The sequence below is a fragment of the Janthinobacterium sp. GMG2 genome (assembly GCF_033949445.1).
In the GTDB taxonomy this organism is placed as follows: Bacteria; Pseudomonadota; Gammaproteobacteria; order Burkholderiales; family Burkholderiaceae_D; genus Janthinobacterium; species Janthinobacterium aestuarii.
Window position 1 is genome coordinate 737,514 of record NZ_JAXAWA010000002.1, and the last position, 54,808, is coordinate 792,321.

The 54,808-nt window shown below is 62.8% G+C and carries 58 protein-coding genes (2 of these 58 only partly in view); 34 read left to right on the forward strand and 24 right to left on the reverse strand.

Translation table 11 applies throughout. From position 1 onward, the window contains the following. From SKZ59_RS09315 to SKZ59_RS09355, 9 genes are all read right to left on the reverse strand, one after another. Nucleotides 1–1,758, reverse strand: partial view of a TonB-dependent siderophore receptor gene (locus tag SKZ59_RS09315; RefSeq protein WP_319991501.1) — the 5' portion only. Its footprint begins 705 nt before the window's first position; 1,758 of the gene's 2,463 nt are visible here — the first part of the coding sequence; its start codon is at nt 1,756–1,758; the stop codon falls past the left edge of the window. A gap of 93 nt (nt 1,759–1,851) precedes the next feature. Then, nucleotides 1,852–2,847 carry a FecR domain-containing protein gene (locus SKZ59_RS09320; protein WP_319991502.1) on the reverse strand — a complete coding sequence of 332 codons (996 nt, stop codon included), beginning with the start codon at nt 2,845–2,847 and terminating at the stop codon, nt 1,852–1,854. After that, nucleotides 2,844–3,353 (reverse strand): sigma-70 family RNA polymerase sigma factor, encoded by a 510-nt coding sequence (locus SKZ59_RS09325; RefSeq protein WP_319991503.1) that lies wholly within the window; start codon nt 3,351–3,353, stop codon nt 2,844–2,846. Before SKZ59_RS09325 ends, SKZ59_RS09320 begins: the two co-directional genes overlap by 4 nt. Nucleotides 3,354–3,481: 128 nt before the next feature. Then, nucleotides 3,482–4,684 (reverse strand): HupE/UreJ family protein, encoded by a 1,203-nt coding sequence (locus tag SKZ59_RS09330; protein ID WP_319991504.1) that lies wholly within the window; start codon nt 4,682–4,684, stop codon nt 3,482–3,484. Continuing rightward, nucleotides 4,681–5,892, reverse strand: coding sequence for a tetratricopeptide repeat protein (locus SKZ59_RS09335; RefSeq protein ID WP_219328916.1), 1,212 nt, complete (start codon nt 5,890–5,892; stop codon nt 4,681–4,683). Before SKZ59_RS09335 ends, SKZ59_RS09330 begins: the two co-directional genes overlap by 4 nt. Nucleotides 5,893–5,958: 66 nt before the next feature. Then, a complete protein-coding gene (locus SKZ59_RS09340) occupies nt 5,959–6,207 on the reverse strand; it encodes a hypothetical protein (RefSeq protein WP_319991505.1) in 249 nt (82 codons plus the stop codon). Between the two features lie 13 nt (nt 6,208–6,220). Next, nucleotides 6,221–7,720 carry a DUF4331 domain-containing protein gene (locus SKZ59_RS09345; RefSeq protein ID WP_319991506.1) on the reverse strand — a complete coding sequence of 500 codons (1,500 nt, stop codon included), beginning with the start codon at nt 7,718–7,720 and terminating at the stop codon, nt 6,221–6,223. A gap of 375 nt (nt 7,721–8,095) precedes the next feature. Beyond that, nucleotides 8,096–8,743, reverse strand: a complete 648-nt coding sequence (locus tag SKZ59_RS09350; RefSeq protein WP_319991507.1) for a DUF1109 domain-containing protein — start codon at nt 8,741–8,743, stop codon at nt 8,096–8,098. Next, nucleotides 8,740–9,324 carry a sigma-70 family RNA polymerase sigma factor gene (locus SKZ59_RS09355; RefSeq protein WP_051991721.1) on the reverse strand — a complete coding sequence of 195 codons (585 nt, stop codon included), beginning with the start codon at nt 9,322–9,324 and terminating at the stop codon, nt 8,740–8,742. Before SKZ59_RS09355 ends, SKZ59_RS09350 begins: the two co-directional genes overlap by 4 nt. A gap of 131 nt (nt 9,325–9,455) precedes the next feature. On the opposite strand from SKZ59_RS09355, the gene SKZ59_RS09360 reads away from it, so the two are divergent. The 8 genes from SKZ59_RS09360 to SKZ59_RS09395 all read left to right on the forward strand — a co-directional run bounded on the left by SKZ59_RS09360 (nt 9,456) and on the right by SKZ59_RS09395 (nt 14,626). Continuing rightward, entirely contained in the window at nt 9,456–10,262 is an 807-nt protein-coding gene (locus SKZ59_RS09360) for a DUF1223 domain-containing protein (protein ID WP_319991508.1), read from the forward strand. After that, nucleotides 10,262–10,858, forward strand: a complete 597-nt coding sequence (locus SKZ59_RS09365) for a cytochrome b/b6 domain-containing protein (RefSeq protein ID WP_319991509.1) — start codon at nt 10,262–10,264, stop codon at nt 10,856–10,858. Before SKZ59_RS09360 ends, SKZ59_RS09365 begins: the two co-directional genes overlap by 1 nt. Nucleotides 10,859–10,862: 4 nt before the next feature. Then, entirely contained in the window at nt 10,863–11,639 is a 777-nt protein-coding gene (locus SKZ59_RS09370; protein ID WP_072453489.1) for a molybdopterin-dependent oxidoreductase, read from the forward strand. An 83-nt stretch (nt 11,640–11,722) separates the two neighbouring features. Further along, complete coding sequence (locus SKZ59_RS09375) at nt 11,723–12,010, forward strand: pentapeptide MXKDX repeat protein (protein ID WP_319991510.1); 288 nt, start codon at nt 11,723–11,725, stop codon at nt 12,008–12,010. Nucleotides 12,011–12,177: 167 nt separating this feature from the next. Continuing rightward, nucleotides 12,178–13,386 (forward strand): MFS transporter, encoded by a 1,209-nt coding sequence (locus tag SKZ59_RS09380; protein ID WP_319991511.1) that lies wholly within the window; start codon nt 12,178–12,180, stop codon nt 13,384–13,386. 54 nt (nt 13,387–13,440) lie between these two features. Next, the gene (locus SKZ59_RS09385) at nt 13,441–13,923 is read left to right on the forward strand and encodes a hypothetical protein (protein WP_319991512.1); all 483 of its coding nucleotides are present in this window, start codon (nt 13,441–13,443) and stop codon (nt 13,921–13,923) included. 61 nt (nt 13,924–13,984) lie between these two features. Further along, nucleotides 13,985–14,188, forward strand: coding sequence for a hypothetical protein (locus SKZ59_RS09390; protein ID WP_319991513.1), 204 nt, complete (start codon nt 13,985–13,987; stop codon nt 14,186–14,188). Between the two features lie 6 nt (nt 14,189–14,194). Continuing rightward, complete coding sequence (locus SKZ59_RS09395) at nt 14,195–14,626, forward strand: CatA-like O-acetyltransferase (protein ID WP_319991514.1); 432 nt, start codon at nt 14,195–14,197, stop codon at nt 14,624–14,626. On the opposite strand, the gene SKZ59_RS09400 is transcribed toward SKZ59_RS09395, so the two are convergent. Next, nucleotides 14,623–15,381 (reverse strand): helix-turn-helix transcriptional regulator, encoded by a 759-nt coding sequence (locus SKZ59_RS09400; RefSeq protein WP_319991515.1) that lies wholly within the window; start codon nt 15,379–15,381, stop codon nt 14,623–14,625. The genes SKZ59_RS09395 and SKZ59_RS09400 overlap by 4 nt on opposite strands. An 86-nt stretch (nt 15,382–15,467) precedes the next feature. On the opposite strand from SKZ59_RS09400, the gene SKZ59_RS09405 reads away from it, so the two are divergent. Further along, nucleotides 15,468–16,229 carry an alpha/beta hydrolase gene (locus tag SKZ59_RS09405; RefSeq protein ID WP_319991516.1) on the forward strand — a complete coding sequence of 254 codons (762 nt, stop codon included), beginning with the start codon at nt 15,468–15,470 and terminating at the stop codon, nt 16,227–16,229. On the opposite strand, the gene SKZ59_RS09410 is transcribed toward SKZ59_RS09405, so the two are convergent. Continuing rightward, nucleotides 16,230–16,871, reverse strand: a complete 642-nt coding sequence (locus SKZ59_RS09410) for a LysE family translocator (RefSeq protein ID WP_034755914.1) — start codon at nt 16,869–16,871, stop codon at nt 16,230–16,232. It abuts the gene before it with no gap. A gap of 106 nt (nt 16,872–16,977) precedes the next feature. After that, nucleotides 16,978–18,054 carry a YeiH family protein gene (locus SKZ59_RS09415; protein ID WP_319991517.1) on the reverse strand — a complete coding sequence of 359 codons (1,077 nt, stop codon included), beginning with the start codon at nt 18,052–18,054 and terminating at the stop codon, nt 16,978–16,980. A 107-nt stretch (nt 18,055–18,161) separates the two neighbouring features. Between SKZ59_RS09415 and SKZ59_RS09420 the strand changes: the two genes are divergently transcribed. Further along, nucleotides 18,162–19,064, forward strand: a complete 903-nt coding sequence (locus SKZ59_RS09420) for a LysR family transcriptional regulator (protein ID WP_319991518.1) — start codon at nt 18,162–18,164, stop codon at nt 19,062–19,064. 12 nt (nt 19,065–19,076) lie between these two features. Here the strand turns inward: SKZ59_RS09420 and SKZ59_RS09425 are convergent, their stop codons facing one another. Beyond that, the gene (locus SKZ59_RS09425) at nt 19,077–20,165 is read right to left on the reverse strand and encodes a flavodoxin family protein (protein ID WP_319991519.1); all 1,089 of its coding nucleotides are present in this window, start codon (nt 20,163–20,165) and stop codon (nt 19,077–19,079) included. Between the two features lie 116 nt (nt 20,166–20,281). Here SKZ59_RS09425 and SKZ59_RS09430 point away from each other — a divergent pair, with 116 nt between their 5' ends. The 4 genes from SKZ59_RS09430 (at nt 20,282) to SKZ59_RS09445 (ending at nt 22,198) form a co-directional block, all read left to right on the forward strand. Then, on the forward strand, nt 20,282–20,854 hold the full coding sequence (locus SKZ59_RS09430; protein WP_319991520.1) for a helix-turn-helix domain-containing protein: 573 nt from the start codon (nt 20,282–20,284) through the stop codon (nt 20,852–20,854). Nucleotides 20,855–20,861: 7 nt separating this feature from the next. Beyond that, nucleotides 20,862–21,392 carry a GNAT family N-acetyltransferase gene (locus SKZ59_RS09435; RefSeq protein ID WP_319991521.1) on the forward strand — a complete coding sequence of 177 codons (531 nt, stop codon included), beginning with the start codon at nt 20,862–20,864 and terminating at the stop codon, nt 21,390–21,392. Nucleotides 21,393–21,571: 179 nt separating this feature from the next. Then, nucleotides 21,572–21,835, forward strand: a complete 264-nt coding sequence (locus SKZ59_RS09440) for a DUF378 domain-containing protein (RefSeq protein ID WP_070302572.1) — start codon at nt 21,572–21,574, stop codon at nt 21,833–21,835. Nucleotides 21,836–21,847: 12 nt separating this feature from the next. Next, the gene (locus SKZ59_RS09445; protein WP_319991522.1) at nt 21,848–22,198 is read left to right on the forward strand and encodes a hypothetical protein; all 351 of its coding nucleotides are present in this window, start codon (nt 21,848–21,850) and stop codon (nt 22,196–22,198) included. Between the two features lie 59 nt (nt 22,199–22,257). On the opposite strand, the gene SKZ59_RS09450 is transcribed toward SKZ59_RS09445, so the two are convergent. Next, nucleotides 22,258–22,665: a cytochrome c family protein gene (locus SKZ59_RS09450; RefSeq protein WP_319991523.1), complete on the reverse strand. Its 408-nt coding sequence runs from the start codon at nt 22,663–22,665 to the stop codon at nt 22,258–22,260. Between the two features lie 82 nt (nt 22,666–22,747). Then, nucleotides 22,748–23,626 carry an EamA family transporter gene (locus SKZ59_RS09455; RefSeq protein WP_319991524.1) on the reverse strand — a complete coding sequence of 293 codons (879 nt, stop codon included), beginning with the start codon at nt 23,624–23,626 and terminating at the stop codon, nt 22,748–22,750. 232 nt (nt 23,627–23,858) lie between these two features. On the opposite strand from SKZ59_RS09455, the gene SKZ59_RS09460 reads away from it, so the two are divergent. The 4 genes from SKZ59_RS09460 (at nt 23,859) to SKZ59_RS09475 (ending at nt 26,540) form a co-directional block, all read left to right on the forward strand. Continuing rightward, the gene (locus tag SKZ59_RS09460) at nt 23,859–24,053 is read left to right on the forward strand and encodes a KTSC domain-containing protein (protein ID WP_302622661.1); all 195 of its coding nucleotides are present in this window, start codon (nt 23,859–23,861) and stop codon (nt 24,051–24,053) included. Between the two features lie 60 nt (nt 24,054–24,113). Continuing rightward, a complete protein-coding gene (locus tag SKZ59_RS09465; RefSeq protein WP_139143334.1) occupies nt 24,114–24,383 on the forward strand; it encodes a hypothetical protein in 270 nt (89 codons plus the stop codon). 225 nt (nt 24,384–24,608) lie between these two features. Further along, entirely contained in the window at nt 24,609–25,763 is a 1,155-nt protein-coding gene (locus tag SKZ59_RS09470; protein ID WP_319991525.1) for a Shedu immune nuclease family protein, read from the forward strand. A gap of 363 nt (nt 25,764–26,126) precedes the next feature. Continuing rightward, complete coding sequence (locus SKZ59_RS09475; protein ID WP_319991526.1) at nt 26,127–26,540, forward strand: hypothetical protein; 414 nt, start codon at nt 26,127–26,129, stop codon at nt 26,538–26,540. A gap of 82 nt (nt 26,541–26,622) precedes the next feature. Here SKZ59_RS09475 and SKZ59_RS09480 read toward each other — a convergent pair whose 3' ends face one another. Together SKZ59_RS09480 and SKZ59_RS09485 are read right to left on the reverse strand one after the other, a co-directional pair. Beyond that, a complete protein-coding gene (locus SKZ59_RS09480; RefSeq protein WP_319991527.1) occupies nt 26,623–28,491 on the reverse strand; it encodes a phytase in 1,869 nt (622 codons plus the stop codon). Between the two features lie 17 nt (nt 28,492–28,508). After that, nucleotides 28,509–31,040 carry a TonB-dependent receptor gene (locus tag SKZ59_RS09485; RefSeq protein ID WP_319991528.1) on the reverse strand — a complete coding sequence of 844 codons (2,532 nt, stop codon included), beginning with the start codon at nt 31,038–31,040 and terminating at the stop codon, nt 28,509–28,511. A gap of 306 nt (nt 31,041–31,346) precedes the next feature. Between SKZ59_RS09485 and SKZ59_RS09490 the strand changes: the two genes are divergently transcribed. The 6 genes from SKZ59_RS09490 (at nt 31,347) to SKZ59_RS09515 (ending at nt 38,387) form a co-directional block, all read left to right on the forward strand. After that, nucleotides 31,347–32,255 carry a GGDEF domain-containing protein gene (locus tag SKZ59_RS09490; RefSeq protein WP_319991529.1) on the forward strand — a complete coding sequence of 303 codons (909 nt, stop codon included), beginning with the start codon at nt 31,347–31,349 and terminating at the stop codon, nt 32,253–32,255. Then, entirely contained in the window at nt 32,255–33,280 is a 1,026-nt protein-coding gene (locus tag SKZ59_RS09495; RefSeq protein WP_319991530.1) for an AraC family transcriptional regulator, read from the forward strand. Before SKZ59_RS09490 ends, SKZ59_RS09495 begins: the two co-directional genes overlap by 1 nt. 264 nt (nt 33,281–33,544) lie before the next feature. Beyond that, nucleotides 33,545–34,939, forward strand: a complete 1,395-nt coding sequence (locus SKZ59_RS09500) for a class I SAM-dependent methyltransferase (protein ID WP_034755962.1) — start codon at nt 33,545–33,547, stop codon at nt 34,937–34,939. Continuing rightward, nucleotides 34,939–36,282 carry a HAMP domain-containing sensor histidine kinase gene (locus tag SKZ59_RS09505; protein ID WP_319991892.1) on the forward strand — a complete coding sequence of 448 codons (1,344 nt, stop codon included), beginning with the start codon at nt 34,939–34,941 and terminating at the stop codon, nt 36,280–36,282. Before SKZ59_RS09500 ends, SKZ59_RS09505 begins: the two co-directional genes overlap by 1 nt. 1 nt (nt 36,283) lies before the next feature. After that, nucleotides 36,284–37,381, forward strand: coding sequence for a hybrid sensor histidine kinase/response regulator (locus SKZ59_RS09510; protein WP_319991531.1), 1,098 nt, complete (start codon nt 36,284–36,286; stop codon nt 37,379–37,381). Beyond that, nucleotides 37,374–38,387: a response regulator gene (locus SKZ59_RS09515; protein ID WP_319991532.1), complete on the forward strand. Its 1,014-nt coding sequence runs from the start codon at nt 37,374–37,376 to the stop codon at nt 38,385–38,387. The genes SKZ59_RS09510 and SKZ59_RS09515 overlap by 8 nt, the downstream gene beginning before the upstream one ends. A gap of 72 nt (nt 38,388–38,459) precedes the next feature. On the opposite strand, the gene SKZ59_RS09520 is transcribed toward SKZ59_RS09515, so the two are convergent. Then, complete coding sequence (locus tag SKZ59_RS09520; protein ID WP_034755971.1) at nt 38,460–38,987, reverse strand: SRPBCC family protein; 528 nt, start codon at nt 38,985–38,987, stop codon at nt 38,460–38,462. A 217-nt stretch (nt 38,988–39,204) separates the two neighbouring features. Here SKZ59_RS09520 and SKZ59_RS09525 point away from each other — a divergent pair, with 217 nt between their 5' ends. Both SKZ59_RS09525 and SKZ59_RS09530 read left to right on the forward strand, forming a co-directional pair. Next, nucleotides 39,205–39,990 (forward strand): DNA/RNA non-specific endonuclease, encoded by a 786-nt coding sequence (locus SKZ59_RS09525; protein WP_319991533.1) that lies wholly within the window; start codon nt 39,205–39,207, stop codon nt 39,988–39,990. Between the two features lie 21 nt (nt 39,991–40,011). Beyond that, on the forward strand, nt 40,012–40,266 hold the full coding sequence (locus SKZ59_RS09530) for a hypothetical protein (protein WP_319991534.1): 255 nt from the start codon (nt 40,012–40,014) through the stop codon (nt 40,264–40,266). A 36-nt stretch (nt 40,267–40,302) separates the two neighbouring features. On the opposite strand, the gene SKZ59_RS09535 is transcribed toward SKZ59_RS09530, so the two are convergent. From SKZ59_RS09535 to SKZ59_RS09560, 6 genes are all read right to left on the reverse strand, one after another. After that, nucleotides 40,303–40,938 (reverse strand): VOC family protein, encoded by a 636-nt coding sequence (locus tag SKZ59_RS09535; protein WP_319991535.1) that lies wholly within the window; start codon nt 40,936–40,938, stop codon nt 40,303–40,305. A gap of 102 nt (nt 40,939–41,040) precedes the next feature. Beyond that, nucleotides 41,041–43,917 (reverse strand): pitrilysin family protein, encoded by a 2,877-nt coding sequence (locus tag SKZ59_RS09540; protein ID WP_319991536.1) that lies wholly within the window; start codon nt 43,915–43,917, stop codon nt 41,041–41,043. 76 nt (nt 43,918–43,993) lie between these two features. Beyond that, nucleotides 43,994–44,326 (reverse strand): type II toxin-antitoxin system RelE/ParE family toxin, encoded by a 333-nt coding sequence (locus SKZ59_RS09545; RefSeq protein WP_319991537.1) that lies wholly within the window; start codon nt 44,324–44,326, stop codon nt 43,994–43,996. Nucleotide 44,327: 1 nt separating this feature from the next. Then, the gene (locus tag SKZ59_RS09550) at nt 44,328–44,615 is read right to left on the reverse strand and encodes a type II toxin-antitoxin system Phd/YefM family antitoxin (RefSeq protein ID WP_070302789.1); all 288 of its coding nucleotides are present in this window, start codon (nt 44,613–44,615) and stop codon (nt 44,328–44,330) included. Nucleotides 44,616–44,697: 82 nt separating this feature from the next. Beyond that, nucleotides 44,698–45,684 (reverse strand): diguanylate cyclase, encoded by a 987-nt coding sequence (locus tag SKZ59_RS09555; protein ID WP_319991538.1) that lies wholly within the window; start codon nt 45,682–45,684, stop codon nt 44,698–44,700. Between the two features lie 89 nt (nt 45,685–45,773). Beyond that, on the reverse strand, nt 45,774–46,673 hold the full coding sequence (locus SKZ59_RS09560) for a sensor histidine kinase (RefSeq protein ID WP_319991539.1): 900 nt from the start codon (nt 46,671–46,673) through the stop codon (nt 45,774–45,776). A 288-nt stretch (nt 46,674–46,961) separates the two neighbouring features. Between SKZ59_RS09560 and queE the strand changes: the two genes are divergently transcribed. The 8 genes from queE to SKZ59_RS09600 all read left to right on the forward strand — a co-directional run. Beyond that, nucleotides 46,962–47,597, forward strand: coding sequence for a 7-carboxy-7-deazaguanine synthase (queE, locus tag SKZ59_RS09565; protein ID WP_034755996.1), 636 nt, complete (start codon nt 46,962–46,964; stop codon nt 47,595–47,597). 8 nt (nt 47,598–47,605) lie between these two features. Then, nucleotides 47,606–48,052, forward strand: a complete 447-nt coding sequence (gene queD / locus SKZ59_RS09570; RefSeq protein WP_034755997.1) for a 6-carboxytetrahydropterin synthase QueD — start codon at nt 47,606–47,608, stop codon at nt 48,050–48,052. Further along, on the forward strand, nt 48,045–48,554 hold the full coding sequence (gene tadA, locus SKZ59_RS09575; RefSeq protein ID WP_319991540.1) for a tRNA adenosine(34) deaminase TadA: 510 nt from the start codon (nt 48,045–48,047) through the stop codon (nt 48,552–48,554). Before queD ends, tadA begins: the two co-directional genes overlap by 8 nt. Before the next feature lie 201 nt (nt 48,555–48,755). Beyond that, nucleotides 48,756–51,119: a TonB-dependent hemoglobin/transferrin/lactoferrin family receptor gene (locus tag SKZ59_RS09580; RefSeq protein ID WP_319991541.1), complete on the forward strand. Its 2,364-nt coding sequence runs from the start codon at nt 48,756–48,758 to the stop codon at nt 51,117–51,119. A 63-nt stretch (nt 51,120–51,182) separates the two neighbouring features. Then, nucleotides 51,183–52,340 (forward strand): hemin-degrading factor, encoded by a 1,158-nt coding sequence (locus SKZ59_RS09585; protein ID WP_319991542.1) that lies wholly within the window; start codon nt 51,183–51,185, stop codon nt 52,338–52,340. A 270-nt stretch (nt 52,341–52,610) separates the two neighbouring features. Continuing rightward, entirely contained in the window at nt 52,611–53,528 is a 918-nt protein-coding gene (locus tag SKZ59_RS09590) for an alpha/beta hydrolase (RefSeq protein WP_319991543.1), read from the forward strand. 32 nt (nt 53,529–53,560) lie between these two features. Then, nucleotides 53,561–54,478 (forward strand): muramoyltetrapeptide carboxypeptidase, encoded by a 918-nt coding sequence (ldcA, locus tag SKZ59_RS09595; RefSeq protein ID WP_319991544.1) that lies wholly within the window; start codon nt 53,561–53,563, stop codon nt 54,476–54,478. Between the two features lie 14 nt (nt 54,479–54,492). Beyond that, nucleotides 54,493–54,808, forward strand: the 5' portion of a protein-coding gene (locus SKZ59_RS09600; RefSeq protein WP_319991545.1) for a DUF418 domain-containing protein. Its footprint extends 866 nt past the window's final position; 316 of the gene's 1,182 nt are visible here — the first part of the coding sequence; it begins with the start codon at nt 54,493–54,495; its stop codon lies beyond the right edge, outside the window.

Sequence of the window (54,808 nt, forward strand, 5' to 3'; positions counted from 1 at the left end):
CAGGCGGCCCGTGGTGGCCGATGGCGACTGGTGGTAGTCGGGTTTGACGGCGCCGGTATTGAGGTCCGTGACGTCGCGCGATTGCGTGGCCTTGTCGCGGCGCAGGCCGGCCGTGACGACCCAGCGGTCCCATTTCAATTGATCCTGCGCGTACAGGCCCAGCTGGCGCGACGGCGCTTCGGCGCGCGTGGGCGCCTTGGCCGGCACCAGGGGCTGCTTGCCGTACACGGGCTGGTACAGGTCGAGCGGCTCGATGAAGCCCCGCTGGTGGCGGTAGTCGTCCGTGTTGCGGATGTTCGCGTAGTCGACGCCCAGCAGCACCTGGTGCGTCAGGCCGCCCGTGGCAAACTTCGCCTGCAGCTGCGTGTCGGCGAACAGGCTTTTCGACGCCGTATCGACAGGCATGAAATAGCGCTCCACCATGCCGTCGTCATTCAGGCCCAGGGGAAACATGTCCGTGCGGTCGTTTTTCAGGCGCGTGTAGCGCAGGTTCTGGCGCAGCGACCACGTATCGTTGAATGTGTGCTCGAACTCGTAGCCCAGCATGGTGTTGCGGCGCTTGAAGCGGTTGTCGTCGCCCATCAGGTTCAGACTTGGGTCAACCTGTCCGCGCGGGCCCGGGTGCAGCAGCTGGTTCGGAAACGCGTACTGCTGGTTGTCCTGCTCGTAGCGGGCCAGCAGGGTCAACCGCGTGGCGGGTCCCGCCTGCCAGGTGAGCGAGGGGGCGAAGTACAGGCGGTTATCGCGGTCGCGGTCCAGCCGCGTATGGGCTTCGCGGCCCAGCATGACGACCCGGTAGGTCCAGGCGCCCGGCGTGTCGATGGTGCCGCCCACGTCGGCTTTCAGCTGGCGGCGCTGGTAGCTGCCGTACTCAATTCCCACTTCGCGCACGGCGTCCGCGCTGGGACGCTTGCTGACGGCGTTGACCATGCCGCCCGGCGGAATCTGCCCGTACAGCACGGATGCGGGGCCGCGCAGCACTTCCAGGCGTTCCAGGCCATACGGTTCGATCGAGGCGCCAAAAGTGCGGCCCGAGTTGCGCAAGCCATCTTGCAGGATGCCGTTCGTCTCGATGGTGAAGCCGCGCAGCAGCGAGGAATCGTCGCTGCCCAGCGGGCGCTGGTTCGGCGTCACGCCGGCCGTGTAGCGCAGGGTTTCGTCGAGCGATTCGGCATTGCGGTCGCTGATTTCATCGGCCGTGACCACCGACACGGATTGCGGGTTTTCATTGAGCGCCGTATCCGTCTTGGTGGCCGAGCCGGCGCGCCGCGCCACGTAGCCGCGCACGGGGCCCGTCGCCGTTTCGCGTTCGCTGCTGGCATTGATGGTGATGGCCGGCAGGGTGGTGCTGGCCTGGGCCGGCGTGGCTGCCGGTGCCATCTCCGCCCGCAGCGCATACGCGCCACTGGCACCCGCCACCACGCGCACGCCCTGGCCGCGCAGCAGTTCCTCGAAACCCTGGCGCACCGTGTAGCTACCCGCCAGGCCGCCGCTGCGCTTGCCCTGCAACAGGGCCGCGTCGGCTGACAGTTCCACGCCGGCCGCGCTGGCGAACGTGGTCAAGGCCCGTTCCAGCGGTCCGGCGGGGACCGCGTACTGGCGCTTCGCTTGCGTCGCGTCGGCCGTCTGCGCGTGGGCGGCAGGGGCCGTGACGGCGACGGCGCCCACGGCGGCGCCTGCGAGGAAGAGGGCCTGGATGGCGGCGGCGAGGGGGAACGGACGCAGTTTGTGCGCGGGTGCGGTCAGGCGAGGGGGCATGGTGCAAATCCTTGGAAAGTGGCGGGAAAAAATCGGTTCTTCCCGTATTCCGAACGAAAAGCCAAAACCCTCAACGTTTTTTCACTTATTTTTTCAGATGGCCTGGCGCGGCCCCACGCTGACCCAGTAGCGCGTGCGGTAAACCAGCTGCACGGGCAGGCTGGCGGCCAGGTTGGCCAGCGAGCGGTCCGTGTCGCGCAGCGAATACACGCCCGTCACGCGCAGGCTGGCGATCGATTCGTCGCAGCGCAGCACGCCGTGGCGGTAGCGCCCCAGCTCGGCCAGCAGCTCGTCCAGGCGCATGCGCTCGGCCACCAGGCTGCCATCGGTCCAGGCGGCGGCGCTGTTTTCGACCTTCGTCACATCTTGTACTTCCAGGCGCGTGTAGCCAGCCTGCTGGCCCGCCTGCAGGTGCAGCGAGGGGGCGCCGTCCTGCATCGGCTGCAGCGGCTGCAGGGCGACTGTACCCTGGAACACGGCGACACGGCTCTCGCCATCATCGAGGCGCACACTGAAGCGCGTGCCCAGCGCCGTGGCCGTGCCTTGCGGCGTTGCCACCAGCAGCGGACGGTAGACGGGCGCTGTTTCATGTGCGCTGGTGACGAGGATGGCGCCCGCGCGCAGCACGATGCGCCGTTCGCCAGCGCCGTAGCGCACGTCGATGGCGCTGGCCGTGTCGAGCACCACTTGTGTGCCGTCGGCCAGCACGATGGCGCGCGTCTCGCCGACCGACGTGCGGTAGTCGCTGGCGGCACGCTGCCACAAGTCCGTTTCGTGCGCCAGCAGGGCCGTGCCCCCGCCCGCCGCGATTAGCCCCAGCAGTTGCAGGGCGCGCCGGCGGCTGGCGGCATGGCGCGGCGCCGGTGCCAGGGCGTTGCGCGTCACGTCGCGCGGTAACGCTTCAAATTGCAGGGCGAAGCGCTGCAGCCGGGCCCAGGCCCGTTCGTGTTCGGGGTGGGCGGCGCGCCAGGCGGCGCAGGCGTCGGCATCGGCCGCGCTGGCGTCTTCCGCCCACAGCCGCGCCATCCACTCGGCGGCGCGCTGCAGCGCGGCGGGGGCGATGGGAGCGCTGTCCAGCTGGGAGCTCATGCGAATTGCGCCGCGCAGCAGGCCAGCAGCGCGCGGGCGATGTATTTTTCCACCGACGAGACGGAAACATCCAGGCGCGCGGCGATGTCGGCGTAGCCCATGCCTTCGAGCTTGCACAGCAAGAAGGCGTCGCGCACTTTAGCGGGCAGGCTGGCCAGGATAGTATCGATTTCCATCAGCGCCTCGACGATCAGTGCGCGCATTTCCGGCGTGGGTGCGGCCGCTTCCGGCTGCGCGGCGATGGCGTCCGCGTAGGCTGATTCGATATGTCGACGGCGGAACAGGTCGACCACGAGGCCGTTGGCGATCTGCGCCAGATGCTGGCGCGATTCGTCGCGGCCGGGCGCGCGGCCCCGCGCGAGGATGCGCAGATACGTGTCGTGCGCCAGGTCGGCCGCATCGAAGGCGTTGCCCAGCTTGCGGCGCAGCCAGCCCTGCAGCCAGCCGTGGTGGTCGCTGTAGAGCACTTCGATTTGCCGGTGCAGTTCCAGTTCGGGGCGTAGCATGCAACCTTTCCATGCCATGGTCCGCGGACAAACAGGCCTTGATGCGATTGAGAATTGTTCGTATTGTAGCCCGGTTGTGCGCGCTTGTGGCCGGCTTGTGGCCGGCTAGTGGCTGTCCAACAACGCCATCAGCTTGAAATCAGCTTGATGTCGACCACTCTCTCCACCAGCCAGACGGCCGCCACCAGGGCGATGGCCAGCGAGCCGACGGTCAGCACTTGCCGGTACAGCCACGTCTTGCGCAGCAGCCAGGCGGCGGGCAGGAATGCGGCGACGATGGCCAGCTGTCCCAGTTCCACGCCCACGTTGAAGCCCAGCAGGCTGGCCAGCAAGGAACCCTGCGGCAAGCCCAGGTCGCGCAGCACGCTGGCAAAGCCGAAACCGTGGATCAGGCCAAAGGCGAAGGCGGCCACGGGACGCTTGCCGCGGAACAGCGGCAGCAGGTTGTTCAGCGCGGCCAGGATCACGGAGGCGGCGATGGCCGATTCCACCCAGCGCGATGGCAGCGAGATGAGCGACAGGCTGGCCAGGGTCAGGGTGATGGAATGGGCGAGTGTGAAGGCGGTGACGACTTTCAGTACGTCGATGAATGCGCCTCTTAACCCCCAGCTCAAGACCTGGGGTCGGACCCGCCGGGTCCGACCCCGGCTCTCCGCTGCGGGGGGCAACGGATTCTGCGGCACGTTTGAGCGTGTGGACTGGTGGGCTTGAGGCAGCAGCACGGCCGGCAGCAGCAAGGACAGCAAAAACAAAATATGGTCGTAGCCGATCCAGATATGCCAGACGCCGTGTTTCACATAGGCGCCGAACTGCGCCAGGCGGTCGGGCGCGACCAGGGAAAGCGTCTGGCGCGGGCTGTCCGGGTCGAAGATGGCCGTTTGCGTATTGCCACCGCTATCGATTTTGACGAGTCCCTTGTGCTGCGGATCGAGGTCGGCGAACAAGGTGTAGCCGATGGCGAGACTGGCCGGCGCAGCGCCGGGGCAGCTGGCCTGGAAGCGCAGCACGCTGTAGGCGCCGTCCGTATGGTTGTCGATCAGTTGTTCGACGGCTTTCAAGGGGCACGCGCCCTGGTCGCTGGCCACTTGCAGGCGCTGCAGCGCGTAGGCGGCGATGGCTTGGTGGCGCGCGCGGATTTCATCCCAGGTCAGGGCGCCGTCGCCGTTGCCATCGAGGCCGATGGCGAAATCGAGGTCGCGCAGGGCGATATCCCATTGTCCTTCGATCTGCTGGCCGTGGACCTCCAGGCTCAGGTAACTGTCGCTGGGCTTGTGGGCTTGTGCGGGAGAGAGCCAGGCGCACAGCAGCAGGATGAACAGGTATCGCTTCACAGTACACCTGCCTTCTTCGCAGCACTGATTTTTGCGCCATCCTGTGGCCCCAGCTGCCTGACGAGGCGCTGCAAGGCCACGTCTTCCACGCCATTGGCCGCGATCCAGGCCAGCACGGGCTGTGCCGCCGTATAGTTGCGCGCGGCCAGCGATGCTTCCAGCAAGATGCGCATGTCGGGCACTTCCTTCTGGATGGCCCAGTTTTTCTGCGCCAGTTGCAGGGCGGCGGGAACATCCTGCTGCAAAAACAGGGCGAAGCGGGCCTGTTCGCGCTGGTGCACGGTGTCGCCGCGCTGCATGGCGGCGTTGAAGCGGGCCGCCAGCTCCGCTTTTGCCGCCAGGAAGGCGGGCTGCTGGCCGGGCAGCGCCTGCAGGGCCAGCGCGTAGCGCAGCAGCAGGGCATCGATGCGCTGCTGCTCTTTCAGCAGCTTGGCGACTTCCTGCGGGCGCTGCCGGTCGAGCAGGAAATCCGCGTAGGCGCCCAGCAAATAGCTGTCGCGCGGCTGCTGGGCCAGCGCCTTGGTGTAGCGGGCTTCGGCCAGCGCCCACTCTCCGCGCCGGGTGGCCATTTCCGCCAGCAGGGTTGCGGCCCAGCTTTCCAGTTCGGGCGCCGCGCCGGCGCTACGCTGCAAGGTCAGGTCCAGCAAACGCTCGCTGGCGGCGGCGCGGCCCGTGACGCTGGCGATGTTGGCAAGGCAGGTGACGGTGACGAGCTGCGTTGTCAAGGCGGACAGCCGGGCGCAGCTGGCGGTCGCTTTCGCATAGTCGCCCTGCACGGTGAGCACGGTGGCGCGCGTCAGCCACGCTTGCCCGTTGGCTGGCTCCTGCGCTATAACGGCGTCGAGATCCTGCAGCGCGGGGCCGAAATGGTGGGTGCTTTGCAAAATGGTGGCGCGCAGCAGGCGCACGGGGACGGGCGGCGCCGCTTGCCGCCACCACGGCGCCAGCGCCGCTTGCGCGTAGCCCAGGTAGCGCGGATCCGTGTCGCTGCGCGCCAGGGCAATGTAGCGCTGCGCCAGGCCGCTGGCCAGGGCCAGGTCTTGTGGCTTGGCGTCGAGTTGCTGGCGCAGGCCGCGCAGGGCCAGCTGCGTGGCGTCGGCGCGGCGCGGCAGCTGTTCGATGACGGCGCTGCCATCTTTCGGCGTGTAGGGCGCGGCCCATGCCAGCAAGGGCAAACAGGCGCACAGCAGGGAAATCGGTGTTTTCATCGTGGACGCCATCGACGGGAATGGGCAAGGGCGCCGGGGAGCTGACTCCCCGGCGCCCGATGGGGCTTACAGAGGCACCGGCTCCGTATTGTCCGGAGACGTCGCCATGATGGCGTCGATGCTCACACCGTCCTTGTCATCGCTGGTGGTCAGGATGACGTTGCTGACGGCCACATAAAATGCGTCGAGCAGGACGACGGGGGGAGGGTTGACGCCACCGTCGCCATTATCGCCGCCGTGGCTGCTACCGCCGCCACCGCAGCCGGCCAGCAGGGCCGTGAGCGCCAGGGCGCCGCTTACATAGAGCTTTTTCATCGCGTTCTCCTGGTTACAGCTGCGGCGAACCGGCCACGGGATTTTTCAGGTAGGGGAATCCTGCCGTGAACGACGTCTCGTCGAGGAAGGCGCCATCCGTGAAATGCAGGCCGCCGGCGGGAGCGTCGGCCGGGGCGCAGCCGATGTTCAGGGTGCACAGCTTGCCCATGGCCACGCGCAGGACCACGTCGACCACGTCGTCGCCGGGGCGGCGGCCGTTCGGGAAGCCCGCGTTATCGCCGCCGATGACGCCGAGGCGGTTCTGCGCACCGACGTTGGTGGCGGCGATGGACGTATTCAGGCGCAGCATTTCGGACGCCGTCACGGTGACGGGCTGGTTCACGCCCTTGATACCCGTCAAAAAGGTGGCGACCAGGTCGTTGCGGGGGAAGTTGGTGGGCGCCTTGGCGCCGGCCGAGCCGTACAGCACTTCCACCAGGGCTGGCGCTGTCGGGTTGGTGACGTAGTCGGCAAATTGCGCGTCGCCCGATGGCTTGCTGGCGTTGAAGCGGTCCTTGTCCTTCAGGCCGATCACCAGTTCATTTACCAGCGGCATGCCCAGGCGCGACACTTGCACCCACGCGCCGCCTTCCTTCGCCGCCGCGGTGGCCGTGCCGGGAGCAGGATTCAGCAAACGTCCCTGGCGCAGGCTGGCCGTGGTCCAGCCGCCGATGACGGGGTCGGCACCGGCCGTCAGACAGGCGGTCGGCACTTCCATTTCGATGGCCGTGACGTTTTTCTTGGCCAGGTCATCCTTGGCGGCCGACTCCGCATTCGCGGCAAATTCCGTGGCCGGTGCCTTGATGTTGATCAAGTCGAACGTTTCGCCCAAGTTGACCACGAACGGGTCCTTGCGCTGGCCGACGAACAGGCGCGCCGGCGTGGCGCAGCCGGGAATGTTGACGGCGTACACATGCTGCGCGGCATACGCGGCGTAGTTGGGGATGGCCTTGTTGCCGATATTGTCGACCGGTTTGTCGAAGGTCGTGCCGCCGCCCGTGGCATTCGTGACGCTGCTGCGCGTGCCTGTGCGGCGGTCGCCCCGCACCACGGTCACGCTATAGGTTTCGCGCACGTTCAGGCCGGCCGGGTTGACGGAATCGATGGCGCCGCCGTTGATGACGAGCGGAATCGAGACTTTCTTGCCACCCACGGTGAACTGGCCATCCTTGATGGTGTTGGTGAAACGGAACTGGAAGGTGAGGTCTTCCTTGCCGTCGCCATTGTTGTCGATATGGATTTCGTACAGCGCGTTCGGGTCCATGGCGAAGTAATTCGGCCCGCCGTAGGCGTCCTGCAGGGGGATATAGTCGGCCACCAGCGTGGTGTAGGCGCCGCGCCCCGTTTCATAGCTGCGGAACATATAGAAGTCGGTGGCGTCGACCTTGGGATTTTGCGTGATGAACGGTGCTTCGCGGTGGCTGGAAGCGAAGGCCGATGGCGCGATCGCCAAGGCCAGCAGGTTGCCCAGGAGGGCGGCGCCCAGTGCGGTTTTCGAGTGTAACAATGACATGTCGATTCTCCCTGATTGTTATGTGCATACGTAGGACTAGCGGGAATTACGGGGCTGCATCAGTTGTACGGGGCGCCAGCACGATCGGATTCATTTCTTGCAAATTATTTTTAGGCAGCGGAATGAACGGCCGTCGATCGTCAGGGGGCTGGCGCACGAGGTCGAATCTACGTGGATATTGCACGTCAGTAAGAAAAAATATTTTGTGGACAAGAAGAGACGTAGCCACCAGTGATGGCGATAGCCTGTTGCGCTATGTCGCAGTGTCTGCGAAGGCGTGCACGGGGCGCGTGGGAATGCGTGAGTATGCGGGTACGGAGACGATAGACGCTCGAAACCCGCTTGACCGGCGCCCCGCTTGCGGGGAGAGTGCGCTTACCAGGCGAGCACTTTGGGACCGATGGCCGCGCCGATGGCGGTCGGCACCAGCATGCCCAGCACGTACCAGAAACCGACGAAGCTGGCGGCCAGCTCGGGGCAGTGCAGGCAGTACACGAGGGCCGCCATGCCGCCGGCGGCAAACCCGGCGGCAGCGCCGGCCAGGCGCAAGCGCGTGGGCGCCAGCTGGCGCATCAGGCGCAGCACAGCGGCCAGGATCGGCAGCGACAGCAGGGCGATGAGCAAGGGGCAGCTGCGCCAGGTGGCGCCCCAGAACAGCTCGGCGCGTTGTTCGGGCAGGGCTGCCTGCAGGATGATGGCGCCCAGCGCCCACATCAGCAGCAGCGGCATGGCGAGCAGCAGGGGCAGGGCGCGCGTGGCGGCGCCCGGCACGCACAGGCGGCGGCTGACGTGCCAGGCCGCCAGGGAGAGGCAGATGACGAAACCGACCTTGATCCAGAAGTCGGGCAGCAGGGCCAGCTGTTCCAAATTGGGCCGCACGCCCAGCAGCATGACCATCAGCGTCACGCTGGCCAGCAGTCCGGCGCCCAACGTGGACGCGGCACGCCAGTGCGTGCCCGGGGGCGGGGCGGCTGCCACGTCGGGGCCGTTGGCCAGCATGGCGATCAAGTCATCGGTTTTCATGGTGTCGTTATCCTCAAGTTGGCTGCCAGTGCCTTCAAGCCGCGATGTACTGCCACTTTGACGCTGGCTTCCGAAATCTGCATGGCCGCGGCCGTGTCGCGCACGGACCAGCCGTCGAGCTTGGTATGCACGATGGCGTCGCGCTGCTGCGCCGGCAAGGTGGTCAGCAGCTTGCCCAGGTCGCGGCTGGCCTCGGCCGCCTCGGCATCGGCGCTGGAAAACAGTTCCTGCGCGCTATCTTCTTCGTCATACGGCAAGTGCTGCGCCTCGCGCCGCCCATGCCGGCGCAGCCAGTCGATCAACTTATAGCGCGCGATCGCATGGATCCACGACGTCAGCGGCACCCCCGTGTCATACGTCAACCGCTGGTTGTGGATGGCCAGCAGACACTCCTGCACCAGGTCTTCCACCTCGTCCGGCCAGCGCAGCAGGCGGCGCCGGAAAAACGCGCGCAAGTGCTGGCTGCTTGCCTGCAAAAAACTGCGGTAGGCCGCCGCATCGCCATCGAGCCCGCGCAGCATCAAGCCATGCAGCCGCAATTCCGTGCCATGCAGGTGTTCGCTTACAGGTATTCGTTGCATGCAGGCCTTTGGTGACAGGCGTTGAAAAAAATAAATTCAAAAAATAATGGAGGGTGGCTGTAACCAATCCGCGGCATGCGGCGAATTGACAGGCAAGCACGCTTCTTAATTCAATATACCGGGTAACGACCATGGACATCAAGCACCGCCTTGCAACACTGCTTTTACCCGTACTGAGCATGGCTGTGGTCGCCCCGGCCATGGCGCAAATGGCAGTCGGCCAGCGCTGCGCCGTGCACAGCGGGCCGCAGACGGCGGCGCTGGTGGAGCTCTACAGCAGCGAAGGCTGCTCCAGCTGCCCGCCCGCCGACCAGCGCCTGAGCGCCTTGCGCAAGGAAGCGGGAGAGGCCAGCCTGATCGTGCCGCTGGCCTTGCACGTCACCTACTGGGACCAGATCGGCTGGACGGACCCGCTGGCGCAGGCGCAATTCGATGCGCGCCAGGCCGAATTGCTGCGCCACCAGCCACGCCACGTGGCCTACACGCCGCAGTTTTTTGTGGGCGGCACGGAATTGCGCAGCTGGGATACGCAACTGCCGGCCGCCATCCGCCGCATCAATGCGACCGCCGCGCCCGTCAACATCGAACTGTCCGCCACGCCGGGGCCCGGTGGGAAACTGGTGCTTGAAGCCAATGCCAGCGCGCCGGACGCGCAGACGCGCGGCCAACTGTACGTGGCCATCAGCGAAAGCGCCATCGTGTCCAAAGTGCTGCGCGGCGAAAACCGCGGCGCCACCCTGCATCACGACGCGGCCGTGCGCCTGTGGCTGGGACCGGTTGCGATGTCGCAAGGCCGTGCCCAGCTGCGCCGTGAAGTCAAGCTGCCCGCCAGCTGGCGCCCGGAGCAGCTGCAAGTGGTTGCCTTCGTGCAGCGCAGCGACAGCAGCGCCATCCTGCAAGCCGTCAGCACGGCATCCTGCGCGAAGGGAGCGATGTGATGAACGGACAAGCAAGCGTGATCCATCCAGCCTGGCTGCGCATCACGCACTGGCTCAACGCCGTGGCCGTCGTGGTGCTGGCCACCAGCGGCTGGCGCATCTATAACGCGGCGCCGTTCTTCCCGTTCGAACTGCCGCGCGTCCTGACCCTGGGCGGCTGGCTCGGCGGCGCCCTGCAATGGCATTTCGCCGCCATGTGGCTGCTGGTGGCCAATGGCTTGCTGTATCTGATCATCAATATCGTCACGGGACGCTTGCGGCGCCAGTTCTTTCCCCTGTCGCCGCGTTTGCTGCTGGCCGATTTCATGGCCGCGCTGAAGGGCAAGCTGGCCCATGCGGACCCGCGCCACTACAACATGGTGCAGCGCACCGCCTACCTGTTCGTCATGCTCGACTGCATCGTGCTGGTGCTGTCCGGCCTGGTGCTGTGGAAATCCGTGCAATTTCCCCTGTTGCGCGAGCTGATGGGCGGCTATGAGAGCGCGCGCAGGGTCCACTTCATCGCCATGGCGCTGCTGACGGGCTTTGTCGGCGTGCACCTGCTGATGGTGGCGCTGGTGCCGCGCACCCTGGTCGCCATGCTGCGCGGCCGCTAAGGAGATGAGCATGAAAAAAACCATCATCGTGCAAGAGCAGGGCCAGGCCATGCTGGCCGACGCCTTGCGCCAGATCAAGCAGCCGTCGCGCCGCCTTTTCCTGCAGCGCAGCTTGACCCTGGGCGGCCTGTCCTTGCTGACGGGCTGCAACGCCAGCGACCCGACCGGCATCGAGACAGCCCTGACGGCGGTGTCGCGCTTCAATGACCGGGTGCAAGGCTGGCTGTTCGACCCTAATAAACTGGCGCCGACTTATCCCGATTCCATGATCACGCGGCCGTTTCCGTTCAACGCGTATTACGGCGAAGATGAAGTGGAAGAAGTTGATGGCGACGCCTGGCGCCTGGAATTGAGCGGCCTGATCGCCGACAAGAAGCCTTGGACTCTGCCGCAGCTGCGCGCCTTGCCGCAGGAAACGCAGGTGACGCGACACATCTGCGTGGAAGGCTGGAGCGCCATCGGCAAGTGGGGCGGCGTGCCGTTTTCCCACTTCCTCAAGCGGGTGGGCGCCGACACGACGGCCAAATACATCGGTTTCAAATGCGCCGACGATTATTTTACGAGCATCGACATGGCCACGGCCCTGCACCCGCAAACCATCATGGCCCTGACGTATGACGGCCAGGAATTGCCGCCGAAATATGGCTACCCGATGAAACTGCGCATGCCGACCAAGCTGGGCTACAAGAACCCCAAGCACATCCAGGCCATTTTTGTCACGAATACCTACCCGGGAGGGTATTGGGAGAATCAGGGATACAACTGGTTCGGCGGCTCTTGATTACTTTTGGCAACACCTGTAGTACAGCAACAGCTTTACCACCGGGCAATCTCGCCCATCCCACACTGAGACAAGGACTTATCATGAAAACCACCATCACCGCCATCATCGCTTCCGCCATCCTCATGTCGGGCGCCGCTTTCGCCCAGGACGCCATGAAAAAAGATGCCATGGCCAAGGATGCTTCGGCCGACGCCATGCACAAGGATGCGATGGGCAAGGACGGTATGAAGAAGCCGATGGCCAAGAAGCACATGAAAAAGGATCACATGGCCAAGGATGGCATGGCGAAAGACGGCATGGCGAAAGACGGCATGAAAAAGGATGAAATGAAGAAAGATGGCATGGCCAAGGATGCGATGGCCAAGTAAGGTGGAAGCCCGGCGCCGTCAACGTGGCGGCGCCGGGCCTGGTTTGCGCTCCCCCTGCGTTTGCGTCAGACCAATCTTGCAATAACATTATTCTTGCTACGCTTCAAGATGCGAAGTTGCCAATTGGTGTAAGCTGGCTGTCTCGCGTTTTCCCCGCTTGCAGAATCATGAACGAACCATCGCTTGCCGCGCTGTCCCCCGAAGTACCTCCCTCCGACAAACCGATACGCCGCCGCTCGCTGTTCGCCGCCTGCAGTGCGCATGCCGTGCATGACGGCTTGACGGACGTGATCTATGTGCTCTTGCCCATCTGGCAGGCGCAGTTTGCCATCAGCTATGCCATGGTGGGCCTGCTGCGGGGCTCGTACTCGGGCATGATGGCCGGTTTCCAGCTGCTGGCCAGCCGCATGGCCAAGCGCTGGGGACGCGAGCGCCTGCTGGTGGGCGGCACGGCGCTGGCCGGGGTCGCCTACCTGGTCGCGGGGCAGGCGGGCGGCCTGGCCGTGCTGCTGTTCGCCTTGCTGCTGGGCGGCCTGGGCGCCAGCACCCAGCATCCGCTGGCCTCGTCCATCGTCACCGATACGCATGAGGCGGGCGGCGGCGTGAAGGAAGCGCTGTCGCACTACAATTTTGCCGGCGATATCGGCAAGACCTTGATACCCGCGCTGGTGGGCTTGCTGTTATTGGTCTGCAGCTGGCAAGCCAGCGTCTCGCTGCTGGGCTTGCTGGGGCTGGCGGCGGCCGGCTTGCTGTGGTGGCTGCTGCCCAAGCCCGGCGACATCCAGGCCAGCCAGAAAAAAGTTAGCAAGCCCATCGCGAGTAATGGCTCGCCCGCGAGTTTCCGCGCCTTGCTGGCCACGGGCACCCTGGACAGCGCCGTGCGCATGGGTTTTCTCACTTTCCTGCCATTCCTGCTGAAAAGCAAGGGGGCGGGCACGGCCGGCATCGGCGTAGCCCTGTCTCTGCTGTTCGTGGGCGGCGCCTTCGGCAAGCTGCTGTGCGGCTATCTGGGCGCGCGCATCGGCATGATGAAGACCGTATGGCTGACGGAATCGATGACCTCGCTGCTGATCGTGCTGGCCTTGTGGCTGCCGCTGGCCGGCGTCATGGCCATGCTGCCCCTGCTGGGGCTGGCATTGAACGGCACCTCGTCCGTGCTGTATGGCGCCGTGCCGGAACTGGCCGAGCCCGGCAAGCGCGAGCACGCATTTGCCCTGTTCTACACGGGCAGCATCGGCGGCGGAGCGCTGTCGCCCGTGCTGTTCGGCGCGCTGGGCGACCATACGAGCGTGCCCACGGCCTTGCTGGCGCTGGCGGCCGTGTTGCTGCTCACTTTGCCACTGGCGTGGAAAGTGCAGCGGGGTTTGGCAAACTGAGGGGTATGGAAAATTGCCTTTAAATTATTATTTAACGCATTTCAAGAGCTAAACATGCCACAACTCGCTAACATTGGGGATGCCCAGGCTGCTGAACTGGCCTGCGCGCATATACTTGCGCAAAAGGAATTGTTCTACAAAAATGTGTTCTTTCATGAGGGCGATGATTTGCTCTGCGGCCGTCTTCTTGCTGCCTTGGGCAGCAAACCGGTATTCGGCAACAGCGGCATTGCGCCTGTCCTGTTGCTGCATTACTCGGACCAGGCCGGATTGACGGAGTTCCATGCAGGATCATATTGGACCCTCGGCATTTCGCTGGACAGGGGGCGCATCCAGCGGCTCACGAATGTGCCAAATATGAGCGATATCAAGGCCGTGTATGCGATGCGGTATGCACAGGAGGTGGCGCATGCCGATGGCACCCGTTCGGGTGAATATGCAAGCTTTGCGTTCACCAGGCAGGTAGGCGCTGAAGAAGTTACCTTGTTCCAGGACGTCGGCAGCGAATACTTTGTCTGCCTGCCGTTCTCCAACTGAACCATCCGGGGCGATGGCAGCACAGCTTGCCCGCGATCACCTCATCGTCTACACTCGCAGCATGAAAAATTTTGAAAAGCGGCGCGACCGCTATGACTTGTTCCGGGCGTTCGACAATCCCCTCGTCAACATCAACTTCCAGCTCGACGTGCCGGATTTCCGGCCATACTGCAAGGCGCGGAACATCCCCGTGTTTCACTTTTTCCTGTTTTGTCTGCTCAATACGGTCAGGGAAATCGACAATTTCATGTACCGCATCTACTAGGGCGAAGTGATACGCATCGACGATTTCCCCGCCTCGTATACCATCATCAACGGCGACGAGAACCTCAACTACACGCGCTTCGCGATGACGGACCAGCTCGATCTATTCATCGCGCGCAGCCTGGAAGCGAAACGCCTGGCCGAAGCGAGCAGCGCGCTGATCAACACGGGTGAGGGAGAGTGCGAGCGCGAGCAGCGCAACAATATCTTCATCACCTGCCTGCCATGGCTGGAACTGGCGGCCATCGAGCACCCGATCTATCGCCACCGCGACGCCGACATCCCGACCTTTACCTGGGGCAAGTTCGGTCCCGCGCAGGACGATGGCCGCATGCGCGTGCCGTTTTCCACGCAAGCCCACCATGGCTTTGTCGACGGCTACCATGTGCAGAAACTGGCGCAGGCGCTGGCGCGGCGCATCGCCGCCATCATCTCCTAGTTCAGATAATCGCTGGGCGCCTGGCCCAGCACGCGGCGGAAGGCGGCCGTGAAGGCACTGGGGCTGGCATAGCCGAGGTCGAGCGCGATTCGGGTAACGGCTTGCCCCTCGGCCAGCCGCGTGATGGCGGCCTGCAGGCACGCTTGCTGGCGCCATTGGGCAAAGGCCAGCCCCGTCTGGATGCGGAATTGCCGCGTAAAGGTGCGCCGGCTCATGCCGGCTTGCGCCGCCATCGTATCGAGATTGCTGTCCAGGCTCGGTTGCTGCAGCATCTCCGTACACAGCCGCGCCAGCCGCGGTTCCTGCGGCAGGGGCGCACTCAGGGGCAGGGGCCTGGCCGCAGCAATCTCATCGAGCAGCAAGGCCATCAGCCGTCCAGCGCGCGATTGTTCCGCATACAGGGCGTCGACGGCCACTGCCTCGGCCAGCAACTGGCGCAGCAGCGGCGGTGTATCCACCACCTGGCAGTGGGGCGGCAAGCCGGCCCCGTCGATGGCGGCTGCGCCGATAAACACGTTGTGCATGGTCACGGCGCCATGCATGCGCATGCCGTGGACGAGCTGGGCAGGTACCCAGCAAGCGCGTTGCGGCGGCACCAGCCAGTTGCCTTGCGGCGTGTGCACGCTGATGACGCCGCGCGCCGCATACGCGAATTGCCCGCGCGCATGGCTGTGGCTGGGAAACATTGCGCCTGCACCATAGTCGCGCGCCGTGACGATCAAGGGGCGCGGCACTTCCGTATAAAAATCATCCATGGCCCGTACTCTACAGTATTTGACCTGCCATCGAAGGCTGGCCGCTTGCTGGCCGCTTACCATCACACTCTTTTTCAGGAGTGAACATGCACAATACCTATCATCGCGTGGGCCATGGTCCCCACGCCGTCATCGTCCTGCACGGCTGGTTTGGCGACGCGCACGCGTTCGGGCCGATGGAAGCGGCCCTCGATGGCAGCGCTTTCAGCTATGTCTTCATGGACAATCGCGGCTATGGCGGCATGCGCGGCGCGCCAGGAACGTACTCGATGGACGAAGTGGCCCGCGACGCGCTGGCCCTGGCCGATGCGCTGGGCTTTGCCACGTTCAGCGTGGTGGGACACTCGATGGGCGGCATGGCGCTGGAATGGCTGGCCTTGCTGGCGCCCTTGCGCCTGCGCAAACTGGTGGCCGTGGCGCCCGTGCCCAGTTGCGGCGTGGCGTTCGATGGGGCGGCGCGGCAGCGGTTCCTCGACGCCAGCGGCAATGTGCAGGCGCGGCGCGCCATCATCGACCGCAGCACGGGCGAACGCTTGCCAGCCGCCTGGCTGGACTGGAAGGCGAAATATTCTTGGGAAAGTGCGGACCAAGCGGCGTTTGCCGCCTATTTTCTCGCGTGGAGCGGGACGGATTTCAGTGAAGACATCAAGGCGGCGCGCGTGGAACTACCGTTGCTGGCGCTGGTGGGGGAGCACGACCCGCGTTTCGATGCGGGCCTGATGCGGCGCACGTATCTGGCGTGGTACCCGCAAGCCCGGCTCGAGGTGCTGGGCAATGCGGGACACTATCCGATGAATGAAACGCCGCTGGCCCTGGCGGCCAGCATCGAGACGTTTCTACTGGCGTAATTACGCGGCCTTGCTGCGCAGGCGCAGCAGGCTCAGGCCCAGCAAGACGAAGGCGCCGCCCGTGATGCGGTTGAACAGCTTGGCACGGCCCGGCGTGGCCAGCTGTGTTTTCAGCAGGCGCGCCAGGTTGGCGTAGAACAAGTGGGCCAGCATGGCGCAGGCGACAAACGAGGTCGTCAGCACGGTGAACTGGATGGCCACGGGTTCGCCCGGCGTGATGAATTGCGGGAACAGCGCCGAGAAGAACAGGATGGCTTTCGGATTGGTCAGCGCCACCGTCAAGCCCTGGCGGAAGAGTTTCCAGAAGGAATTCGGATTCGCCGCGCCAGCCACCACGGGTGCGTCGGCCACGACGCTGGTCTTGCTGCGCCATTGCTTGATGCCCAGGTACACGAGGTACAGGGCGCCAGCCAGTTTCAGCAGCATGAAGGCCGTGGCCGAGGTGGCGAGCACGACGCCCATGCCGGCCATGGCCACGCCGGAAATGATGAACAGGCCAAACCCATTGCCCATGCTGCTGATCATCGCGCGGCGCGGGCCGACGGCGATGGCATTCGAGATGGCCAGCAAGACGGCCGGGCCGGGAGAAAACGTGACGAGCAGGGCGACGCTGCAGAAAAGCAGCCAGTTCGAGAGGTGCATGGATGTTCCTGGATGGGGCCGAAGCCGGTTTGAGAGTCAAAACACCTGTATTGTACGAAGTTTTCGGCTCCCGCGTCAGCGGCCCCGGCTTGAATCCGGCTCGAGGTCAGGCAAACAGGCTGGCAACGACGTGGTTGATGGCGGCGCCACCGGCAATCAGCCAGCAGAACAGGATACCTGCCAGCAACAGGGGCTTGATGCCGGCGCGGCGGATGGCCGACATATGCGTCGTCAAGCCCAGGGCCGCCATGGCCATGGCCAGCAGGACCGTGTCGAGTTCGGTGATGGTGGCCACGGTGCCCGCTGGCAGCAGGCCCAGCGAATTGAAGGCGACCACGGCAATGAAGATGAAGGCGAACCAGGGGATGGCCAGCTTGGCCGCCTTTTCCTTGCCACCGGCCTTCGCCTTGCCGCGCGCCAGCACGGCCGACAGGATGACGAGAAACGGCGCCAGCATCATGACGCGCACCATCTTGGCGATCACGGCCGCATTCGCCGCTTCCTGCCCGATCGACTTGCCGGCCGCCACCACTTGCGCCACTTCATGCACGGTCGAACCGATGTACACGCCGAAGGCGGCAGGCGTGGCGCCCAGCAGGTGCCAGCCTTGATTCAGCTGGTACAGCAAGGGATATAAAAAGATGGCGATGGTGCCGAACACCACGACGGTGGAGACGGCCACGGTGACATCCTCGCTGCGTCCCTTGACGACGGGTTCCGTCGCCATCACGGCCGCCGCGCCGCAGATCGAGCTGCCCGCGCCGATCAAAATGGCGCTGTTGCGTTCCAGCTTGAACACCTTGCTGCCGAGGAACATGGCCAGGCCAAACGTGGACGCCAGCACCAGCGCATCGATGGCGATGCCGGCCAGGCCGACCTGGCCGATATCCTGGAAGGTCAAGCGGAAGCCGTACAGGATGATGCCGAGTCGCAATAAAGTCTGCTTGGAAAAGGCCACGCCCGCGCCGCAAGTGGGCGCCAGGCGGCCGTACACGCTGTTGCCCAGCACGATGCCCAGCATGATGGCCAGGGTCAGCGCGCTCATGCCGTGGCTTTGCATCCATTCCAGCTTGCCCAGCGCAATGGCTGCATAAGCGATTGCGCCGCTCAGCAGCAGGCCCGGCAGAAGGCGGCCATAGCGGTCGCTGAAACTTGTTGTGTTCGTTGTTGAGAGGGATGACATGCCGTACTCCATGGTTCTTGATTCGTATGGCATGACTGTACAGTTCGCTGATTAAATGGTAAAACGGATTGTTTTTGTATGTTTAACTGAAAAAATAGGTAGATGAGATGGCGTTGACCTTGCGGCAGTTGCAGATTTTCCTCGCCGTGGCAGACACGGGCAGCACCAGCGCGGCCGGCGACTTGATTGCCCTGTCGCAATCGGCCACGAGCGCGTCCCTGAATGAGCTGGAAGCCTTGCTGGGCGCGCAATTGTTCGACCGGGTGGGCAAGCGGTTGCTGCTCAACGACAATGGCCGGCTGCTGCTGCCGCAGGCGCGGCAGATGCGCGACGGGGCCGCCAGCATCGAGCGCCAGTTCGCGGGCGCCGACCCGTCCGTGCCCGTCAGCCTGCAGATCGGCGCCAGCACCACCATCGGCATCTATCTGCTGCCGCAGATCCTCGCGCAAGCGGCGCAGCAATACGGGCGCAGCATTCCGCAGGTGACGATTGCCAACACGGCCGACATCGCGGCCGCCGTGGCGGAGTTCCGTGTCGATATCGGCCTGATCGAAGGGCCGTGCCACAAAGCGGGCTTGCTGGTGGAACCGTGGCTGACGGACCAGATGCTGATCGTGGCCGCGCCCACGCATTCGCTGGCGCAACTGCGCCATCTGCTCAGCTTTACGGAACTGAACCAGGCAGGCTGGCTGCTGCGCGAAGCGGGCTCAGGCACGCGCGAAGCCGTGGAGCAGGCGCTGGTGCCGTATCTGCACTACCTGCGCGCCGCGGGCGAGTTCAGCAATTCGGAAGCCATCAAATATGGCGCGGCAGCGGGGCTGGGCATCGCCTGCCTGTCGCGCGTCGTCGTGGCCGATTTGCTGGCCAGCGGGCAACTGGTGGAACTCGAGACCATGCTGCCGCCATTGGAGCGCAACTTTTATCTGATCCGCCAGTCCAAGAAGATACTCTCGCCGCGCCTGGCCGGATTCCTGGAGCTATGCCGCCACGCATCGCGCATGGCGGGCTAACTGTGCCGGGTGTCATTTTGGCCGGGGAGGCTGGAGTTCCGCATCGGGTGGCGCCAGCGTGCCTGCGCGCAACCGTTGGACGGATACCGCCACGGCGCGCGCCACGTTGCGCACTTCTTCCTGCAGATTGGTGTCATGGTCGAGAGTATCGTGGCTTTGCGCGTAACTGTCGTAATAGCCGATGTAGCGGTCCAACCGCGCCTTGGCGCCTGCGTCAACCAGACCCATCCAGTCCAGCCAGTCGGACAGGCCCCGCCGCACGTCTTCGATGCCGGCCACGTCGCCATGCACGACGAGGCCATACGCGCGCCCGGCCAGGTGTTTCGGGTAATTCCAGCCTTGCAATTCGAGTGCCTTCGCTTCCACGGCTTTCTTGCCGTGCGTGGACGTGGGATCGGGGTTGCCGCCGTCGGCGCACACGAGCCGGTCTATCATCAGTTTCAGCACGCTGGGCGTCTGGTACCAGTACACGGGCGTGAGGATGATGACGGCGTGCGCAGCCGTCCAGCGCTCGTAAATCTCCGCCATCCAGTCATTCGTCTGCCGTTCGCCATGGTTCGGGTAGCAACTGCATGGCCAGTGGCACAGGGGCATGGCTGTCGAGACACAGCCCTTGCACGGATGAATGTGCAAATCATATGAAGAGGTCAGCAAGCTCAGGTCCAGCACGTCCGTTTCGATATTGTCGGCCTGCAGTACTTCCCTGGTCCATTGCGTCATGCGCCACGTTTTCGACATTTCACCGGGGCAAGAACCGTCATTGCGTGCCGCGCCGCAGATCAGCAGCACGCGCGACGCCGTGCCGGGGTCTTTCTGGCGCGCTTCGGCGGCCAGCAGGCGGTCGCGCGTGGCTTTCCACTCCACGGACAAGTCGTAATCGGGGTCAAGAAAACCGGGCCCGGCCTTTTGTGTCACGGGCGCCTTGCGGCCATCCTGGTAATTCTTCCACGCCACTTCTTCCACCTGCACCAAGGCGCCGCGCACGGCGTCGAACGCGGGATCGGCATATGAGCGAATGAACTGCAAATGGAATTCGACCCTGCCCAGCGGTGCGGGCGCCTGGCCCAGGCGCGGCTGGGGAGTGGCGGGAGTGGAGGCCATGGCTTTTCCTTGAAGTGATGGCGTATCGTGCCTAGGGAGGGCTTGCTGGTCTGTGCGCTGAACAACTGTGCAGCAACTGCTTGCCAAGTTCTCTTTTGTGGGATAAATTCCCATATATGGAAAATCCAATATTGACTGATAACAAGACGGAACAGCGGCTGGCCGCGCGTTTGAAACAGTTGCGCGTGGAGCAGGGCTGGTCGCTGGACCAGCTGGCCAGTGCCAGCCAGGTCAGCCGCGCCACGCTGTCGCGTCTGGAAAATGGCGAAGTCAGCCCGACGACTAGCGTGTTGGGCAAGCTGTGCGCCGCGTACGGCCTGGCCATGTCGCGCCTGCTGCGCATGGTGGAGGACGATTTCCCACCGCTGTTGCGGCGGGCTCAGCAAAGCGTATGGACTGACCCGGACATGGGTTTCCGGCGCCGCTCCGTCTCGCCCCCGTCACGCGCGCTGGCTGGCGAAGCACTCGAATGCGAGCTCGATGCGGGCGTGACGATCACTTATGCCGCCTCGCCCCGGCCCGGCATGGAACACCATCTGTTGCTGCAGGAAGGCAAGCTGAACGTGACCGTCGACGGCCGCGCGCACGATTTGCTGGCCGGCGACTGCCTGCGCTACCAGTTGCACGGCCCCAGCGCGTTCACGACGCCGCCAGACAGCGGCGCCCGCTATTTTCTCTTTCTTGTCTGAGGTCGCCATGTCCGCATCGCTACGTCATTTTTCATCCACCGATATTCGTGAACGCTTGCCGGAACTGGGCGCCTTGCTGCAAGACTGCGTGCACGACGGCGCCAGCATCGGCTTTATCTTGCCTTTCGATACGGCGGCCAGCCAGGCGTTCTGGACCGATAATGTGTTGCCGGCCGTCACGCGCGGCGTGCGCCTGTTGCTGGTGGCCGAAGTCGATGGCCAGGTGGCGGGCGCCGTGCAGCTGGACTGGGATACCAATTCCAACCAAGCGCACCGGGCCGAAGTGCGCAAGCTGCTGGTCGCGCCCGCTTTCCGCCGGCATGGCATCGCCCGCCAGCTGATGCAGGCGCTGGAAGCACAGGCGCGCCTCTTGCCGCGCAGCCTGCTGACCCTGGACACGCGCAGCGGCGACCATGCGCAAGCGCTGTACTTGTCGCTCGGCTACATGGTGGCCGGCAGCATCCCCGCCTATGCGCTGGCGCCGGACGGCAACCGCCTGGATGCCACCACCATCATGTACAAGCAGCTGCGGCAATGAACTGCAGTTACCCGATGCGCGTTGCCGCCTGGCTTGTTGCCAGATAAAATCACCCGCCTGATTACAGAGTCTTCCTACTTCAATGCCCGGCATCGTCCGACTGGCGCATGCCGGTGCCGCGCCTACACTGTTCCTTGATAGACCCGGCGGCGGGTCCTTTCTATTTACAGGAGGCTAATATGGCGAATATCCAGGCAGGATCGGACGGTGCGGCAAAGCAGGAAATGTCGGCAAAGCGCTTGAACGTGGTCGACTGGATCTCGATGATCCTCTTGATCGTGGGTGGCTTGAACTGGGCGCTGGTGGGCTTGTTCGATATCGACATCGTGGCCAGCATCCTCGGCGCCATGACGGCCGCTTCGCGCGGCGTGTATGTACTGGTGGGACTGGCGGCGCTGTATTCCATTTACCTGTGCCTGCGCAAGTTGCCGGCCAAAACGTAGACGGGAGGGGACATGCCTGTCGGTGCAAGCCCCAAGCGTGAACGCGAATTCAAGAAGCTGGAACGGGATTTCAAGCAGGAAGGACGCTATCCGGGCCGCGAGGAAGAAGTCGCGGCGCGCATCGTGAACAAGCAAAGGGCGCAATCCGGTGAAACGAAGGAAGCGCAGGGGCGGAAAAAAGCAGGCGGCGCTGCATCGGATGCGTCGCAGCCGGACTTGCCCATCGCCGGCTACCAGCAATTGACGGTGGCGCAGATCCGCGACAAGCTTGATGGCCTGTCCGCCGCCCAGCGCAAGCGGCTGCGAGTCTATGAAGCAGCGCACAAGAAGCGCAAGGGCGTGCTGCAGGCGCTGGGAGCTTGATCAGGCGTCAAGGGCTGGATGCGGTGTGCGCCTGTCCGTGTATGCGTTATGGGCTGGGCTTACTGCGTGCGCAGGTAGGCCAGCAAGTCGGCCACCTGCTGCGCATTGCCGATGCCCCAGAAGCGCATGTTATTGCCGGGAATGAAGTCGCTCGGTGCTTTCAGGAAGTCGGCCAGGTTTTGCTCGGTCCAGACGATATTCGCGTTTTTCATCGCCGCCGAATACTTGTAGTCGGTGGTGGCACCGGCTTTGCGGCCGATCACGCCCGTCAGCTTGGGGCCAAAGCCGCCGCGCGCCGATGGTCCCACCTGGTGGCAGGAAGCGCACTTGCGAAACGCAGCCTTGCCCGCTTCGGCATTGCCCTTGAGGGCGGCCGGAGCGGCAGCCTGCGCGACGGCGGCTGGCGCCAGCAGCACGGCTGCGGCAGCGAAAGGGGAGAGCAGGCGAAAAAGAAGTGTCGATGTCATCGGTGGGGCAGAGTGCGCGATATGGCAAGCAATGACGCATTTTACAGGCGGGCATCAAAACCTGCCTGCCCGTCGAGCACCGCTAGCGCTTGCCGCCCTGTGCGCCGAGCGCCGCCATGGCCGACGCGAACACGATGCAGGCGATGGCCAGCCATTGCGTCAAGCTCAGCATTTCTCCCAGCACCACCATGGCGGCCAGCGCGCTGACGGCCGGCGCCGCGCTGCTGAACATGCCGAACACGCCTTGCGGCAAACGGCGCAGGGCAAAGATTTCCAGCGAATATGGCAGGGCGCTGGACAGCATGGCAATGGCCAGGCCCATCAGCGCAATCGATGGCGCCAGCAGTGCCGTGCCTGAATAGGTTATGCCGATGGGCACCGTCACCATGGCCGCCACCGTCATGCCCCAGGCCACGGCCTGGCCGCCTTGCAAGGTCGAGGCGCGCTTGCCGAAGATGATGTACAGCGCCCAGCATAGCGCCGCCCCCAGCGCATACGCCACGCCGACAGGATTCAAACTGCCCGGACTGCCTTGCAGGGGCAGCAGCAAATACAAGCCGAACACGGCACAAGCCACGGCCAGCAAATCGCGCGGCCGGCGCGACGACAGCATGGCCACGGCCAGCGGCCCTGTCACCTCGATGGCGACCGCGATGCCAATCGGTATCAGCGCAAACGCCCGGTAAATCAGCAAGTTCATCAACCCCAGCACGGAACCGTAGACGAGCAAGTTCAGCACATCCTTGCGCGTCAGCCGGTAGCGCCACGGCCGGAAGATGGCCAGCAAGATCAGCGCCGAAAACCCCACCCGGTACGCCGTAATCCCCTCGACCCCGATGACAGGAAACAGATTCTTCGCAATCGCCGCCCCCAAATTGACGGAAATCTGCCCTCCCAATACGGCCAGGGAAGGGAGCAAAATGCTGTCGGGGAGGGAAGAGGTCGAGGCGGGGGAGGTCATGGGACGGTATTTTAATATGCCTGAGGCTGGCAGTCGCTGGCAGATTGGTAAGTTGGGGAGACTTAACTGGGCAGTTGCTGGCATGGCTAGCGCATCATGGTTTCTTTTTTTGATGCCCTGTTGCAAAATACGCTACAGCTGTAGAATTGTTTGCTAGTGGTCAGAAGCAGCTGTTCTTAATCGCTCAGCCTTACCCTTGTGAGTCTTAACACTTTCGGGAGCTACCATGCAAATGGTTCGAGTAAATTCTAGCGCCATTGTTGCGATTGGTTACGACGAGAAAACAGCTTGCATGCGTATCCAATTTCAACAAGGGCATAGTTACGATTTTTGCCGAGTACCTCCGAATGTGCATGCTGCGTTCATGCGTACCAACTCCAAGGGGGCTTACTACAATGAGCACATCAAAGACCGCTACCAATGCTAATCGGAATTTGACCTAAAAGAGTCGGCAACCACAAGCGGTCACTCGCGCGAGCAAGAAAAAATGGAAGATGAAATTATGCTCTTGCGGAAGATTCAATCAGCTATTCAACAGATTCAGCCTCTGGCAGAGAAAGGCTGGCCGCCTGGGCAATCTATCCTACGACAACTAGGTTGGTGCGAAGTATTTGTGTCTGGATATCTTTCCGACCCAGTGCCAGGGCCGCTGTCCATGGGATTGATTGCCACTCGCGAACTCGACATGTACGGCGATAAGCCCGATCTCGCCTTGTTGATCAACGATATCCAAGACGCTGTGAATTCATTTCATTGATCCGCCTACTTCGGTAGTTCTATGACTGCTTCGGGGCGGCTTCTGCCTCATGGTGGACAAACCGTGAGCTTTGCACGAAGGCAAGATGCTATCCTCACCTGTTCGGCCGCGTTCGGCCAGAAGTAGCCTTTCGGAATCAATGATTGTCATTCACACCGCCACAACTTCAAGCAATCTAAGATTGAGCAACAAGAGGCAAAAAAAAATAAATCTGAAAGTGACGATATGGACAGCTATCTAGACCCCGAGCCTGGCAAGACCTACATAAGCCCTGGCCTTCCCGACTTCGATGATAAGAGCCGAATGGTACGAATAGCGACCAAACTGATTGAAAGTCCTGTCAGCTACGCTTTCGCCCACGTTAAAGACGAAGTTGTTATTCGCCATAAGGAAGATGCAAAAAGCTGTATTACTGCGAAGTTTTTTGAAGACGATAGGAAGATGTTTGTCCTAAGTATTCAGGGCTACACCGTCGCCACAGACAAGCCTCACAATGCCAGCTTCTCCTTCATAGGTGAAGAGATTGGCAAGCTCGTGGAATTCCTTCAGCATATTCAAGCCATGCCGCTTGATGGGAATGGCCCAAAGAAAATCACAGACGAAGCCTTGAGGCGTCTGATCCTTTCAAGCACACAAGCAGAGTCGCTGTACAAGGACAACCAAGAGCTTTTTGCTGAGGTCATTAGATCAGCAATCACGAAAGACGACGTCATTGCCGTGGGCTATAGAAAGAGGCAACTGCAAACGTTCAAGCGCCTGCTGGAAGATCCCTGCTACTTTGAAGAGGTCAAAAAGCAGAAAGGGTGCAAAGACGAGGCGGTTTGGCAAAAATATTTTGAGAAAAATCCCTGGATTTTTGGTTACGGCTTGAGCTATCTGTATCTATCCTCACTGGACGACAACAAGCTGGAGCAGTACGTCCAAGGATTTACCGTCGCCCATCATGGCAAGCGGGTGGACGCACTTTTGCGAACACGAGGCGCCATCTCTAGCCTGTGCTTTGCAGAGATTAAAACCCATAAGACACGCCTGTTACAGAAGACCGCCTACCGTGGAGGTTGCTGGGCACCATCCGAAGACCTTGCAGGAGGTGTTTCGCAAGTTCAAGGCACTGTCGCAATGGCGAGTGACACGCTGCGTCACAAGCTGGCAATGAATGACGATAATGGCGATCCTACCGGCGAAGTAGCGTACAACTACACACCAAAAGCATTTATGGTCATCGGCAGCTTGCAAGAGTTCAGCACCGACAAAGGGGTAAGCGAAGAACGATATCGCTCCTTTGAGCTATTCAGGCAGAACACTACCAGCCCCGAAATTTTCACCTTTGACGAATTGTATGAGCGTGCGAAGTTCATTGTCATGCAATATGATAAATAGTATAAATCAATTCAAAAGCGAACTTACGCAGCTGTTTCTAGTCTTGATCACGCATTCGCGTATAACGGCTGCTTTGGGGCGTGAAGCGGACGTTACAGGTTTTGGCTTTTTTTCGGAGTAAGCGGCCTTTTCTTGCGTTCACCGGCATTCTTAAAGGCGATGAGGTTTGACCGCATTTCGGCGCGCGTTGACAATGATGGCACGAACATGGTTAAAGGATAAAAATAAGGTGTCGGCACGATAGCCGTGATTGACGGCTTTATCCTTCTGGTTTCGCGACCGACGGGGCTGCCCTGTAGTTCTTGCTACCTGTCGCGCCGCATATTTACCTGTAATTTACCTGTAACTTGGGAGTAGTATTGCATGACTGTTTTTAGTATCGGTGACACCAATTTTGAAGTGGATGTAGCGAAATCAAGCATTAGTCTGGAAGCGCATGGCAGGGGTATGCTGGAGATAAATATTGATATCCATGGCGACGATGATGTGTTCATGCGCTTGACGGAGCCGGATGATGCTGAATGGTCGTGGGCGCTGTATCCGCCGGTTTTTTTCCTGCACGGCTTGCGCATACCGGAAGGGCAGGAAGGAGCGCTGGCGATCGGAATGCTCGATATGCACCCCGATGCAGAGGAATCGGGTATCTATATGATGCAATACGGCGACGTATCGGCTGTCAACATTGTCGAATTGTCGGAAGGGCGCCTGCTTGTGACGGGCATGGTGGACTTGTGCGGCAAGCGCCTGCCATTTCATATTGATATGCCGCGCACATAGTGGCGGGGCCGGCCTCTTCGGGATGGAAATGCGCCCCATTGGTGTGCATTTCCCCGGTGCTGCCGCCCCTGTTGCTGCTAACTTAATCCAGCTTTAACGCCTTCGCCACATCCCCCCACGCCACATACTTGAAGTTCTGCGGTCCATCAGGCAGACGCTTGTAGCCGTCCTGAATCACCAGCATGCCTTGTGCATACGCGCCGCCCAGGTTGGCGGAGGTCACGTCCAGGCCATCCGTTTCCGAGGTGCCGTCGATGCCGGCAGGCAGGTTGAAGCCCACCTTGAAACGGCCGCGCACCTTGTAGGGGGCTTTGGCATCGAGTACCACGTAGCTGTTGTCGCCTTGGCTGGAGACGATCAGGTAGCCAGAATCAGTATTGCCGCCCGGCTGGCGGTAGATGGCCATGCCTTCCACGTCGGCCGTCAACTGTGCGCCCACGGGCAGGACCATGGTGAGGGCGTCGGGCTTGGCGGCGTCGGCCGAGGTGGTCCAGATGCCGCGCGTTTCCTCGCCGAGGAACAATCTGGCGTTGGCGTCGTCGGCCACGCAGCCTTCCGGTTGGGTGGCGACCTTGAAGCTGCGCAAGAGGGTGGCACTGAACTTGTTGCCGCTCATGCCGCTCATTTCAACCTTGTATTGCTGGAAAGTGCCGTCCTTGTCGTTGATGAACGCTTCCACGCCGCCGCTGGCTGGCTGGTACAAGCACATGCCGTAGATGCTTTTCAGTCCGGTCGGGAAACGGCCCGCTTCCACCACGACGCCATCGGCATTGATGGTGAACAGCATCATGCTGTTGTCGTCGCGCTGGGTGGCGACGGCCAGGTCGACCTTGCCGCCGCCAAGGCTGATGTTTTGCCGCACGTCAACGTTGTTCAGGCGTCCCACTTCCAGCAGCTGCGTCTGCTTGCCTTGCAGGTCGTAGACGAGCAGTCCTTGCTTCTTGTTGGTGCCCAGGATGCGTGCGTTGGCGGGGTTGCTGGACAGCCAGATGGCAGGATCATCGGCCGCGTCGCCCTGGCGCGCCATCGGTTCCGTCTGGGCTTGCGGGGCGATGATGGCCACCGCAGGCGATGTTTCCGCTTGGCCAGCCCATTTCAAGGGCCGCGCTTGCCAACCGTTCTTGCCGCGCAACATCAAGGAATTTCCGTCGAGCGCCAGCTGGCTGTCGCCCTTGCGCACGTTCAAGGCCACGGCTTGGGCTGGCTGTGCCGTCCATTTACTTCCCTGATGGGAGTACAGGTGCAGTTTTTCCGCCTTGCCGTCGAGCACGGCCACGCCGCCCGGCAGCACGGCCAGGGCGCCGGCACCGCCATCCAGCTGGCCATACGGCTTGCGCAGGGCCACCACTTCGCGCTTGCCCATGCCTTCGGAATCAGCTTCATACGACCACACGCCCATGTTGGCCTCGCTGACCAGCAGGCGCTGGGCGCCATCGTCGGCGCGGCAATGCTTGGCATGGGGCGGCAAAGCGAGTTTGTGAACCAGGCTGCGCTGTTCACCTTGCATCACCCACTGTTCCGCTTGCCCATCCTTGCCGATCAAGAACAGATGATCGAGCTGCTGGGCGTCGCGGTACAAACACGATGCTTCCACGGAGAACGTGGGAACGGGAAACGGCGCCAGCTTGACCAGCTTGCCGGCCTGCACATCGACGGACACGGGCAGCGGACGCTGCGTGTCCGCTTCCAGGAAGACGGCCAGCACCTTATTGCCGTCGCTGCGCGTATCGAGCTGCTTGGCGCGCACGGCGATGCGGTCCTGCTCCTGGCCGCTGGCGTTGAACAGGTGCAAGCCATGCTTGTCCAGGGTCAACCAGCCGCCGCCGGGCAGGCTGGCCAGTTCCTCGGCCTCTTGCGTGAAGGAAGGCAAAGTGTTGGCCGGGGCGGCGAAGACGGCACCGGTGGCGCAGAAGGCGGCCAGCAAGGCGCCGCAGAGTACGTTTTTTTTCATGTTAGTTGAAATCATCATCAAAAGGCGCTGGCTTTCAAGCTCACTTTGAAAGTGCGGCCGTATTGTTCGTTCTGCACGTTGTATTGCTTCGTGCCCTGGTAGACATAGTATTTCTCGTTATTCAGGTTCGCCGCTTCGAACAGTACCTGGAACTGCTTGTTGATCTGGTACGACAGCGAAAAATCAAGCTGCTTCTGGCTGGCGACGATATGGTCCTGGCTTTGGTCAAGGATATCGCTGCCCATTTCCAGCAGATACGGCGACTTGTAGTTGAGGGCCAGGCGGGCGCTGACCGGGCCCGTTTCATAGCCCAGCATCAAGTTCATCACCTGGTTCGACTGGCCCGGCAGGCGGATGTCGCGGTTGAGCTGCTTGTTGCTGGCTTTGTCGAAGCGGCCGATTTGCGCGCTCGATGTGCTCAGGGTACCGTTCACGCCGACAAGAAACTTGTTGAACGGCGCTGGCAGCATGCGCAGCGGCTGCATGTAGGCCAGTTCGATGCCTTTCACTTTGGCTGCGTCGCCGTTCGCATACGATGTCGCCGTCGTGTAGCCCGCCCATTGGCCCGTGCCGGCCAGGTTCGTCGTGTAAGTGAAATTCTTGATGTCCTTGTAGAAACCGTAGGCCGACATCACGCCGTCGTTGCCCAGCACTCTTTCGATACCGAGGTCCAGGTTGTTTGCTTTCAGCGGTTTCAGGTCCGGGTTGCCGATCACGGCTTCCGTATTGCTGGCCAGGCTGATGCCGGGCGCCAGCTGGCTGAAGTTGGCGCGCACGACGGCTTGCGTCCAGGCGGCCCTCACGCTGGTCTTTTGATCGACGTCATAACGGGTTTGCAGGTTTGGCAGCCAGTTGGTGTACGAACGCTCGCGCGTCAAGGGCGTGGCGACACCGGCGCTGTCCACTTGCGAACCGGCCGCTTCAAAGCTGGTACGTTCGGCACGCACGCCGCCGAGGATGTGCCAGGCGTCGAAGTCGTAGCTGTTTTGCACATACATGGCGTTGATGTCTTCATGCATGCGGTAGTCGTTGATGATCGATTCCGTGGACAGGCGCGCCTTGGCGCGATCGAGGCCCGCCACGCGGGCGCGTATCAGGGCCGGGTCCAGCGCCACGCCGATGTTGCCCAGGTCGTAGTCGAGATTGTGGCCCTGCACGAAATTGCTCATCGACGTGGAACCGGTGCCCCAGTAATTGCCGCTGGTCGCCTTACTGCTGTTATACGCCCATTGATCCGTGTCATTGGTCTTTTCGCGGCGGCTGACCTTCGCGCCGAATTTCAGGGTGGCGATGTCGAACTTGCGCGCCAGGTCGATGCGTGCATGGTGTTCATTGTCCTTCGAGTAGCGCTTTTGCAGGGTGATGGCGTTGAGCGCGTAGCTGGCCGGATCGTACAGCGAGGTGGGGCCGCTCAGTTTCGGCTCCTGCGTATCCGTAAAGCCGATGCCGGCGAAATTGCTGAGGCCGCGGAAACGGCCATCGTTCAGGGATTCCGGCGTGTCTTCCGTGGCGCGGCTCATGCCGCCTTTGACGTCCAGGGTCCAGTCGCCCGATTTCTGTTGCGTGCCAAGTACGAGCGAGCGCACTTGCTGCGTGTATTTGCGCTGACGGATGCGGCGCTCAGCGCGCGCGCTGGCCGTCTGGTCTTCGGCCAGGCTGCCGCCCGCGATATTGCTGATGGTCAGGCGGTCACGCACTTCATTGTCGGAAAATTCGCTGACGAACGAGCGCAAAAACCAGCTGTTGCCCGCTTCGGGACGGTAGTCGAGGTTGACGGCCAGGGCGCCGCGCTTGCGCACGGGCAGGTAGTCGCGCAATTCCAGGCTGGATAATTTACCCTTGCTCCAGGCACCGCCCGTTTCCACGTCATCGGAGCCGAACGAGCGCTTTTCCGCGCTCAGGCCGGCGGCCACGCCCAGCTTGCCGTCGAGGAAGCGCTGGGCCCACAGGGCGCCGCCGCTGGGGCTGGTCTTGCCCGTCTTTTCATCGTAGCTGGCGCCCACGTTGGCCGACAGCAGCTTGCCCGGCAAGTCGAAGGCGGACAGCGATTTCACTTCGACCGTGGCGCCCAGCGAGTTGGCGTCCATTTCCGGCAGCAAGGTCTTCGAGACTTCCAGGGTGCGGATCAGGCCGGCGGGCAGGATGTCGAGCGCCACGGCGCGGCGGCCCGCTTCCGGCGATGGCACGAGGGCGCCATTGATGGTGACGGCGTTGAGGTCCGGACCCAGGCCGCGCACCGTGATGTAGCGGCCTTCGCCCTGGTCGCGCTGCACGGACACGCCCGGCAAGCGGGCCAGTGCTTCGGCCGCGTTTTTATCGGGCAAGCCGCCGATATCGTCGCTGCTGATGACGCTGATGATGTTGTCGGCTTTCTCTTGTGCCGCGATGGCGTTGCGCAGGCTGGCGCGCTGGCCGCTGACGACCACGGTGGCGGCCGGCTGGCCGTCTGCATCTTGCGCATGGCTTTGACCGCTGAAGACGGTCATGATGCCGAGGGCCAGGGCCGTCAGGCGCAGCGGGGAGGGAGTCGAAGTGTGCATGGTTTTCATGAAGAGCTCGGTTAGGGGAAGGAACCGGGCGGATTCTAGGCAGCAAATATGACGGTTGCGTGACAGGCAAGGGCTTGCCACCCTGAAAACAACGGCCCGTGAACGCTTTCCGGCTGGAAATGGACTGTGGTGAGCTGAAATGACCTGCCGGTCGTGGGCACATGGGGCGTGGCATGTCGTATTTGCATGAGCGCCCCAGGTAATGATGAGCCGTTTGCACCTGCCGCACGGGCGTGGGGCATGTCATCGTGCCGTCATGGGCGGGCGCTATCGTGGCGACAGCACCACTTTTAAAGGTTTTCCCACATGCTGCCATTGCACCGTAACAGCCTGATTGCCGCCGCACTGGCCTTGCCCCTGTTCTTGTTCCTGTACGCCACGTTAGGGCACCCTAAACCGATTGCCATCTGGAAGTGGATGGATATCGTCTGCGAAGGCGGCACGGCCGTCATGGCGGGCATCTGGTTTTTGTTTACCCTCAGCAGCCGGCCGCGCGGACTGGTGACGAGTCTGATCGCCGGCGGCCTGTGCGCCATCATGCTGGGCTCCTGGGCTGATTGCCTGGACGAATTCTTCGCTATCGACAAGAGCGCCGTATGGGATAACTGGCTCGAAGGCTTGATTCCGTTTGGCATGCTGCTGGTAACGATCGGCATGTATTACTGGCGCCAGGAACAGTTTCGCCTGAATGAGCACCTGCAAAAGCGTGAACGCCTGTTCCGCGACCATCGCGCTTTCGACCGCATCACGCAGCTGGCCGATGCCAGCTATCTGCGCACGCAGATGCGCCTGGAGCAGGAGCGCCGGCCCGGCCTCGATTGCGCGCTGGTCTTGCTCGATATCGACAGCTTTCACCTGATTAACCGCGAATATGGCCACCGTGAAGGCGACCGCGTGCTGCAAGCCGTGGGCCACATGCTGCTGCTGAACCTGCGCAATGACGATTTGCTGTGCCGCTATGCGGGCGACCGCTTCGCCGTGCTGATGCCGGGCGTGTCGCGCGAGGATGGAGCCGTGAAGGCGCGCCACCTGTGCGCCATGGTAGGGCAGATGCGCCACCACGCCAACGACAACCGTGAAATCCGTCTGAGCCTGCGCCATGCCTGCTCGCTCACCGACGGCGTGCCGGAAGTGGTGCTGGCCGAGCTGAGCCGCGCCGTGGAAACGCCGGGCCGTAGCACCGGTCCCCGCGCCGGCACCGCCGCGCCTGCCTGATGCCGCTGAACCAGCAGGGAGACCCCAGCATCGCAGCCCATCACCAGCCGGCGCTGGTGCTCGATTACGCGCGTAGCCGCGAGCTGGCCACGGCGCCGCTGCTCAAGGGCACGGGCCTCGATGGTGGCGCGCTGCCGTCCGCGGAAAGCCAGGTCAGCGCCGCGCAATACCTGCAATTGCTGGCCAACGTGGCGCGCGGCCTGGACAGTGCCGACACGAGTTTCATGCTGGGCCAGCAAATGCTGCCCGGCCATTACGGCGCGGCCAGCCATGCCTTGCTGCAGGCGCAGAACCTGCGCCAGGCCTTGACCATCCTGTGCGATTTTCATACCTTGCTGTGTCCGCTGCTGCAACCGCGTTTGCGCGAAGCGGGCGACATGCATGTGCTGTACTGGGTCGACGCCTTCGGCGCACCGAGCCAGCTGCCATTTCTCGTGGAAATGCACATGACGGCGCTGGCGGCCATGTGCCGCTGGCTGGCCGGAGAGTCCTTGCCGTGGCGCTTCTGCTTCAACCGCGCGCGGCCCCGTCACGTGGAGCAGCACGAAGTGCACCTGGGGCAGTCCCTGCGTTTCGATTGCCAGGTCGACGCCATGCTCATCGATTCCAGCTGGCTCGACAAACCTTGGCCGCGCGGCAATGCCACGGCGGCCGCGCTGGCCTTGCGCGCGGCGGCCCTGGCGCCCGTACCGGCCGCGAGCCTGCTCGGTGCGCTGTACGATTATCTGCTGGCCAATATCCGCTGCGCGCCAACTCTGGAGCGCACGGCGCAGGAGTTTGGCGTCAGTCCCGCCACCCTGAAGCGCCATCTGGCGCGCCATGGCACGCATTTTCAGGCCGAGCTGGACCAGGTGCGCGCGCACAAGGCGATTTATCTGTTCCAGGCGCATGGCTACGACAACGACGCCGTAGCAGCCTATCTCGGCTTTCATGATGCCACCAACTTCCGCCGCTCGTTCAAGCGCTGGACGGGGCAAACGCCACAGTTGCTGCGTCATGCGCTGGCACTGTTTATTGCGGGATGAGCGCCGGCGTTGCGCGCCAGCGCCACGGAGAGTCGTTCCTGAGGGAACAATTGCCCGTTCTGCTACATCCATAGTACACTCGATCAGAGAGCGAACAGATGCGCTTTGAGGCGCTCCGGCACGGCGTCGCGCGACGCCGCAATACCGCCATTGCGATGGCGGAGCCGGCGGCAAACGACCGGTATGCCGTGCCTTAACCCAGCCTGGAATCTGGTGTCACCAGTGTGGTGCGCCGGAAACCGGGCAACTTGATAATGCTCAATCGTGTATTCACAATCGCAGATCGATCCAGTCGTCAGTTTCCGCAACACCCAGGGTGAGGCGGTGCGCGGCACGATTTTCAACTTGCAGCGCAATTCGCTGGTCATGGAAATCTACAATCCATACTCGATTGTGCAGGTCAGCGAGGTGCTCAATGACGTGACGGTGCGGATGGGGGCGAAAAACGCCTACGTCGGCAAGGCCGTCGTCATCAGCAGCGTCAATACGGGCCTGACCGCCATCGTTTCCGTGACCCTGATCGACGAGTGGCGCGAATTGAGCGACGTGGTCGTCGTCAAGGGCGCCGTATTGAAAGAGTCCAGCGCCTTTGTCGCCGGCTGGGGCGAGCGCTTCCGCATCCGCCGCGACTACCAGATCGTCGTCAACGAAATGCGCGCCTTTTTGTCGGAAGTGGCGCGCTGGGTCGAACAGGTCGACTTGTCCGACTCGCTGCCCAAGGAAAACGGCCGGCTGCGCCCCGATATCTTCGATGAGCTGGCCTTGCCGCTGATGGAGCAGACCCAGCTTTACTTGCGCCAGCTCGAGGTAGAAGCCTCGCTCGTCGAGGAAGAGCGGGCACCGGCCCACCGCGCATTTGCCCAGGCGGCGCTGCATCCTTTGATCCTGCGCGCGCCCTTCGTCTTCCGCACGTTTACCAAGCCGCTCGGCTATGCGGGCGATTACCAGATGGTCAACCAGCTGCTCGACGATCCGCGCCAAGGTCCGAGCACGTATTTTCAGATCGTCAATGCGGCTTTCTTGCAGGCGGCCGTGGCCACCGCGCACCGCAACCGTATCGATATCCTGACGGAATTTTTGGCAGAAAAGGCGGCCGCGGCGCGTGCCGCGGGGCGTGTGTACAAAGTGCTCAACGTGGGCTGCGGCCCGGCCATCGAGGTGCAGCGTTTTCTCGAGACGTGCCCCGATGCGCAGTGGCTTGCCTTCGAGCTGGTCGACTTCAGCAGCGAGACCCTGGACTGGACGCGCGCGCGCCTGACCACCATCATGCAGCGCACGGGGAGAGTGGTCGAGATTGATTATGTGCACGACTCCGTGCATAACCTGCTCAAGCGCCGCCATGGCTCGGGCATCACGGGCTTGCCCGGCAGTTTTGACGCCGTGTATTGCGCCGGCCTGTTCGACTACCTGTCCGATAAAGTGTGCGCGCGCCTGCTGATGCACTTCGCCTCGCGCGTGGGGCCGGGCGGACGTTTGCTCGTCACCAATGTGCACGCCAACAACCCAGGCAAATTCGGCATGGAGCATTTGCTCGAATGGCATTTGATCTATCGCAATGAAGCGGGCCTGTCGGCCCTGCTGCCCGAGCACGCGACGGATCCGCTGATCTATGTCGACGCGACGGGCGTGAATGTGTTCGCGGAAGTGAGCATTCCTTGATGGACACTCCAGGCCTGCACGCCGGCTACACGGCCGTTTTGCGCGACTTCCGCCTGGAATTCAGCCGCGGCGGGGCGTATACGGGCATCGTGCTGATCCTGCTGGGCATGGGCCTCGATTCAGCCCTGTACCCGGACAAGCAGTCGGCGTTTACCAGTGCGCGCATCGTCGTCTCCGTGCTGATTTTCTGCGTCGTGCTGGCCATGCGCACGCGCTGGGCGCAAGACCGCATCCAGGGGCTGACGTTTGTCTGGCTGATCCTGCCGCAAATCATGATCGCCTGGATGATCGCCATCACGGAAGGCGCCACCTCGATCTATTACGTGGGCATGACCCTGGCCATCTATTCGTCGGGCATCGTGCTCGCTTTCGGCTTGTGGCAAAACATGGTCTTCGGCGCCATCTCCTGCCTGCTGTACGTGGGCGCCTGCGCCTGGCATGCGGGCGGCTTCGACTTGCCGGGCACCTTTGTCGTCAACTGCCTGTTCCTCATCATGTCGGCCAGCATCAGCGCCGTCTTTACGTATTTCAACGAGCGCGCCCGCTTCATGCTGTTCCAGCTGAAGGCGGAAGTGGCGCAAAAGAACACGCAGCTGGAAGAAACCAACAAAAGCCTGGCCGATATCAAAGGGCAGATGCTGCAGCAAGAGAAAATGGCCGCCATCGGCACCCTGGCCGCCGGCATGCTGCATGAAGTCAATAACCCCGTGAATTTCTGCATGATGGCCATCGAAGTGGCCATCGAAGACCCGGCCGCCAAGCAAAGCGCGCTGGTCAGCGAATGCCTGGCCGACGCCAAGCAGGGCATGCTGCGCGTGCAGCACATCGTGTCCGACTTGAAGACCTTTGCCTACCGCAAGAGCGGCAACCAGCTGGAAACGGGACACTTCCAGTTCCGCAGCGCGCTCGACGCGGCCATCCGCCTGGTGGGGCATGAAACGAAGAATGTCAGCATCAGCCACGACTTGCCGGTCGACACCCTGGTGCGCGGCGACGAGGCGGCCATCGTGGGCGTGCTGATCAACTTGCTGGGCAATGCCGTGCTGTCCATGCGCAAGGGCAATGCGCCGCCGTTCGAGATCCGCATCACGGCCCATTGGGATGACAAGCGCCTGCGCATCAGCGTGCGCGACAACGGTCCCGGCATCGCCCCGGAAAACCTGGCGCGTGTTTTCGAGCCGTTCTTTACCACGCGCGAAGTGGGGCAGGGGCTGGGCCTGGGCTTGAGCATCAGCTATGGCGTGATCGAGCGCCACGGGGGAACATTGAGCGCCGAAAGCGAGCTGGGCAAATGGGCCAGCATGAATTTCGACTTGCAGCGCTCCGATTGGGAGGGCCGCTAGCATGGACAGCGATAGCCGCGCCAGCGTGCTGTACGTGGACGATGAAGCGCTCGCCTGCAAGTATTTCGAGCGCGCCGTCGGTCCCCGTTACCGCGTATTGACGGCGCAGAGCGTCGATGCGGCGCTGGCCTTGCTGGAAGACGAGGCCGGCCAGATCGACGTGCTCGTCACCGATTACCGGATGCCGGACCGCCTGGGTAGCGAGCTGCTGCAGGAAGTGGCGCAGCGCTATCCGCACATCGTCTGCATGCTGGTGACGGCCTATGCGGACAAGGACGTGCTGCTCGAGCTGATCAATGGCGGCACCTTGTTCCGTTTGCTGGAAAAGCCGCTCGACCTGGCCGCCATGCAAACGGCGCTGCAGCTGGCCGTGCAGACGGGCCGCGAACGGGCCGCGCGCCGCCAGGGCCTGGTGGCGATGGAGGAATCGCTGGCTTTCCTCGCACATGAATTGAACACGCCGCTGGCGGCCATCGCCAATTTTGCGCGCGGCATTGCTCGGCGCGCGCAGGCGGACGCCGCGCCGCAGGCCGAGATCGGCGAAGCGGCCGCCTTGATGCACGACAATGCGCGCTATTGCCTGTCGGTCCTGGCCAGCTTTGTCGATACGGTGCGCCTGGCCAGCGCCGGGCCGGGCATGCAGGGCGGACGCCGCGCCGGCAGCGCGCGCCAGTTGCTGGACGCCTTGCTCGACAGCTATCCCTTGAGCGCGGCCCAGCGCGCCGCCATCACGGTCGAAGTGGGCGAAGATTTCTCCATAGCCGAGTCACCCAATTGCGTCGCGCTGATTTTATCGTCCGTGCTGGCGAATGCCTTGCGTTCGGCCGGCGAGCAAACCCATCCGGCGATCGGCATTCGCATCGATGCCGGCCGCATCACGGTGCGCGACAATGGCGCCGGCATCGCCCCCGAGATTGTGGAGCAGCTGTTGATCGACCCCGTCAGTGCCGGCGGCGGCGAAGGCAAGGGCTGGGGCATGGTGTTTTGCCACCGCATGATGCAGTCGTTCGGCGGCAACCTCGATATCGCCACCGAGTTTGGCACCTCCACCACGGTAACCCTGAATTTTCCAGTACATATAAGGAACGAGCATGATTGACGCCAATCTGCGTTTACCGGCTCAGCGTGAGCCGGCGCAAGGCTTGCCGACGATACTCTATGTCGATGACGAGGCCAACGCCCTCAAATACTTCCAGCGCGCCATCGCGCCGCTGGCCGACGTGCTGACGGCTACCTCCGTCGAGGAGGGCAAGCGCATCCTCGACGAGCAGGCCGACCGCATCGCCGTGCTGGTGTCGGATCAGCGCATGCCTGGCGCCTACGGCAACGAATTGCTGTCGTACGCCTGGGACCGCCATCCGCACATCGTGCGCATTCTGACCACCGCGTATTCCGAACTCGAGCACACGGTGGAAGCCGTCAACCAGGGGCAGATCCACCGCTACATCCAGAAGCCGTGGGATATCGCGGCGCTGCGCATGGAACTCAAGCAGGCGCTGGAACTGGCGCGCTTGCGCAATGAACACGCCCAGTTGTTGCGCGAAAAGCTGATGGTGCGCCAGCGGCAAGCCGTTGCCAACCGCATCGGCACCCTGTACGCTCTGTGCGCCAGCCTGGCCGGTCCGGAACAGCAACTGCCCGTGGAAGCGTATCTGTCGGCGGCCTTGACGGCGGGCGTCACACCGCCTGAGCCGGACTGGCTGCTGATGGATTATGCCGACCTGGTCAGTTCGGAAGCGTTCCGCGGCACGGCCTTTGCCGCCGCCGTGCGCCAGCAGCTCGACACGCTCGAGCGCGAGCATCCGGGGCGTGGCGTGGAGCAGGCGATCGACATGCTGCTGCCCGTGTTTGGCGCGGCGCTGCAAAACCAGGGCGGCACGGCGCTGTTCCTCGATGGACGGCTGCTGACGGAATTCCTGGAAACGCCGACCACCACGCCCGTCTCGCCCATCCACTCGTTCTGGCTGGCCAGCTTGCTGTGGCTGGCGCGGCGCGGCTGGTCCCTGCAGTTGAGCAAGACGGAACTGGGCTTGCAGGGCAAGGTAGTGCAGGCTGAACCGGCGCTTACGCCAGACCACCTGGCCGCCTGGATCGAGCAGTTCTGAGCATGCCCCCGCAAGGGGGCGCCAAGTAAAACAGGGCCGCGCGGGCCCTGTTTCCATGTGCTGCGAGCGGGCTTAGCGTTCCGCGGCCGCCTTCAGGTTGTTCAATCCTTTTTCAAAATCCTTGCCGATCATCCTGTCCATGCTGACGAAGACCGTCATGACCTTGCTGACGTAAGGGCTGGGGCCCGTCATGGTCCAGTTCACCTTGGTGCCGTCGCCCTCGGGCGTCATGGTAAACGTGGTGGTGTTGTGGCTTTCGAACGGCTTGAGGAAGTCCAGCTTGATGACGGTGCGTTCGGGCTGGGCCGCTTCCGTGATTTCCATGCGGCCGGCGCCCACCTTGTCATTGCCTTGCCATGCATATTGCGCACCCAGGCCATTGGCCGGCCCCGTAAACGTGCGGCGCATGGCCGGGTCGAGCTTTTCCCACGGCGACCAGGCGGCCCAGTAATGAAAGTCCGTGATCAGGGCGGCGATTTTCTCGGGCGGGGCCTTGATGGTGATTTCGCGCTGGACACTGAAAGTATCGGGCTTGGTGGTGGCATAGCCGAGGATGGCGGCGACGACGACGACGATCAGCAGCAGGGTTTTTTTGATCATATGCTCTCCAAATCTTGAATGGTCGATGCGAACGAATCTAGGCAATCTTAGCAGATATGAATGGCTGTGCGGGGCCTGTTGGCCTTTATTTGCGCCAGCTCTGCGCAGGCCCGCCTGCCTGCCCGTTTCCAGGCGCGCACGCCAGGCTGGTGCGGGTTTGTGGTGACGGCCCGCGTCCGCTAGAATGCTGGCCTGCAAAGATTTCACTTAGGGAAATATGATTCAACGATCGATCGCCAGGCTGACCCTGGCGTGCGGCTTGCTGGCTTCCGCCTTTGCCGCGAACCTGGCGCATGCCGATGCCTGTCCCGCCCATTACGTCGATGGCCGCAAGCCGGAAATCACCAACCCCAAGCTGGACGTGGCGACCAAAGAGCTGTGCTACAACGTGTTTGGCGTGATGCATTCGGGTATCACCCGCACGCCGCTGTGGTCGGCCGAGCATTTGACGGCGAACAATCTGGACGCGGCGCAGGATTTGTCGCGCGAAAACTCCTTCCACGCCGAACGCAAGCTGCCCGCCGCCCAGCGCGCGGAATTGGCCGACTATGCGCGCAGCGGCTTCGACCGTGGCCACATGGCGCCCAACGGCGACATGCCGGACCGCCAGAGCCAGCGCGACAGCTTTACCCTGGCCAACATGGTGCCGCAAGATTCGCGCAACAACCGCTATGTGTGGGCTGGCATCGAAGGCGCCGTGCGCAAGATGGCCAAGAAAGAGGGCGACCTGTACGTGATCACGGGGCCGGCTTTTATTGGCGGCAACTTGCGCAAGGTGGGCCGGGTGATCGTGCCCAGCCATCTGTACAAGGCCGTGTACAGCCCGCGCCAGCGCGCCGGCGCCGCCTACTTCATTGAAAACGTCGACACCAAGACGTATGAAGTGTTGAGCATTGCGCAACTGGAAGACAGGATCGGCATCGATCTGTTACCGTCGCTGACGCGCCAGCAAAAGCTGCGCATGCTGAGTTTGCCCAAGGTGAAGAGCAAGTCCAAAAAATAAGACCGTCAAAAAGGAAATCCCATGTGCGCAAAGAAATTCGTCCCGTATGCCAATGAAAGCGATGTGCTGGAAATCGGCAGCCTGACCATCGAAAACCGGATCGACCGCATCAGCATCAGCGGCGACATCGACCTGACCCTGGACAAGCCGGGCCTGGCCCTGGCCAAACAGCTGCAAAAACTGCTGGGCGACGTGGTGGCGCAGCTGGAAAAGCAGGAACTGCCTGACCAGCTGCCGCCGCCCGAGGTGACGTCGGTGGCCAATCCGTTCGAGTGAGTTGGCAGGGCGGGGGCGGTTGATCGCCCGCCGCGCTTACAGTCGGCGCGGCCCCTGCGGCGTATTGATGTGGGCGACCAGGCCAGCGCCGCGTTCCGCTGTCGACGCGTGCACAACAAGCTGGCCTTCAAGGCCCAGCGATAGCAGCAGGCGGGCAATGCGTTCCGGTTCGGGATGAAACAGTTCGAGCTTGACGAGGGACAGCCCCTGATCCTGCAGCCTGGCCGCCGGGTGCGCCTCCGCTTGCCACTCGATGAGTGCCGGAGCGACGCCATGCAAGGGCAATGCGCCATCGCCGGGAATGGTGATCAGCCAATTCAGAGCACCCCGGCTCATGGCTTCGATATTGCCAAGCGGCTCCGAACACGCCGCAACGCTTGCCTCGATATCGGCGGTGCGGGCTATCCAGGTGGCGAGTGCCGGCGCCGCATCGGCGGCCAGGGTGTCAAGCGCGAACCAGCGGGGCCGGGACGGTAGCGGCGCCTCGGGGTCGGGTGCAATCACTTCCAGGTAGACAGCATCGCCTAGCCTTAGCAGAAGGTTATGCGTCCCCATGCGGGTATGCGCTCCGCCAGTCTGAAGTTCTACCCCCAGCGCCAGCCGCACCAGCTCCGCACCCGCTTCCAGCGTTGGCGCCGTGATGGCGATATGATCAATGTGACAGCGTGGCATTCCATATCCTTCCCCGCAGGTCGTTGATGTGTTCAAGTCTGGCCATCCCCGATGCACCCCATCCGACATGCTTCGTCAGATGGGGTGATCCAGCGCCAGCCCTTACTTCGCGAACGCCTGCGCCGCCGGTGTCACCGTGACGGCTGCCGGCTTGATGTCCAGCTTCATCGCGCCGATGACCTTGTCTTCAACGAGCAGCGCTTGCGGCTTGTTGCCGTCGTACTTGATGGGAGAAAACGCGTCGCTGACGAGCTTTTCCTTCAGGCCGGCCGCATCCTTGGCGACGATCACCACGGACAGGTTCTTTGCCGACAAATGTTGCTTGATGGCGCGGTTGACGTCCGCCAGCGTCAGTGTCGACAAGCCATCACGCATCAACTTGGTGAACTCGGGCGTGCCATACCATTGCGAATCGAGCGCATAGCCCAGTTGCTGGTCTTGCGTCGACGTCATGACGAAGACGTTCTTCATCAGGTAGTCGCGCGTGGTGGCGAAATCGTCCTGCGTCAGGCCGTTGTCGATCAGCTTGCCCAATTCCGTCAGGGCCACGCGCAGGGCGAAGTGGGCGTTGTCCGGCGCCACGGGGCGGATCCAGATTTCGAACAGCTGCGCCTTGCGGCCCAGGTTCGGGTTCGGGAAGAACTGGAACATGCCGCGCGGGAAGGCTTCAATGTACGCGTAATCGCCATAGTTCATGCCGCGGATTTCACGGATGCGCTGGTACAGATAGGAATTCGAGGCGCGGTGCTCGCCCAGCCATGTCTTCGCCAGCCACAAGGCGGGGAAGTCCGGGTGCGTGCGCGTCACCTCCAAAGGCAGGCCGAAGGAAATGGCCGTGGCGCGCGTGTTTTTCTCGATGATTTCCACTTCCAGGCCGTTTGCCTTGCGGCCCGCGGGTTTGACGGTGGCGGGCAATCCCGGGCCGGCCGGCAAGCTTGCCAGCGCCTGCGTCAGTGACGCCGTCATGGCCTCGGAGACGTCGCCGGAAATGCCTACCTTGACGGCGCCTTGCGCATACGCGCTCTTCCAGAACTGTTTGACATCGTCGAGGGTGATGGCGTCGATGCCGGCGACCGTGCCCAGCACCGGGTGGCCGTACGGCGTGCCCGCATACACATTCGTTTGCAGGCGTTCCTTGGCGAATTCCTCTTCGTTATTGTCCTTCAAGTCCAGCAGCAGCGCGTTCTTTTGCGCGTCCTTCAGGCGGCGGAAGTCGTCTTCGCGGAAACCGGGCGACAGCAGCAGGGGCAGGGCGATGGCGTTGAACTGCGTCCAGTTATCCTTGTGGATGGAACCCGTAAACGTCGTCATTTCCTTGTCCGTCTGCTGGCTGAAACTGCCGGCCAGCGGGAACAGGGCCTGGTTGACTTCGTCGATCTTGCGCTCGGACGAGCCACCGGACGCCACCATGGACGCCGTCAGCGCGGCCAAGCCTTCCTTGCCTTGCGGGTCTTGCGCGGAACCGGCCATAAACAGCAGCTTGTAGCGGATTTGCGGCAGCGCGGACTTTTGCACCAGCACGTCAAACTTCGCGCTCGAGGCGGCCGGCAGCAGGCTGGCCAGCTTCGGCGTGGTGGCGATGGCGGCGGCCATTGGCTGATGCGACAGGGTCGTGACCACCAGGCCCTCGTCCGTCAGGTATTTGCGCGCGGCTGCCTGCAGGTCGGCCGGCGTGAGCGTATCGATCAGGCGGTAGTACTGGTTGATGGTGGCATACGAGCGGTCGAAATGCACGAAGGAAGCCAGGGTGCCGGCGATCTGCTCCGTGTTGTCGAGCGAGCGTATCAAACCGTATTTTTCAGCCGACTTGGCGTCCGCCAGGTCTTTTTCGCTCACTGGCGTGTCGCGCAGCCGCGCCACGGTGGCCAGGATGGCGTCGCGCACGTAGACGGCGTCATCGATGTTTTTCACGCGCGCGCCGAGCACGGCCAGGGTTGGGTCGACCCGGTCTGGCGTCATCTCGAACAGCTGGTCGACCTTTTGCTCGTTTTGCACGAGGCGTTTATACAGCGGCGAGGTGCGGCCGAACGACAGCGACAGCAACGTTGCCAGTGCCGCCTGGTCCTTGTCCTTCACGGAAAACGCGGGCGCGTGGAAGCCGACGGCCACCCATGGCAGGGTCGGCGTGGGCCAGGCCACATGCTTGTAGACGGGGCCGCGCGGCGAGGGTTCGACGGGCACGGCCGCCTGCTGCTTGCCGCGCTGCCAGCCGCTCCAGTATTTTTCCACCAGCGCGATGGCTTGCTGCGGTTCCACGTCGCCGGCGATGATGATGGTGGTGCGCTCGGGACGGTACCAGCGGTCGAAGAAGATCTTCGAATACGCGTACTGGTTCGGCATGTCTTCGATGTCCTGGATAAAACCCATCGTCGTGTGCTTGTAGGTATGCGTCGTGTAGGCGCTGTCGCGCATCACTTCGAACAGTTTCGAGACGGGATTGGCGCTGTTCTTGTTGTATTCGCCCAGCACGGCACGCGATTCCGTCTTGAACGCGTCTTCCGCATAGTCGAGGTGCTGGAAGCGGTCCGCTTCCACCTTCAGCACGGTTTCCAGGTCCTGCTTGGCAAACGTCGTGTGGTAATTGGTCAGGTCGTCGCTCGTATACGCGTTCTGGCGTGCGCCGGCGCGCGTGATCACTTCCTGGTATTTTTCGGGCGGATAGGCCTTGGTGCCGCGGAACATCATGTGCTCGAAGAAGTGGGCAAAGCCGGATTTGCCTGGCTCGACTTCATTGCGCGAACCCGTCTGCACGGGAATCTGCAAGGAAACGAGGTTCGGGAAGCCGGTCGGCACGATGATGATCTTCAAGCCATTGGGCAGGGTCTTTTCCGTGGCCTTGAACGGCAGCAAATCGGCCTTGCTGGCGGCGGCGCTATACGCGGCGGCCGGTTTGACGGGCGCGGCGCCCAAGTTCGACGAGGCCATGGCCGACAGGGCCAGGGCGAAAGCGGGTAATAAAACGGGCATGATTCTTGACACGGGGGCTCCTTCTTTTTTGGAAATGTGGAAAGTGCAACGCCGCAGCATAGAATATTCGTGCCGCCCTGCATAGGGGCTACAAGTCGGGCCGCAGGATGCGGGCCGTGAGATGGCTGAGAAAATCGCGCCGGGTGGGCAGGAACATGCGGATGTACACGATGTCGTGCGCGCGGTCATGGTGGTAGACGACGCGGATCTCTTCGCACAGGCGTTGCCGCACATCCATGCCGACTTCGCGGGCGGCTTCGACGGGCGTGCCGCTGTCGGGAAAGGTTTTCAGATCAGAGAATAATTGCCGGAAAGCGACGATGAACTGCGCATGGGCGGCGGCAGTGTGGCGCGCCCTGAAATCGCTGCGCAGCTCATTGAAATCGGCTTGCGCGCTCTTCAGCACGACGATGTGCGTCATCTCAAGCCTGGTCGAGGCTGGCCAGGAAATCTTCTTCGGACACGACGTCGCCGCGCGCGATGTCTTGGTTGCCCATGGCGATCAGTTTCATGAACGCATGCTGTTCCTGCATCTGCTGCGCTTGCCGCTTGCCTTCCTGATACGCGTGCATCGATAGCACGACCATTTTCGCTTCGCCATTTTGCGTGATGATGATGGGCTCGTCCTGGCCTGCGTCAAAGCCGTTGACGATCTCCGTCGTATTGGCCTTGAGGTAGGAAATCGGCTTGATGCGTTCCTTGAGGTTCATGGCGGCTCCGGATGCGAAAAATTGTGACAGGACCAAATATACACCAAATTTGGTCGTGTTTCCTGATGCTGGGACTTGTTACTTATGTCAGTGTCGTTTCCGGCAGGCTGATGCGGTTGCGGCCCAGGTGCTTGGCGCGGTACAGGGCGCAGTCGGCCGTATGGATCAGCTGCCCCAGTTCCGTGCCGGGACCGGGCAGGGCCGTGGCGGCGCCGATGCTGACGGTGACACAGGCGCCGTCCGGACGCTTGCGCGGCAGTTGCAGCCGCTCCACGCGCTGGCGGATGCGTTCGGCCACGATGGCCGCGCCCTTGAGGGACTGGTTCGGCAGGATGACGGCAAACTCTTCGCCGCCGTAGCGGGCCACCAGGTCGTTGGCGCGCATTTCGCTGGCCACGGCGCCGGCCACCTTGCGCAGGCACAGGTCGCCGCCCTGGTGGCCGTGGCTATCGTTGTATTCCTTGAAATTGTCGACGTCAACCATCAGCAGCGACAACGGCTGGCCCTGCCGCTGGGCGCGCTGCCACTCGGCCAGGATGGTGTCGTCGAAGCAGCGCCGGTTGGCCAAGCCCGTCAAGCCATCGCGCGTGGCCAGGCGTTCCAGTTCCACGTGCGCGCGCTTTTCGTCCGTCATGTCGCGCAGGGTTTCGACGACGGCGATCAGTTCGCCGTGATTGCCGTAGATGGGGCTGGCATCGACGGCCAGGTAGCGCCGCCGTCCCGTGCGCGGCATGTCGCACCAGTTTTCCGCGCACAGGTTGCTGCCCGTGCTGCTGCGGTATTGCTGCTGGGTATGCAGAGCGCGCATGTCGCCGCCGCGCCCGGCCAGCAGCAGGTCGGCCAGGGTGGGGCGCTCGTCGTTGTAAAAGCAGCGGCCCGGTTCGCGCGTACCCAGCACTTCGCTTGCCGGTACGCTCGTCAGCTGCTCGCAGGCGCGGTTCCAGATCATCACCCTGCCATGCACATCGAGTACAAAGGTGGGCACGACCAGCAATTCCATCATCTTGACGGCGAAACCCTGGGCTTCACCATATGGCGATGGGCTGGCATGTGCGTGGCTATCCGGCATGAAAGCATCCTTCTTGGGCGTGAATGGGGCTGGCTCGTTGGCCATGATGCAGCGTGGGGTAGCGATGGTGTTGATATTGAGCAATATTTTCAGTGATGGACCATTGCTTCGTCGTGGCAGACCGGCAGGGGCAGCGATACGCGCAAGGTGGTGCCGGCGCCGCTGCGGCTGTCGATGTGCAGGCTGCCGCCGGCGGCGGCCACGCGCTCATGCATGCCGGACAGGCCGCAACCGAGGCGCGGCGGCGAGCCCGACAGTCCGATGCCGTCGTCGCTGATGCGGCAAGCCACGGTGGCGCCCGTTTGCTGCAGACACAGCTGGACATGCGTGGCGTGCGCATGACGGGCAATGTTCGCCAGCGCTTCCTGCACCACGTGATACAGCAAGGCGCCATGCGCACGGCCGGCGGCGGCGTCGAGCCGGTAGTCGCAGCCGCAGCCGATGCCTGTGGTACGCGTAAAGTCGGCCAGCAGTTCATCGCATGCCGCTTGCAGGCCCGCGTCGAGGGCAGGCGGGCGCAGGTCATGGATGACGCAGCGCAGCGCCGCGATGGTCAGGTCGACATTGCGCGCGATCACGGCCAGCTGTTGCGCCAGCTGGGGCGCCGCGTCATGGGTGCTGGTCTGCAGCATGGACAGGTCGATCTTCAGAGTCAGCAGATGCTGGCCCAGGTCGTCGTGGATGTCGCGCCCGATGCGCAGGCGTTCCTGCTCGCGCGCCTGCTGTTGCCCGCTGGTCAGGCGCGCCTGTTCGCCGTCCTCGCGCAGCTGTTCCAGCGCCTGCAGGCGCAGCGCCAGGCGGTGCTGGCGCCACAGCAGCAGCGTCAGCGCACCGAGCAGGACGGCGCAGGCCGCCATCAAAGGGGAGGGTGCGCCGACCGGCGGCATCGGTCCCGCCGCGTATCCAGTGTGCACGGTGGCGAGTGCGCTGGCCGCCAGACAGGCCAGAATGCTCAGACGGTACGGCAGGCGTAGCCAGCGTTGCATCATTTCTCGCTCCCTAAATGTTTTCCAGAAGGCAATCTTATTACAGAAAATATATTAACTGTGGGCTATTTATATTGTCTAAACGCAAAAGCCGCGCAGTTATGCCTTTCGCCGTGGCTTTCTGGTCCTTTGGCGCCGCACGGTCAGGTGACGGGTACGGCATTTGCACGGGAAGTGTCGTGGCGGCATATAATAGAGGGTTGTCAATCGGTTTTTGCGGTTCCGGCGGTATGCGCCGGCATCGCTGCGTACGCCCTGCGCGAGGACGCCAGCCAGCTCTTAGGAAATACAGTGACTTATAGCATCAAAGAGATTTTTTACACCCTGCAGGGCGAAGGTGCGCACGCGGGCCGTCCGGCCGTGTTTTGCCGCTTTTCCGGCTGCAACCTGTGGACGGGCCGCGAAAGCGACCGCGCCACTGCCGTGTGCCAGTTCTGCGACACGGATTTCGTCGGCACGGACGGCGAACTGGGCGGCAAATTCAAGACGCCCGAGGAACTGGCCGCGCTGATCGACAGCCTGTGGCCGGCCAGCTACGCACCGAGCAAATACGTGGTGTTTACGGGCGGCGAACCGCTGCTGCAGCTGGATACGGCCCTGATCGACGCCATGCACGCGGTCGGCTTTACCATCGCCATCGAAACCAACGGTACCTTGCCCGTGCCGGCCGGCGTGGACTGGATCTGCGTCAGCCCGAAGATGGGTTCGACACTGGTCGTACACAAAGGCAATGAAATCAAGGTGGTCATTCCCCAGTTCCAGCAAGACCTGGCTGCCTACGAACAACTGGATTTCGAGAACTTCTTCGTGCAGGCGATGGATGGCCCCCTGGCCGCGCACAACATGAAGCTGGCTATCGAAACATGCAAAAGCAACCCGAAGTGGAAGCTGAGCCTGCAAACCCATAAACTCCTGCAAATACCTTAACAACCCATATGCTGACTATCACACGCAAGCTCGAATTCGACGCGGGCCACCGCATTCCCGACCACAAAAGCCAGTGCCGCAACCTGCACGGCCACCGCTACACGGTGGAAATCACCCTGGTCGGCAAGGTCATCGAAGCGGAAGGCAATTCCGACAATGGCATGATCATGGACTTTTCCGACGTGAAAACCCTGGCCAAGCAGCACCTGGTCGACGTCTGGGACCACGCCTTCCTCGTCTACGAAAAAGACACGGCCGTGCGCGACTTCCTGGCCAGCCTGCCCGACCATAAAACCGTCGTCATCGACCGCATCCCGACCGTGGAAAACCTGGCGCGCATCGCCTTCGATATTTTGAAGGCCGCATTTACCGACCATTTCGGCACGGGCTTGCACCTGCATAAGCTGGTGCTGCATGAAACGCCGAATTGCTGGGCAGAAGTCACCGATGACTGAAATGCACGCTAGCGCGCAGGATGCGCGCTACATGCAGCTGGCCCTGGACCAGGCCCAGCATGCGTGGGACCTCGGCGAAGTGCCCGTTGGTGCCGTTGTCGTCAAGGATGGCGAAGTCATCGCCGTCGGCTACAACCAGCCCATCGGCCGCCACGACCCCACGGCGCACGCGGAAGTGATGGCCTTGCGCGCGGCCGCCGAAAAGTTGGGCAACTACCGGCTGCCCGGCTGCGAGCTGTACGTGACCCTGGAGCCGTGCGTGATGTGTTCGGGCGCCATGCTGCATGCGCGTCTGGCCCGCGTGGTGTATGGCGCGGGCGACCCGAAGACGGGCGCCTGCGGTTCCGTGCTGAACCTGTTCGAGCAGCCGGCACTGAACCACCAGACGGCTATCGTCGGCGGCGTGTTGGCCGATGAGTGCGGCGCTTTTCTCAAGCGTTTCTTTGCCGAGCGCCGCCGCGCGCAGGCCGAGGCGCGCAAGCTGGCCCATCCGCCAGCCTGACATCAGCCCAAGATGCCAGTCATGCCAGCCCTCCAGGCTGGCATTTTTATAATTGTTGCGAAATAACATCTGTCTAGACCAATTGTCATTCTCAAATGAGAATGATTCGTGTTACAGTATTGTTTTCGCCAGCAAACTTCCCTTGCGCATCGTTATCGATCCGGGTTCAAGAGCCAGCCTTTACTCTTAGACCGGACCATCATGACTACTGTGCTTCCGCAGCGCACCGCTGCACCCGTCGTATCTTCAGCCCATCTGCCTGCCCGCCGCCATAATCTGGTGCTGCGCGCCGCCTTGCTGGGCCTGTTCGCAGCGCCGATGCTGCCTGCCGTTGCGCAAAATGCCGCCATCAACGCGGGCACGGCCGCCCAGGAACCGGCCAAGCTGCCGGTTTTCCCGGAAATCGTCGTGAACGCCAAGCAGGACTACGAACGCCGCGCCGGCACCAAGACGGTCGTCACGGCGGAAGACCTGGAGCGCCGCAATGTCACGGGGATGGGCGGCATCGTGCGTTATTTGCCATTGATCAGCGCGCCGGCAGCGGCTTCGGGCAGCGGCAGCGTGTGGGATGGTTCGGGCAACACTGGCTATAACATCCGCGGCCTGGAAGGCAACCGGGTCAGCCTGGACGTCGATGGCATTTCCTTGCCCGACGCGGCACCTAAGCCCGATGGCAATACCCTCAACGCCTTCGGCACGGGCCGTGATTATTTCGATCCTGAAACCTTCCGCGAAGTACGCATCGATTCGGGCACGACGGCCGTCAGCGGCGCCAGCCCTGGCCTGGGCGGTGGCGTGGCCTTTGTCACCAAGTCGCCCGAGGATTATCTGGGTGAAGGGCAAGACCATTACGTGGCCTATAAATACGGCCGCGCCACGGCCGACCGCAGCAATGCGCACACCCTGACGGGCGCCGCCAAGCTCGGCGCCAGCCTGCAAGGCCTGGCCGTGTACGTGCACCGCGATGGCGAGCAGCTTGACAGCCGCGGCAGCGCCAGCGTCAACCCCGACGACTGGCATTCGAACGCCTTGCTGTCCAAGCTGGTGTGGACTTTGCCGGGCGAACAGAAGCTGGACTTGACGGTCGACATGTTCGAGCGCAAGAACAAGCGCGATCTGCGCAACAAGGTCAGCACGTATTATCCGACGGGCGTGCAGCAGGATTCCACCACCAAGCGCACGCGCGTCAGCCTGGGCCACGACGTGGTGCTCAAGGATTTCGCCCTGTTCGACCGCCTGACGTCGAAAGTGTATCTGCAGAATGCGAAAACCGATGACAAGACGCAAGGCCTCTACACCTTCGGCAGCCCGGCACAGCGTACCATCGACACCAGCTTCAAGAACGACAGCATCGGCCTGACGTCAGAAGCGTTCAAGCAGCTCAATGCGGACAACGCGCTGCTGTACGGTGTGCAGCTTGAGCAGTTGAAAACGCGCCGCCCGTGGCGCGAAGACCGTGTCATCGTTGCCACCGGCCAGCATCAGATCACCAACAAGAACCGCATGGCCGACATGGACACGACCAAGCTGGCCCTGTACGTGCGCGACGATCTCAGTTTCAATCTGGCCGGCAAGAAAGCCGTGCTGACGCCGGGCTTACGTGCCGACTACCGCAAGAACGAGCCGAAAAATCTGCAAAACTATGTGATCGCCGTGCCGAACGCGGCCAAGGAAGTGCGCAAGGAAAGCGACACGTATTTCACGCCGAGCCTGAGCCTGTCCGTGGAAGTGTTGCCGCAAATGAACGCGTATGCCACCTTCACGCGCGGCACGCGCCTGCCGACGGCGGCCGAGCGCACCGGTACCTACGATTCCTTCAGCTACACGGGCAGGGGGACGGGCTATGCCGTGCTGGGCAATGCGAATTTACGCAAGGAAACCAGCCAGGCCTATGAACTGGGTTTGAAGGGCGACATCGTCAAGGGCTTAAGCATGCACGCGTCCGTCTACCAGACGGAATACAAGAACATGATCGAGTACGTGATGCAGGAAGACGATCCCGTGAACTATCCCACCATCGTGCAGGGTTTGTTCCGCCCGGAAAACATCGGCGATGCCCGTACCTGGGGCGGGGAGCTGACCCTGCGCGCGGAGCTGGGCGCCTGGGCGCCGGCCATGCAGGGCTATCGTGTCGACCTGGCCACGGGCGTGGCCAAGGGCCGCTCCTTCAATACCCGGACGGGCGAGAGCGGCGGCCTGGCCTCGGTGGCGCCAGCCAAGACGGCGCTGACCTTCGGTTACGACCACAGCAACATGCTGTTCGGCCTGGAACTGACGGCGCTGCATGCCGGCGACAAGCAGGCGCCGAACGACTTGCTGATGGGTACGACCGCGCCGCGCTTCAAGGTGCCGTCGTACACCATCTTCGACTTGTCGACTTACTGGAACGTGCACAAGAACGCGAAGATCGTCGTCGGCGTGTACAACTTGACGGATCGCAAGTACTGGGATTACGCCGCTTCGCGTAGCCTGTCCGCCGGCACCACGGCCGCCAGCCGTGCCGAGATCGAGCGCTACGCCAAGCCGGGCCGCAATGTGGCGGCCAGCCTCAGCCTGAACTTCTAAATTTTTTACCGGGGAGGGGTGCTTGCCCCTCTGTTTTTCCATGTTTGATTGAATGGTCTTTCTATGAAGTTATCCAAACTCGTTCTATCCCTGCTAGGCAGCCTGCTGATCGCAAACGCATACGCGGCCCCAGCCACTTTGGCGGAACGCTGGTCCACCTTGCGCACGGAACAGCCGAAGCTGCAGATCCGCGACGCGGCGCGCGCGCTGGGTGTGTCCGAAGCACAATTGCTGGCAACCAATATCGGCAAAGGCGTCACGCGCCTGCAGGCCGACGGCAACCAGCCGCGTGAAATCATGCGCGCCGCGCTGGACCTGGGCACCGTGCAAGCGATCACGCGCAATGAAAACGGCGTCATCGAAACGACGGGCGTCGCCAGCAAGTTCAAGCAGGCGGGCGACAAGTCGGAACAGGCCGACGCCAAGCAGGATCCGGAAACGCAAGCGCGCCAGCGCAATATCGCGGGCGGCTACCTGGGCGGCCAGATCGACCTGCGTTTCCACTTTGAAAACTGGAAATACGCATTTGCCGTGGAACAGGCGGGCCGCGATGGCAAGCCGACGCGCAGCCTGCAATTCTTTGATGCCAACGGCACGGCCGTGCACAAGATCTACCTGCGCAACGAGCCTGGCGTGGCCGTCTACGACAAGCTGGTGGCGACGTTCCGCATGCCCCAGCAAAGCGCGGATTTGAACGTGCTGGCCGTGGCGCCCAAGGCCGCTGAAAAGCCGGACACCGAAATCGACGTCAAGGAATTCCAGCTGGCCTGGAAAGACATGACGGACGTGCACCAGTTTGCGCAAATCATGCGCGAGTTCCATCTGTCGCGCGAACAGGCGCTGCGCCTGGCGCCGGCCGGCGTGGTCGAGCGCGTGACGCCGGAAGCGCTGCGCACCCTGCTGGAAAACGCGGCCAAGGACAAGGTCGCCATCATGGTGTTCCTGGGCAATGAAGGCTTGACGCAGATCTACAGCGGCAAGATCGAAAAAACCATGGCCGCGGGCGGCTTCTTCAATGTGCTGGACCCGGACTTCAACTTGCACATCCGCGACACGGCACTGCGCAGTGGCTGGGTCGTCAAGCGCGGCGGCGTCACTTCCGTCGAATTCTTCGACAAGGAAGGCACGCAAGTGGTCTCCTTCTTCGGCGTGCGCGAACGCGGCAAACCGCAGCCGCAAGCGTGGGTGGACTTGGCTGACAGCCTGCCAAAGGAAAAATAATGTTTTTTGCAAGTTGATGAGTATCAGCACGTGACAGAACCGTAGCGAGCGGAAGCGAATTGTGGTCGAGAAGCGCAACCGTACTTTAGGTACGGTGAGCATCGCAGGCCGCAAGTCGCGACGCGCAGTAGGTTCTGTCATGTGCAAGCAGAGCAACACTTCAGTGTGAGTGCCGCGTGCCGGTCTCATGTCTGAAGCACAATAGTGGTATGCTGGTTGCAAGGCCGCAGCGATCGTGCCTGCGTGCTGGTTCCTGTAAGAGAGGCAATCATGGCAACCATCATGGCGAACGGCCTCAACATAGCTTATGAAAGCCACGGCGACCCCAACGATCCGTGCGTGCTGCTGGTCATGGGCCTGGGCATGCAACTGATTGCCTGGCCGGCGGACTTCGTCGAAGGCATAGTCGAGCAAGGTTTTCACGTGCTACGTTTCGACAACCGCGACAGCGGCCTGTCGAGCAAGATGGCGCTGGCGGGCAAACCGTATCTGCCGCTGGCCTACGTGAAAAACTTGCTGGGCTGGCCCCTCAAAACTTCCTACACCTTGAATGACATGGCGGACGACGCGCTCGGTTTGCTGGCGGCCCTGCGCATTGCGCAAGCGCACGTGATCGGCGTGTCGATGGGCGGCATGATCGCGCAAGTGATGGCGGCGCGCGCGCCGCTGCAGGTGCTCAGCCTGACGTCCATCATGTCGAGCAGCGGCCGGCGCGGCTTGCCCGGCCCCACGCGGGCCGCGCGCAATGCGCTATTGCAACGTCCGAAACGCAATGCCAGCCGCGCCGAACTGATGGCGCACATGGCGGCCACCGTGCGCGTCATCGGCAGCCCCGCCTATCCCGTGTCGGAAAAACTGCTGTACCAGCGCATTGAAGCGGCGTTGCAGCGCGGCAGTTGCCCGGAAGGCGTGGCGCGGCAGATGGTGGCCATCGCCGCGTCGGGCGAGCGCACGGCCCTGTTGCCGAGCATCAGTTGCCCGGCGCTGGTGATCCATGGCGCGGCCGACCCCTTGATCCCCGTCGCCTGCGGCATCGATACGGCGGCGCTGATCCCGGGCGCCCGGCTTGAGGTGATCGAAGGCATGGGGCACGACATGCCGCCCCAGCTGATCGAGCGCCTGCTTGCCTTGATCGATGTGCATCTGCAAGGTAAGATGGCGCCCCAGATGCGCTCCCAGCCAGCCTAGGCGCGCCCACCATTTTTGAAGGCACGGGCATTTTGAAGACACCTGAGATTGGCATCGCCATCGTTGCGCCGGGCGGTTATGCGCCCGACGCGGCGGCTTTGGAACGCGGCATTGCCCGCTTGCAGGCGCAAGGCGCCACCGTCCATAATTACTACGACCCCGACCACACATTCCAGCGCTTCGGCGGCACGGATGCGGGCCGCCTGGCGCAGCTGAACGCGGCCGCTGCCGACCCGGACGTGCAAGTGGTGATCGCTCTGCGCGGCAGCTACGGCATCAGCCGCATCCTGCCCAACATCGACTTTACTGCCATGGCCGATAGCGGCAAACTGTTTGTCGGCTACAGCGACTTCACGGCCTTCCACATGGGCTTGCTGGCGAAAACGGGTCGCGCCAGCTTTGCCGGCCCCATGATCTGCGACGATTTCATCCGCGACGAGCCCGAGCAATTTACGCTCGATCAGTTATGGTCGTGCCTGGCCGGTCCCACGCACACGGTCACGGGCACGGCGGCGGGCAATCCGCAGGTCGAGCTGCAAGGCAAGCTGTGGGGCGGCAACCTGGCCATGCTGGTCCACTTGCTCGGTACGCCGTATTTCCCCGAGATCGATGGCGGCATTTTGTTCCTGGAAGACGTCAACGAACACCCATACCGGGTCGAACGCATGCTGCTGCAATTGCTGCACGCGGGTGTGATTGGCCGCCAGCAAGCCGTGGTACTCGGCGATTTTTCCGCCTATAAATTGAGTCCGATGGACAATGGCTACGATTTCGACGCCATGCTGGCCTACGTGCGCGAACGCTTGCCCGTGCCCGTGCTGACGGGGCTCGAGTTCGGCCATATCCGCCGCCGTGTTACCTTGCCGTTCGGCGGCCACGCGCGCCTGCAATCGGATGCGTCCGGCTTCAGCCTGCAAGTGACCGACTACCCGACCCTGGCGCGCCCCTGAACGCCCTGAGCTCCATGTCCGCCAAGCCCGGCAGGCTGCTGCAGCTCGACGTGCTGCGCGGCATCGCCGTGTTTGGCATCCTGCTGGTGAATATCTGGGGCTTTGCCTGGGGCACCTTGTCCCTGCGCTACGGTACCTTGCCGGCGCAGCCGCCCGTGCTGGACCAGCTCGTCATTTTCGGCGTGGCGGCGCTGGCGCAATTCAAGTTCTATCCCATCTTCGCGTTTCTGTTCGGCGCGGGATTTGCCTTGCAGACACGTTCCCTGAAGCGCCAACTGGGCAGCTGGGAGCAGGCGCAAGCGGCTTATCGGCGCCGGCTGCGCTGGCTGC

Bases quoted from the DNA above. Each gene is read 5' to 3' on its own strand.
- SKZ59_RS09320 (WP_319991502.1), bottom strand. From the start codon at position 2,847: ATGAGCTCCCAGCTGGACAGCGCTCCCATCGCCCCCGCCGCGCTGCAG.
- SKZ59_RS09325 (WP_319991503.1), bottom strand. From the start codon at position 3,353: ATGCTACGCCCCGAACTGGAACTGCACCGGCAAATCGAAGTGCTCTAC.
- SKZ59_RS09335 (WP_219328916.1), bottom strand. From the start codon at position 5,892: ATGAAAACACCGATTTCCCTGCTGTGCGCCTGTTTGCCCTTGCTGGCA.
- SKZ59_RS09340 (WP_319991505.1), bottom strand. From the start codon at position 6,207: ATGAAAAAGCTCTATGTAAGCGGCGCCCTGGCGCTCACGGCCCTGCTG.
- SKZ59_RS09345 (WP_319991506.1), bottom strand. From the start codon at position 7,720: ATGTCATTGTTACACTCGAAAACCGCACTGGGCGCCGCCCTCCTGGGC.
- SKZ59_RS09350 (WP_319991507.1), bottom strand. From the start codon at position 8,743: ATGAAAACCGATGACTTGATCGCCATGCTGGCCAACGGCCCCGACGTG.
- SKZ59_RS09355 (WP_051991721.1), bottom strand. From the start codon at position 9,324: ATGCAACGAATACCTGTAAGCGAACACCTGCATGGCACGGAATTGCGG.
- SKZ59_RS09360 (WP_319991508.1), top strand. From the start codon at position 9,456: ATGGACATCAAGCACCGCCTTGCAACACTGCTTTTACCCGTACTGAGC.
- SKZ59_RS09365 (WP_319991509.1), top strand. From the start codon at position 10,262: ATGAACGGACAAGCAAGCGTGATCCATCCAGCCTGGCTGCGCATCACG.
- SKZ59_RS09370 (WP_072453489.1), top strand. From the start codon at position 10,863: ATGAGCATGAAAAAAACCATCATCGTGCAAGAGCAGGGCCAGGCCATG.
- SKZ59_RS09375 (WP_319991510.1), top strand. From the start codon at position 11,723: ATGAAAACCACCATCACCGCCATCATCGCTTCCGCCATCCTCATGTCG.
- SKZ59_RS09380 (WP_319991511.1), top strand. From the start codon at position 12,178: ATGAACGAACCATCGCTTGCCGCGCTGTCCCCCGAAGTACCTCCCTCC.
- SKZ59_RS09385 (WP_319991512.1), top strand. From the start codon at position 13,441: ATGCCACAACTCGCTAACATTGGGGATGCCCAGGCTGCTGAACTGGCC.
- SKZ59_RS09390 (WP_319991513.1), top strand. From the start codon at position 13,985: ATGAAAAATTTTGAAAAGCGGCGCGACCGCTATGACTTGTTCCGGGCG.
- SKZ59_RS09400 (WP_319991515.1), bottom strand. From the start codon at position 15,381: ATGGATGATTTTTATACGGAAGTGCCGCGCCCCTTGATCGTCACGGCG.
- SKZ59_RS09405 (WP_319991516.1), top strand. From the start codon at position 15,468: ATGCACAATACCTATCATCGCGTGGGCCATGGTCCCCACGCCGTCATC.
- SKZ59_RS09410 (WP_034755914.1), bottom strand. From the start codon at position 16,871: ATGCACCTCTCGAACTGGCTGCTTTTCTGCAGCGTCGCCCTGCTCGTC.
- SKZ59_RS09415 (WP_319991517.1), bottom strand. From the start codon at position 18,054: ATGTCATCCCTCTCAACAACGAACACAACAAGTTTCAGCGACCGCTAT.
- SKZ59_RS09420 (WP_319991518.1), top strand. From the start codon at position 18,162: ATGGCGTTGACCTTGCGGCAGTTGCAGATTTTCCTCGCCGTGGCAGAC.
- SKZ59_RS09425 (WP_319991519.1), bottom strand. From the start codon at position 20,165: ATGGCCTCCACTCCCGCCACTCCCCAGCCGCGCCTGGGCCAGGCGCCC.
- SKZ59_RS09430 (WP_319991520.1), top strand. From the start codon at position 20,282: ATGGAAAATCCAATATTGACTGATAACAAGACGGAACAGCGGCTGGCC.
- SKZ59_RS09435 (WP_319991521.1), top strand. From the start codon at position 20,862: ATGTCCGCATCGCTACGTCATTTTTCATCCACCGATATTCGTGAACGC.
- SKZ59_RS09440 (WP_070302572.1), top strand. From the start codon at position 21,572: ATGGCGAATATCCAGGCAGGATCGGACGGTGCGGCAAAGCAGGAAATG.
- SKZ59_RS09445 (WP_319991522.1), top strand. From the start codon at position 21,848: ATGCCTGTCGGTGCAAGCCCCAAGCGTGAACGCGAATTCAAGAAGCTG.
- SKZ59_RS09450 (WP_319991523.1), bottom strand. From the start codon at position 22,665: ATGACATCGACACTTCTTTTTCGCCTGCTCTCCCCTTTCGCTGCCGCA.
- SKZ59_RS09455 (WP_319991524.1), bottom strand. From the start codon at position 23,626: ATGACCTCCCCCGCCTCGACCTCTTCCCTCCCCGACAGCATTTTGCTC.
- SKZ59_RS09460 (WP_302622661.1), top strand. From the start codon at position 23,859: ATGGTTCGAGTAAATTCTAGCGCCATTGTTGCGATTGGTTACGACGAG.
- SKZ59_RS09465 (WP_139143334.1), top strand. From the start codon at position 24,114: ATGGAAGATGAAATTATGCTCTTGCGGAAGATTCAATCAGCTATTCAA.
- SKZ59_RS09470 (WP_319991525.1), top strand. From the start codon at position 24,609: ATGGACAGCTATCTAGACCCCGAGCCTGGCAAGACCTACATAAGCCCT.
- SKZ59_RS09475 (WP_319991526.1), top strand. From the start codon at position 26,127: ATGACTGTTTTTAGTATCGGTGACACCAATTTTGAAGTGGATGTAGCG.
- SKZ59_RS09480 (WP_319991527.1), bottom strand. From the start codon at position 28,491: ATGAAAAAAAACGTACTCTGCGGCGCCTTGCTGGCCGCCTTCTGCGCC.
- SKZ59_RS09485 (WP_319991528.1), bottom strand. From the start codon at position 31,040: ATGAAAACCATGCACACTTCGACTCCCTCCCCGCTGCGCCTGACGGCC.
- SKZ59_RS09490 (WP_319991529.1), top strand. From the start codon at position 31,347: ATGCTGCCATTGCACCGTAACAGCCTGATTGCCGCCGCACTGGCCTTG.
- SKZ59_RS09495 (WP_319991530.1), top strand. From the start codon at position 32,255: ATGCCGCTGAACCAGCAGGGAGACCCCAGCATCGCAGCCCATCACCAG.
- SKZ59_RS09505 (WP_319991892.1), top strand. From the start codon at position 34,939: ATGGACACTCCAGGCCTGCACGCCGGCTACACGGCCGTTTTGCGCGAC.
- SKZ59_RS09510 (WP_319991531.1), top strand. From the start codon at position 36,284: ATGGACAGCGATAGCCGCGCCAGCGTGCTGTACGTGGACGATGAAGCG.
- SKZ59_RS09515 (WP_319991532.1), top strand. From the start codon at position 37,374: ATGATTGACGCCAATCTGCGTTTACCGGCTCAGCGTGAGCCGGCGCAA.
- SKZ59_RS09520 (WP_034755971.1), bottom strand. From the start codon at position 38,987: ATGATCAAAAAAACCCTGCTGCTGATCGTCGTCGTCGTCGCCGCCATC.
- SKZ59_RS09525 (WP_319991533.1), top strand. From the start codon at position 39,205: ATGATTCAACGATCGATCGCCAGGCTGACCCTGGCGTGCGGCTTGCTG.
- SKZ59_RS09530 (WP_319991534.1), top strand. From the start codon at position 40,012: ATGTGCGCAAAGAAATTCGTCCCGTATGCCAATGAAAGCGATGTGCTG.
- SKZ59_RS09535 (WP_319991535.1), bottom strand. From the start codon at position 40,938: ATGCCACGCTGTCACATTGATCATATCGCCATCACGGCGCCAACGCTG.
- SKZ59_RS09545 (WP_319991537.1), bottom strand. From the start codon at position 44,326: ATGACGCACATCGTCGTGCTGAAGAGCGCGCAAGCCGATTTCAATGAG.
- SKZ59_RS09550 (WP_070302789.1), bottom strand. From the start codon at position 44,615: ATGAACCTCAAGGAACGCATCAAGCCGATTTCCTACCTCAAGGCCAAT.
- SKZ59_RS09555 (WP_319991538.1), bottom strand. From the start codon at position 45,684: ATGCCGGATAGCCACGCACATGCCAGCCCATCGCCATATGGTGAAGCC.
- SKZ59_RS09560 (WP_319991539.1), bottom strand. From the start codon at position 46,673: ATGATGCAACGCTGGCTACGCCTGCCGTACCGTCTGAGCATTCTGGCC.
- queD (WP_034755997.1), top strand. From the start codon at position 47,606: ATGCTGACTATCACACGCAAGCTCGAATTCGACGCGGGCCACCGCATT.
- tadA (WP_319991540.1), top strand. From the start codon at position 48,045: ATGACTGAAATGCACGCTAGCGCGCAGGATGCGCGCTACATGCAGCTG.
- SKZ59_RS09580 (WP_319991541.1), top strand. From the start codon at position 48,756: ATGACTACTGTGCTTCCGCAGCGCACCGCTGCACCCGTCGTATCTTCA.
- SKZ59_RS09585 (WP_319991542.1), top strand. From the start codon at position 51,183: ATGAAGTTATCCAAACTCGTTCTATCCCTGCTAGGCAGCCTGCTGATC.
- SKZ59_RS09590 (WP_319991543.1), top strand. From the start codon at position 52,611: ATGGCAACCATCATGGCGAACGGCCTCAACATAGCTTATGAAAGCCAC.